Here is a 55,770-nt window from a genome sequence, read left to right as displayed (position 1 = left end):
CTCCGCGCCGCGGATTCGGCCGAGCATTCCCTGCTGACCCTCGCCCTCTACGCCCCGGATGAGGACTCGGACCCTTCCTCCGGCCAGGACTTGGCCGGGTTCGCCGTGGTGGTGGAGGAAGCCGACGGCAGCGGCGTCCTGGAGATTGCCGTCCACCCCAGCTACCGCAACAAAGGGGTGGCGGACCGGCTGGTGGGCGCGCTGAAGTCCGAGCGGGGCCTGACTGGCCTGAAGGCGTGGTCGCACGGCAACCATGAGGCGGCGGCGGACCTCGCCGCCCGGTACGGCTACGGGCCCGTGCGGGAGCTTTGGAAGATGAGGCTGACCACTGCCACCGCCGAACTGCCCGACGTCGGCCTTCCGGACGGCGTCACGCTCCGCGCCTTCGTGCCCGGCCAGGATGAGGAGGGCTGGCTGGCGGCGAACCGCGCGGCGTTTGCCCATCACCCTGAACAGGGTTCGTTGACCCGCGGGGACCTGGAGGCCCGGATGGCAGAGGACTGGTTTGATCCCGCCGGCTTCCTGCTCGCCGTGGACGGGGACGGCCAGCTGCTGGGCTTCCATTGGACTAAGGTCCACCCGCGGCACGGCGCACACCCGGCGATCGGTGAAGTGTACGCGGTGGGCGTGACCCCGGCCGCGCAGGGCCTGGGTCTGGGCAAGGCGCTCACCGTCGCCGGAATCAGGTACCTTCAGGGCCTGGGACTGCACGCCGTTATGTTGTACACGGACGCGGACAATGCGCCGGCCGTCTCGCTCTACCGCGGCTTGGGTTTCACGCGTTGGGACATGGACGTCCAGTACGGGCCGGTAACCACCCCCTAGGCCCCCAAGGCCGAGTTATCCCACTCGCCGGACGAAAGGCCCCCGCTTGCCCGAAGTGCCGGGTCCGCGGGCCCTGATTGCTTGTAAGGTTGGTAGGGAACCGCGCCGGCCGTGGGCCAGCATTAAGCGCCAGGTAAGAGGAGACACCATGAAACCGGAACCCGTGGGAACAGCCACGTCTGAGGGCGCGTCAGCACCGGCACGGGCCCGCTTTGGCTCATCCGAGGTGCCGGCTTCGCGCGCCACGCAGGACCGGATCGACATTCCCGAGTTTGCGCCCAGCCTGGTGCCGGAAGGAGACATCCGGCCGGACCGTTTCCTGGACCGCGAGCTGAGCTGGCTGGCCTTCAACTCCCGTGTCCTGGAGCTGGCCGAGGACCCCACCCTCCACCTTCTGGAACGCGTTGCGTTCCTGTCCATCTTCGCGTCCAACCTGGACGAATTTTTCATGGTCCGGGTGGCCGGCCTTAAGCGGCGCATCGCCACCGGCCTCGCGGTGCCGTCCCCTGCCGGCCTCAGCCCCGTGGAGGTCCTGGAAAAGATCGGCGACGAAGCACACCGCCTCCAACAGCGCCACGCCCAGGTCTACGCGGAGCAGATCCGGCCGGCCCTCGCCTACGAGCACATCCACCTGATGCACTGGGATGAACTCGACGACGCCGCCAAGCAGCAGCTCAGCGCCATGTTCGCCGAGAAGGTCTTCCCCATCCTGACGCCGCTCGCCGTCGATCCCGCCCACCCCTTCCCTTACATTTCGGGGCTGTCCCTGAACCTCGCCGTGGTGGTGCGCAACCCGGTCAGCGATAAGGAGCTCTTCGCCCGGCTGAAGGTTCCGGACCAGCTTCCGCGCCTGATTTCCATCGACGGGCCGCGCGCCGGTGCCATTGCCGGGCGCGTGGCACGCTTCATCGCCCTCGAAGAGGTCATCGCCGTCCACCTGGACAAGCTGTTCGCCGGCATGGAGGTGTTGGAGCACCACATCTTCCGAGTCACCCGCAACGAGGACCTCGAAGTCGAAGAGGACGATGCCGAGAACCTGCTGCAGGCCCTCGAAAAGGAACTGCTGCGCCGCCGTTTCGGGCCGCCGGTCCGCCTCGAGGTCAGCAACGACATCAACCCGAACATCCGTGCGCTGCTGATCCGCGAACTCGGTGTGGAGGAGTCGGAGGTCTATTCGCTTCCCGCACCGCTGGACCTCCGCGGGCTGTCCGTCATCGCCGGAATTGACCGTGCGGACCTTCATTACCCGAAGCACATGCCCCACACGTCCCGGTTCCTCAACGAGTCTGAGACGTCCAAGGCCGCCAACGTCTTCTCGGCCATGCGCCGGCGCGACATCCTGCTCCACCACCCGTACGACTCCTTCTCCACCTCGGTGCAGGCGTTCCTGGAACAGGCGGCAGCGGACCCCAAGGTCCAGGCCATCAAGCAGACCCTGTACCGCACGTCCGGGGACTCCCCCATCGTTGACGCCCTGATCGACGCAGCCGAGGCAGGCAAGCAGGTGCTGGCGCTGGTGGAGATCAAGGCCAGGTTCGATGAACAGGCCAACATCTCCTGGGCGCGCAAGCTTGAACAGGCCGGTGTCCACGTGGTCTACGGCATCGTGGGATTGAAAACGCACTGCAAGTTATCGCTCGTGGTCCGGCAGGAAGTGGACGGGCTTCGCCGCTACTGCCACATCGGCACCGGCAACTATCACCCCCGCACCGCCCGCTACTACGAGGACCTTGGCCTGCTGACCGCCAATGAGCAGGTGGGCGAGGACCTGTCCAAGCTGTTCAACCAGCTGTCCGGCTACGCGCCCAAGTCCACGTTCAAGCGCCTGCTCGTGGCCCCGCGCTCCGTCCGTTCCGGGCTGATCGACCGGATCGAAACCGAGATCCGGAACGCACGCGCCGGGCTGGCAGCCAGGGTCCAAATCAAGGTCAACTCCATGGTGGACGAGGCCATTATCGACTCCCTCTACCGGGCCTCCCAGGCCGGCGTGATGGTGGACATCATTGTGCGCGGCATCTGCTCCCTGCGCCCCGGCGTTCCGGGCCTCAGCGAGAACATCACGGTGCGTTCAGTACTGGGCCGTTTCCTGGAGCACTCGCGGGTGTTCGCGTTCGCCAACGGCGGTGACCCGGTGGTTTACATCGGCTCCGCCGACATGATGCACCGCAACCTGGACCGCAGGGTGGAGGCCCTGGTCCAGCTGGCCAACGCGGACGACATCACCTACGTCCTTGACCTGCTGCGGCGGTACATGGATCCGGAGACGGCCAGCTGGCACCTGGACAACGAGGGCCAGTGGAACCGTCACCACATCTCCGAGGACGGAACGCCCCTCGAGGACATCCAGTCGTGGCTGCTGGCATCGCGTGACCGCCAGCGCAGCCTGAGCCGGCGGTAGGGCCGGCGTTGTCGAGCGACATCCTCGTAGCAGACCAGACTGACCATCCCGGCGAAGCAGTCGCGGTGGTCGCGGCCGGGGCCATTCCCTGGCGGATCAACTCGAACGGCCTTGAGGTCCTCCTGATCCACCGGCCCCGGTACGACGATTGGTCCTGGCCAAAGGGCAAGATCGACGCCGGGGAGACTATTCCCGAGTGCGCCGCACGTGAGGTGCGCGAGGAGATCGGGCTGTCAGCACCGTTGGGCATTCCCCTGCCGCCCATCCACTACCACGTTCCCTCCGGCCTTAAGGTGGTCCATTACTGGGCGGTCAAAGTCAACGGGGCCAAGCTCGTCCCGGACGGCAAGGAGGTGGACCGGGTCGTCTGGTGTGCCCCGGAAACCGCCGCGGGAATGCTGTCCAACCCGTCCGACGTGGTCCCGCTGGACCATTTGAGGGCCGCCCACAAAAACGACCAGCTGGATACCTGGCCCCTCATTGTGGTGCGTCATGCCAAGGCCAAGCCGCGCTCATCCTGGACGAAGGCGGAGGGCGAGCGGCCCTTGGCGGCCACCGGCGTCCGGCAGGCGCAGGCGGTGGGCCGGCTGCTGCAGGCCTGGCAGCCGCCCCGCGTGGTCACCAGCCCCTGGCGGCGCTGCGTGTCCACGGTAGCGCCGTACCTGAGGGCGTCCGGGGCCAAAGTCAAGCTGGTGGATGCGCTGACGGAGCACCGTCATGCCCGCACGCCCAAGAAGACGGGCGCCGTCATTGAGTCCCTTCTGGAAAAGCAGCAGCCGGTGGCCGTCTGCACCCACCGGCCGGCCCTTCCCACCGTCCTGGCCCAGCTGGGAAAGCACATGCCGGGGCGGCTGCGCGCCCTCCTGCCGGACGCGGACCCCTACCTGTCCCCCGGCGAACTGGTGATCTGCCACGTGGCAACCAACCACAAGCAACGCATTGTGGCAGTGGAACAGTTCAAGCCGTTCGACGACTGAAACGTATGGGCTGACGTCGGCCTAGTTCACCGGGGCGATGCAAGCCCACACCCGTCGCGCCGGCCGTCCCGGTAGACTTTAGCCGTGAGCATCCCGACGCCCTATGAAGACCTCCTCCGTGACGTCCTGGCCCATGGCACCCACAAATCGGACCGGACGGGCACCGGAACCACCAGCGTTTTTGGCCGCCAAATCCGCTTCGACCTCAGCCAAAGCTTCCCGCTGATCACCACCAAGCGGGTACATTTCAAGTCCGTCGCGGTGGAACTCCTGTGGTTCCTGCGCGGCGAGTCGAACGTGAAGTGGATGCAGGACCAGGGTGTGACCATTTGGAACGAATGGGCCGACGCCGAGGGCGAACTTGGCCCCGTGTACGGAGTCCAGTGGCGCAGCTGGCCCACCCCTGACGGCGGACACATCGATCAGATCGCCGAACTGGTGGAGAACCTGAAATCCAACCCGGATTCGCGCCGGCACATCGTCTCCGCCTGGAATGTCTCCGAGCTCAAGGACATGGCGCTGCCGCCGTGCCACGCGTTCTTCCAGTTCTACGTGGCGGACGGCAAACTGTCCTGCCAGCTGTACCAGCGCTCCGCTGACATGTTCCTGGGTGTGCCCTTCAACATTGCCTCCTACGCACTGCTGACCTGCATGGTTGCGCAGCAGGTTGGCCTGGAACCTGGCGAGTTTGTCTGGACCGGCGGTGACGTCCACATCTATGAGAACCACATGGACCAGGTTTTGAAGCAGTTGGACCGTGACCCGTATGAGTACCCGCAGCTGAAGATCACCCGGAAGCCGGCGTCGATCTTCGACTACACCCTGGACGATTTCGAAGTGGTGGGCTACCGGCACCACCCCACAATCAAGGCCCCGATCGCCGTATGAGCACCGAGAACACAGCAGACCCGCAGGCCTTCACCGAGGAGCTGGCCGGTACCGTCACCGGCGTCGGCCTCGTCTGGGCCCAGACCTCCGGCGGCGTGATAGGCAAGGACGGCGACATGCCGTGGAACCTGCCCGAAGATATGAAGCATTTCACCCGGCTCACCACCGGGCATCCGGTGATCATGGGCCGCAAGACATGGCTGTCCTTCCCGGACAAGTACCGCCCGCTGCCCGGCCGCACGAACATTGTGATCACCCGGCAGAAGACCTGGGGCGAATCACCTGAGGCGGAGGGCGCCGTCGTGGTTCCCTCCCTGGATGATGCGCTCCTGGAGTCGCAGTTCGTCGACGGCGGCGAGACAGTCTGGATCCTGGGCGGCGGCGAAGTGTTCCGCCAGTCCACCGAACTCGCCAACGTCGCCGTGGTCACCACCATCGATATGGAGGCCACCGGCGACACCTACGCTCCCGAGCTCGACGAGACGTGGGAGGCGGCCGCCTCCGTCCCGCCGGACGGGTGGCTCACGGCAGCGAACGGGACGCGGTACAGGTTTACCAAATGGGTTAGGACGCAGGGCTGAGATGTTGAAAAAACCGGAAACACTGTTTGTGCTGGGCTACATGCTCCTGCCGCTGCTCGCGCTGCTCTCCGCCATTGTTGGCCTGACCATGATCCTGGGCGGCAACAAGATCGCCGGGGCCATTGTGCTGGTTGTGGTGACGCAGGTCTTCACATTCGGCGCCTTCTTTGCGCTGCGGGCGCGGAAGGCTGCCGTGCTTGAGGAGTCCAACCGGGGGTAGCGGCAAGAACGGCGTTCCGCCCGAACCAGGAGCGGGCCAAGGTCCCGGTGCGCGGCTACCGGCGTCCGTGACGTAACCGACTGCGCGGTGCCGGTCCCGAAGTCTAAACTGTACGAATGACTACAGCAGCTACCCCCTCCGTCGGCCTGGTCGGATGGCGCGGCATGGTCGGCTCCGTCCTCATGCAGCGCATGCAGGACGAGGGCGACTTCGCCAACATCAACCCGGTGTTCTTCTCCACGTCCAACGCGGGAGGTGCCGCCCCCTCACTGGCTGGAACAGCAGAAGGCAGCGCCGGCAAGCTTGAGGACGCGTACGACGTCGACGCGCTGGCCAAGCTGCCCATTATCGTCACCGCCCAGGGCGGCGACTACACCAAGCGCGTGCACACCGAACTGCGCGGCCGCGGCTGGGACGGCCTCTGGATCGACGCCGCCTCCACCCTGCGCATGAACGACGACTCCATCATCGTTCTGGACCCGATCAACCGCGACGTCATCGACAAGGGCCTGGTCAACGGCACCAAGGACTTCATCGGCGGCAACTGCACCGTCTCCTGCATGCTCATGGGCCTGGGCGGGCTGTTCAAGAACGGCCTGGTCGAATGGGGCACCTCGATGACCTACCAGGCAGCCTCCGGCGGCGGCGCCCGGCACATGCGTGAGCTGCTCAGCCAGTTCGGCACGCTCAACGCCGAGGTCAGCTCGGAACTGGACGACCCGGCGTCGGCCATCCTCGAAATAGACCGCAAAGTCCTGGCCCACCAGCGCACCGACATCGACGCCACCCAGTTCGGCGTGCCGCTGGCCGGCTCCCTGATCCCCTGGATCGACGCGGACCTGGGCAATGGACAGTCCAAGGAAGAGTGGAAGGCCGGGGTTGAGACCAACAAGATCCTGGGCACTTCCGATGAGAACCGGATCATCATGGACGGACTCTGCATCCGGATCGGTGCCATGCGCTCCCACTCCCAGGCCCTGACCCTCAAGCTCCGCGAAGACCTGTCCGTGGCCGAGATCGAAACGCTCCTCGCCAATGACAACGAGTGGGCCAAGGTCATCCCGAACACCAAGGAAGACTCCATGGCCGGCCTGACCCCCGTGGCCGCCTCCGGCACCCTGGACATCCCCGTGGGCCGCATCCGCAAGATGGAGATGGGCCCGGAATACATCAGCGCGTTCACCGTGGGCGACCAGCTCCTGTGGGGTGCCGCCGAGCCGCTGCGCCGCATGCTCAACATCGCCACCGGGAACCTGTAACGCCCCACCGGCTCACCAGCGGCCCTGACCCGCAGGAACGGTGCTACCCGGCACCGCTCATGCGGGTAAGGGCCGCTTTCCTGCTCCAACAGATCACGCGTCAATTAAGGTCGAGGTTCGTTGAACGTCCCGCGTTTTCGCTCGTGAAGGCAGTTAGGCTGGTGCTTTCACAGCCTAACTAGGCTGCTGGACAGCGGAGGGGGAACGCATGAACCAGAACCAGTCTGGACTAGTTGGATTTCACGAAGTGGACGGGGATGGCAACCCGCTGGCGGCAGCGGACGAGGGACCAGTTGAAGGTGTTGTCAGATCCAGCCTGAAGTTGAACCCGTTCATCGGGGTGCTGTGGCTGGTGGTCACAGTGCTGGTTGTCGGTGGAGTCGCAGTCCTTTTGAACGCTCCTTTGTCTGTTTCAATGACTGACCGCGTCAGCATGGCTTACTTCCTGTTTTCATTTGCCGAGCCGGGTGTATTCGTCGGACTCTTGACCTTCATGGGCCTCATGTTCTGGCATGCCTGGCAGTGGCAGCACCGGCGCGGCTAGCCCGGAGAGGTGCGCCTCGGCTGCGTTGTTATGGTGACGTCCGTGCGGCGGCGGGCTCCCGGCCGTTCCGGCGTCAGGTGTTGAGGAAGGTGAGGTAACGTTCGGCGGCCTTGGCCAACGCCAGCTCCGCAGCGGCACCGAGCGGCGCGCTTTCGTCGAAGAGTTCAGGCACGACGGCGGCGCTTCTGCCCGTGCCGGCCATAGCCCAGGTGCCGATCACTTCTCCCCCGGCCACGATGGTCTTCTTGAACACGCCGTTGCCGCCGGGGACGATCGCGTCGGCGTGCTCCGGCGCCAGGACCAGGCTCCGGTCCTGGTAACCGAGGAGGAACTCATCAAAGCCGGGCAGCAGGAGCACGGACCGTTGGCCGGGCACGCCGTCGTCGAGCAGTGACGCGGTCTTCGGCGACATCCAGTAGGTGGCCCCGGCGAACTCAAGGTCCACCAGCTGACCTCCGACCTGTTCCAACGCCGCCCGCACCTCCGGGAGGGGAAGCTGCGTCCACCAGGCAAAATCACGGACAGTGGCGGGCCCGTGACTGTGGAAATAGCGCAGTACGAACTCGGCGATGGCCTCCTGCCGCTCGAGCGTCCGCGAAACCGGTATCCACTCATCGAACGCCACCAGGAGTTGCTGGTTTCCCGCGAGCGGGCCCTGGACCAGCCATGCGTGACGGCACAGCGACCCCAGGATGTGGTAACCCCGCTGGCCTGTGGTGGGCTGCCCTGCGGCCTCAAGGATGGCAAAGAGTTCGTTGCGGCTGACTGAACCGCCGCCGGCCAAATGCTCCAACGCCACATCGCGGCACTTCTCGATGTCCGCCCACGTGATGTCCAATTCCCGGTGCCTGCCGGCGACCACGCGGTGAAGACGTTCCGCGGTGAGGTCCAGCATCCACCGCAGATCCTCCGGGGCCACCAGGTGCAGCGTGCCGCGCATCGGCCAGGACCGGACAATACTCCCGGCGTCGAGGGCGGCCCGAACATCAGAGAGCCCGGCGCCGGGCACCCGGAGGCCGATGGCGAGCAGCGACGCCTGCAGGTCCTGCGCCTGGGTGGCGGTCATCCAGCGGACAGCCTCCGCTACCGACCCCAGCCCGGGCCCAAGCAGACCCTGCGAGGCCAGCCGGAGCCTGCCCATGACCTTGCGGCTTACCCGGTTCGCTGCCATGCCCTCATCCTAAATGCCGCCGGCTATGGGCTGGAGTCCGGCTGGCCGCCGGCTGCTCCGGGATTAGAGCGTCAGCCCGATCAGCAGCGGTTCGGGGTGCAGTTCAATGCCAAAGCGTTCGACGACGCCGCCCCGCACCTCGCGTGCGATCGCCAGCATGTCCTTGGCGCTGGCTGAGCCGCGGTTGGTGATGGCCAGGGTGTGCTTCGTGGACAACGCGGCCCGGCCGCCCGAGGCACTGTCCGGTTCCAGGCCGTAGCCCTTTCCGAATCCCGCCTGGTCGATCAGCCAGGCCGCGGAGAGCTTGACCATCCCGTCAACACCGGCAGGATACTGCGGCGCCGAGTCAGGCAGGGTGGCGGCCACGTCAACGGGAACGACCGGGTTGGTGAAGAAGGAACCGGTGGAATAGGTGTCCCGGTCCCCAGGGTCCAGCACCATGCCCTTGGAGGCGCGCAGTCGCAGCACTTCACGCCGGACATCATTGGAGTAGGCCCGCTTGCCGGGTTCAACGCCCAGGGATCGGGCCAGTTCGGCGTAGCGGATGGGCGCACTCATCCGGCCAATGGGCAGCTGGAACTCAACGGTCAGCACCACGTAGCGCGGTGAGCCGTCCACGGTGGTCTGCTTCAGAAGGGAATCGCGGTAGCCAAACTTCAGCTCCGAGTTGGTGAAGGTCTGCACCGCATTCCGGGTCCGGTCCCACGTGCGGACCGCGGCGATGGTCTGCGAAACGTCCGAGCCGTAGGCGCCAACGTTCTGCACGGGCGTGGCCCCGGTGGCGCCGGGGATTCCGGAGAGCGCCTCGATCCCGGACCAGGCGTGCAGGACAGCGTGCTGCACCAGGGCGTCCCAGTTGTGCCCCGCCTGCACCACCACGGCCACACCGCCGCAGGAGTCCTCGGCGTTGACAGCGAACCCCTCCGAGGCGATCTTTACCACGGTGCCGGGGAACCCGTCGTCGGAAATCAGCAGGTTGGAGCCGCCCCCGATGATCAGGAGCGGCTCCCCCGCGGCGTCGGCGGTGCGGACTGCGTCGATGATCTCGGCCTCGGTCCGGGCTTCAACATATTTGCCGGCAGGGCCCCCGACGGCGGCCGTGGTCAGGTGGGAGAGCAGAATGGAAGTCACGCGTCCACACTATCGGGAATTCCGGCGAACCCCCGGGGTACGGTCAGGACAGCCGAACGACGGCCTGGGCCTTCATCAGGACTTTCTGCCCCGCGGAAACGACGGTGAGGTCCACGCGCGCGGTTCCCGCATCGGCGTCGAGCTTTCCAATGGCGCCGCTCACCTCGATGGTGGCACCGGGCTCGTCGGTGCCCGTGGTGTCGGTGACCAGGACCGGTTTGGTGAAGCGGGTCTGGAAGTCCACGACGGCGGCAGGGTCACCTGCCCAGTCGGTCACCAGCTGCACTGCGGCCCCCATGGTGAACATACCGTGGGCGATGACGCCGGGCAGTTCCACTCCGGTGGCGAAGGCTTCGTTCCAGTGGATGGGGTTGAAGTCGCCGGACGCGCCGGCGTACTTGACGAGGTCCGTGCGGGTGACGGCGATAGTGCGGCTGCCGATGTCCTGGCCGGCGCTGAGTTCGTGGAAGCTGGGGCTCATGGTTATTGTCCCTCTCCGCGGACCAGGATGGATGAAGTGGTGGTGGCGACGGCTTCGCGCGGCTCGGCTCCACCATCCGTCAGCGCGAAGATTTCCGCGCGGGTGGTGATCATGGCGCCGCCGCCCATGGCGCGCACGCCGTCCACGTGCAGTTCCGCCACCAGCCTGTCCCCGGCGAAAATCGGGCGGTGGTGGATGAAGCGCTGGTCGGCGTGGACCACGCGGGTGAAGTCGATGCCGGCGTCCGGGTCCTCGATCAGCTGTGCGTCGGCGCGCTGCGCGATGATGATGGCGAAGGTGGGGGGCGCCACCAGGTCGGTGTGGCCGAGGGCCTTGGCGGCCTCGACGTCGAAGTGGGCTGGGTGCGTTGCCTTGACGGCCCGGGCGAACTCGCGGATTTTCTCGCGGCCGACGTCGTACACCTCTGCGGCAGGGTAGCTGCGGCCCTGCAGGTCCGGATTGATAGTCATGGCCTCAAGCCTATCGTTCCCCTGCATCCCGGCGAGGTCTTGCGCCCCCCTGATATGATGGATTCATCATTCCATCAAGTGGCCTCTTGCAGGGTCACAGAGGAGAACTGCCCATGTTGTCTCCCGCCCAGGCTCCGCTGTACGAGATCAAGGCCAACCTGTTCAAGGCGCTGGCCCACCCTGCCAGAATCCGCATTTTGGAGCTCCTCGCCGCCGCGCCGGAAAACACCGCCGCGGTGAGCTACCTCCTGAGTGAAACCGGGCTGGAGGCCTCCCACCTGTCCCAGCACCTGGCCACGCTGCGCAGGCACAAGGTGGTGACGTCGGTACGGAGCGCCAATGCGGTGACCTACAGGCTGGCGCACCCGGGTGTTTCGCAACTGCTGGCCATCGCCCGCACGTTCCTGCTGGACGGCCTCGCCGACTCCAACGAACAACTCCGGCTGGCACAGCAACTGCCCGGCGGCCACCTCTCCTCCGAGTCGGCCTCGTGAGCACCGACCTGCGCCGGAGTGCAACCGGGCTCGCCCGCTTCCTGCCGTCCAGGGCGGACTATGCCGGTCTCCGGCAGTCATGGCGGACTGACGTATTCGCCGGGATCACCGTGGGGATCGTGGCGCTCCCCCTGGCCCTGGCCTTCGGAGTCAGCTCCGGGGTGGGTGCTGAAGCAGGACTGATCACGGCGATCGTGGCCGGGCTGGTGGCCGCCGTCATGGGCGGCTCCCACGTCCAGGTCTCGGGACCGACCGGGGCCATGGTGGTGGTCCTGGCGCCGGTGGTGGCAGTCCACGGCACCGGGAGTGTGGCCCTGCTGTCCCTGATGGCCGGGGTCATGGTCTGCCTGCTCGGCATCAGCGGCCTCGGGAAAGCCGTGGCCTTCATCCCCTGGCCGGTGGTGGAAGGCTTCACGCTGGGCATCGCCGCCATCATCTTCCTCCAGCAGGTGCCCCTGGCCACCGGAACCGCCGGGACTCCGGGTCACAACACCCTGCTGGCGGCCATCGAGGCCGCATCCCGGGCTGAAGCACCCACCGTCCTGCTGACCCTCGCACTCGTGGCGGGAGTCGCCGTCGTAATGGTGCTGGTGCAGAAATACTTCCGGGCCCTGCCGGCAAGCCTGCTCGCGGTGCTCCTGGCGACGGCGGCTGCCGAACTTCTGCGGCTGGACGTGCCCCGGATCGGTGCGCTGCCGCACTCCCTGCCCTCCCCCTCACTGCCGGCCATGGACCCGGCATCCCTCGGTGCCTTGGCGATGCCCGCCGTCGCCATCGCTGCCCTTGCCGCGATTGAATCTTTGCTCTCGGCCCGCGTCGCCGGCGGGATGGCCGGTCCGGACGGGACGCCGAGCGGGGCCTACATCCCGGACCGCGAACTGACCGGCCAGGGCCTGGCCTCCATCGCTGCCGGACTGTTCGGCGGGATGCCGGCCACCGGGGCCATCGCCCGGACCGCCGTGAATGTGCGCTCAGGGGCGAAGACGCGCCTGTCCGCCGCGGTCCATGCCGTGGTCCTGCTGGGCATTGTCTACCTGGCTGCCGGGCTGGTGGGCAGCATCCCGCTCGCGGCCCTGGGCGGCGTGCTGATGGTCACGGCAACGCGGATGGTGTCCCAACGCACGGTGGCCGCGATCCTGCGCTCCACCCGCTCGGATGCGGCCGTCTTCGTCCTGACGGCAATCATCACCGTGGCGTTCGACCTGATCGTGGCGATCCAGATCGGGCTGGCCGCGGCGGCACTTTTCACGCTGCGGAAGTTCGCGTCCCTCAGCAGTGTGCAGCGTGAGGACATTGCCGGGCCACCCGCTGCAGGGGATGAACACATTGCCGTCTTCCGGCTGGACGGGGCCATGTTCTTCGGCGCCGCGGAGCGCATTCTTCAGGAAATCAGCCAGGTCAGGGACGTGCAGGTGGCCATCATCAGGCTCTCCCAGCTACGGATGCTCGACGCAACCGGTGCGCACGCCCTCGTGGAAGTCATCTCCGCCCTGGAACTGCGCGGCATCACGGTGTTGCTGAAGGGCGTCCGGCCGGATCATCTTGCCCTGGTGACAAATGTTGGCGTGATCCGTTCCCTGCGCCACCACAAGCACCTGTTCGAGGACTTGCCGGCCGCCGTGGAACACGCCCGCAGCCATGTCCTTCGGAACGCAGCGGCAGCTACCGCTTAAGGTTCTTGCGGATCGTCTGGCCGCGCACCACAATTCCCACGATGTGCAGGACCAGCCCGGCACCGATGACCGGCAGCGAGGCTGTGGCCAGGCCCTGGTTTCCGGACGTGTTGCCGATCAGGTTCAGGATGATTCCGACGCCGATCAGCCCCATGGCACAGAAGACGGTGACCTTGTAGGCGGTGGGCGCGGTGTTCCAGAATTCGTTCAGCACCGTGCCAGTCTACCGAGCGTGGGGACAGACCCAGGATGCAGTGAGGCCCGCTCCACGTTCCGCCGCGGGCGCGGAAGGACGTGGCGCGGGCCTCACGCAACTCGTCACAGCGCGGGCTGAACGCCAAACGCCACGGCGAGCTTCATGATCTTTTCGGCGCGGCCCAGGCGGGGCAGGTCCGAGCCGTCGCGGATGACCCGGCCGTTGGCCTCGAAGTCGTTCATGAAGTCCGTGGCCCAGGCAACGTCGGACGGTGTGGGGCTGATGACCTCGTTGATCACCGGGGTCTGGTCGATGGCCAGGCACAGCTTGCCGGTCATGCCCATCATCACCGTGATGCCGGTCTGCTCGCGCAGGATGGGGTGGTTGGTGCCGACGGTGGGACCGTCGATGGGGCCCGGCAGGTTACCCACGCGGCTGGCCACGACCAGCTTGGCACGGGGGTAGGCCATGGCCTCGGCGGTGGCCGCCATGCCGGTGTCACGGCGGAAGTCACCGGAGCCGAAGGCGAGGCGGAATGCTCCCTGGGCCTTGGCGATGTTGTTGGCTTCCTCGATGCCCACGGCGGATTCCACCAGCGGAATGACGGGGATCTTGCCGTCCATCCGGTGGAAGCTTTCGGTCACCTGGTCAGCGGACTCGGTCTTGGCGAGCATCACGCCGAGCAGGCCGGGGGTGCCGCGCAGTCCGGCGAGGTCGTCGGCCCAGAACGGGCTGGTGGCGTCATTGATGCGGACCCAGGCCTTCCCGCCGCCGGTCAGCCAGTCAATGACGTGCCCGCGCGCCTGGTCCTTCTGCGAGGGGTCCACCGCGTCTTCAATGTCCAGGATGATCGAGTCGGCGCGGGAGACAGCCGACTGGTCGAACAGTTCGGGCTTCATGGCATTGACCAGGAGCCACGAACGGGCGATCTCTGCGGGGATGTTGCGTTCGGGCCGGATGGTCTCGGCGGCGATGGTAGACGTCATGCTTCTACCGTATCCGGCCGGGCCCCGCGAGCGCTAAGCAGGACCGGCCCGTGTGATGACCAATACGAACAATAGCGTCCCGGCCGTTGAAATGTAGGTAGCGCTAACTGTCGTTATGGACCTTCAAAACGACAGTTAGCGCTACCTAGTTGGGGTTAGGGGAGGTTGGTTCCCCGGGCTGCGATCCACAGCCCGTACCAGTCGGCCCGGGTCATGGCCTGCGCCACGCGGGCAGCGTCGGCGCAGGCGGCGATCCGGGCAGGATTCACGGTGCCGATAACGGGCGCGATCCCGGCCGGATGCTTCATCAGCCAGCCCAGGAGGACGGACTCCCCCGTGGTGGCGTAGGTGCCGGCCAGCTCCCGGATGAGGACCGCCGTGGAAGTCTCGGCCGACGTCGGGTCTTCCGCTGCCGCGCCCGTGTACAGCCCCCGCGCCAGCGCGCCGTACGCCTGGAGCGTTACCCCGTTGCCGGCGCAGTACTCCAGGGTGCCGTGCGGAAAGCTGTAATCCAGCGAGTCCGGATGGTTGACCAGGACCTGGCTCTCCAGCCAGGCCCGCTTGAGCAGGCTCATCTCGAGCTGGTTGGCCACCACGGGCACGTCCAGCCGGTCCTGCAGTGCCCGTATCTGCGCGCCGGACATGTTGGACACGCCCACCTGCCGGACTTTGCCTTCGGCGAGCAACTGCCCGACGGCGGCAGCCACCTCCCCGAGGTCCGTCAGCGGGTCGGGGCGGTGCAGCAGCAGGACGTCCACGTACTCCGTCTGCAGCCGCTTCAGGCTGCCGCGCACCCGCTCCAGGATGGCGTCCCGGCTGAGGTCATAGTGCGTGGCCAGCCCGCGTTCATTGAGCCGGATCCCGCATTTGGTCTGCAGCCGGATCCGGTCGCGGAGCCCCGCGTCCGACGCCAGGACCTCACCGAACACGGCCTCGGACTTGCCGCCGCGGTAAATGTCCGCATGGTCGAACAGGGTGATCCCCGCGGCCAGGGCGGCCCCGACGGCGGCAGCGGCCTCGTCCACATGGCTGGCGCCGTGCGGCTCGTCGGACCAGCTGCCGCCCAGGCCCATGCAGCCGTAAATGAGCTCCTGCATCAGGCGGCGCCCCTGCCCCGCACCGCTGCCGGATCCGGAACCGGCATCAGCGCAGCCACACGGTGGTGTTGCCCGGCAGTTTGCCGTCCTCCAGCGGGGAACTGCTGACCAGGACGTTGCCGGCGGGAAGCTCGACGGCGGTGTCCCCGAAGTTGGTCACGGACTGCCAGCCGCTGGGCCGGCTGAAGTGCAGGACGTCGGGATTACCGGTGTCCAGCCATTCCAGTTCTTCCGCCGACTGCAGTTCCCGGCGGAGCTTCAGCGCCCTGCGGTACAGCTCCAGCGTGGAATTCTCCGTGCCGTCCTGCGCCTCGACGGCGTACCGGCTGAACCAGTCCGGCTGCGGCAGGTGCGCGCCGTCCTCGCCGAAGCCGAACGAGGTCCCCTCAACCGTCCACGGCAGCGGAACCCGGCAGCCGTCGCGGCCCACCTCCACACCCTTGTTCCGGAAGAACGTGGGGTCCTGGCGTTCGGAATCCGGGATCTCCGCCACTTCCTGCAGGCCGAGCTCCTCGCCCTGGTACAGGTAGGCGGAGCCGGGCACGGCAAGCATCAGCAGGGTCGCAGCCCGCGCGCGCCGCTCGCCGAGCTCCGTGTCCAGCTGGTCCTTGGGGCCGCCGGCCAACAGCCAGGCCTTCCCGTCCTGAGTGGCCATCTCTTTACCTTCGGGGCCCTTTGCCGGCTTGGGCAGCCCGTAGCGGGTGGCATGCCGGACCACGTCGTGGTTGGAGAAAACCCAGGTGGAGGACGCCCCGCTCTCCTTGGCCTCGGCCAGGTTGCGGGTGATGATTTCGCGGAATTCCTCGGCGTCGAAGTCGGCCTGGAGGAGGTCGAAGTTGAACGCCTGGCCCAGGCCCTGCGGGCTGGCGTAGCGGGCGCGGCGGGTGGCGTGGACCCAGGCCTCGGCGACGGCGGTGCGGGGCGGATTGTATTCGTTGAACACTTCGCGCCATTCGGCGTAGATGTCGTGAACGTCGTCGCGGTCCCAGAACGGATGGGAACCGTCTTCGAAGCCGTCCTCCAGCTGGCCTTCACGGGTCAGTTCCAGCTTGGACAGCAGCGGCTCGGTCAGGTCCTTGGTGAGCGCATGGGCCACGTCCACGCGGAAGCCGTCCACACCGCGGTCGGACCAGAAGCGCAGCGTCTTCAGGAAGTCGTCGCGGACCTCGCGGTTGGACCAGTTCAGGTCCGGCTGTTCCTTGGCGAAGATGTGCATGTACCACTGGCCGGGCGTGCCGTCGGGTTCGGTGATGCGCTCCCAGGCGGGTCCGCCAAAGACCGAGTCCCAGTCCGACGGCGGCAGCTCACCGTTCTCGCCGAGGCCGTCGCGGAAGATGTAGCGGTCGCGGGCGGCGGACCCCTTCGGGGAGGCCAGCGCCTCGCGGAACCATTCGTGCCGGTTGGACGAGTGGTTGGGGACGATATCGGCGATCAGTTTGATGCCTGCGCTGTGCAGGGCCTTGGCCATCTCATCAAAGTCCGCCAGGGTGCCGAGCTTGGGATCAACGTCGCGGTAGTCGTCCACGTCATAGCCGCCGTCCGCCAGTGCTGACGGGTAGAACGGGCTGAGCCATACGGCGTCGATGCCCAAGGCTTTCAAGTACGGGACCTTGGCGGTAATGCCCTTGATGTCCCCCAGGCCGTCACCGTTGGAATCAGAAAAGCTGCGCGGGTAGATCTGGTACACGGCGGCTTGGCGCCACCAGTTGGGATCGGCCGGAAGGTCAGATTCGGACAGGGTTGCCAGCGTGGCAGTGGTGGGCAAGGGGATGATCCTTTTCATCTTGGGGTGATGGTTCCGGGTAGGGTGGGTACAATTTAGATAGTTACTAAATATACTCCCTTACCAATTATGGGACGGCTGAATCTGGAGGTCAAGGACGCATGAGGCACACCGGCGCACCCAGCCCCCGACTGCTGCGACGCCTCAATGCGAACGCCGTCCTGTCCTACCTGCGCGCCGCGGACGTGGGCACGGGTTCAGACCTGATGGCGTGGACAGGACTGACCCGGGCCTCGGTCATCGCGGTCTGTGAGGACCTGATCCAGCGGGGCTGGATCAGGGAACTGGAAGCTGACCGCCAGTCCGGCCAGCAGAAGGGCCGGCCCGCCCGCCGGTTCGAGCTGAATCCGCGGGCGGGCGTTGTCCTGGGGATCGACATCGGGGCGGCCACCACCACGGCCGCCGTTGCCGACCTTCGTGGAAACATCATCGCAAGGGCAAGCAGGAGCTTCCGGATCCCCGAGATTCCGGCGGCGGAGCGCATCGAGATTGTGGATCAGGCCTGCCGGGCCGCCCTGGCAGAAGCGGGCGCGGCTTCCGGGGACGTCCTGGCAGTAAGTGCCGGCCTGGCGGCGCCGGTGGACCGGGCCGGCAATGTCCTGGTGACACGGCCTTTCTGGCGCTTGTTCGACGTCGGCCTCCGGGCCGCCCTGAAGGACCTGCACGGGTGGACGGTGCTGCTGGAGAACGATGCCAACCTCGCGGCCCTGGGCGAACGCTGGCGCGGCACCGGGTCCGGCGTGGACGACCTGGTGGTGCTGCTCGCCAGCGAGCGCATCGGTGCCGGGATCATCGAATCCGGACGGCTCCTGCACGGGCTCTCCGGCGCTGCAGGCGAAATGGGCTACCTGGACCTGGTGGAAGGGGTGGGCAGCTCAGCCGGCATGGCAGTGCTGGCCCGGGAGTGGTATCTGGCCGCCACGGGGCGCCCGCTTGAGGCGCCGGAGGTCTTCGCTGCCGCCGCCGGGGGCGACCCCGCCGCGGCGGCAGTCCTGGGCCGGCTTGCCGAGCGGATGGCGCGGGTTGTGGCGTCGCTGGCTGTCCTGCTGAACCCGGAGCAGGTGGTGATCGGCGGGGCCGTGGCCGGTTCGGCCGGGGCCCTGGTCCCCGGCATCGCGGCGTGGCTTCCGCGTTTCACCGCGACAGTCCCCCGCGTCACCGTGTCCCCGCTGGGCGACGCGATTGTGACCATCGGGGCGGTCCGGCATGCGCTGGACTTTGTTGAGGCCAATGCGCTGGACCTGGTGCTCGCGGCCCGGCGTTCCTGACGCGTCAGCCCTCACGGCGGCTCTGCACCCTTATTTCTGCACCCTCATTCAGGCATGATCATGGTCCGCAGGTCCAGTTGGCGCAGCACCCTGTCCGCCACCTCGGGGTCCATGTCAGGCTCGTTGCGTGCCTGAACCACTTCCTGCCGGGCAGCATCCAGGGCAATGGTCTGGACGGCGATGGCCAGCCCGCGGCCACGGACCCTAAGGTCGGCCACGGATTCGTTCGGGAGGCTGCCGTCGAGGAGTTCAGCGTGCAGGCGGCTCATTTTTGCCTTGACCAGGGCTACTTTTTCGGGCGGCAGGTCCTTCATCAGGTCATGCTGCCTCAGTGCGGACACGGCGGCGGACTGGGCTCGTTGGGCCAGGAGGCGGGCTGCATCACGCTCCTCGGACCCGTCGTTTGAGGCATTGAGCGCCCGCATCAGCCACGGCAGCGTCAGGCCGGGCAGGACCAGCGTGGCCAGGAGCACGGCGCAGGCGATCACCAGCATGTAGTCCCGCGCCGGGAACGGTGTTCCATCAGCCAGCGTCAGGGGCAGTGCCAGTGCGAGGGCCAGGGTGGCCAGTCCGCGCATGCCGCACCAGGTCAGGATCAGGACTTCCTTGGCGGAGCTGGGCTGCAGGAGGTTCTCCCGTTTCCTGCGCCCAACGCGAGTACGCCCAGCCAGAGGAACCGCACCGCGAACACCAGGACGCAGACGAGCGCCGCCACACCCAGCATGCCCCACATATCCTTGCCTTCGTCCTGGATGACGTGCCGGATTTCGAGTCCCACCAGTCCGAAAGCCAGTCCGGTCACCAGCAGTTCCACCACGTCCCAGAAGGCGGTCCGGGTGATCCGTTCGGCTGCGTCCTCCGGCCGGGAATGGCGCTTGATCTCCAAGGCGGTGACCACAACTGCGATCACGCCGGAGGCGTGGACCTCCTCGGCCAGGATGTACGCGGCGAACGGAACCACGAGCGTCACGGCACTGCGCGCCACCATCGAGCCCACCAGGCGGGTGATCAGGGCAGTGAGCCAGCCCATGCCGATGCCAACCAGCACGGCTACAGCGGCTCCAATGACAAACTTCAGGACGACGTCGGGCCCCAGCTCCGTGCCGCCCACCGCCGCAGCCACCGCCGCCTGGAAGATGACAATGGCGGCAGCATCGTTGAAGAGGCCCTCGCTCTGGAGCACGGTGATCAGCCGGCGCGGCATGTGCACCCGGCCCGCCACGGATTCAACGGCAACCGGGTCCGGCGGGGCCACCATGGAGCCCAGGGCTATCGCCGCCGGAATGCCGATGCCCGGAATCATCAGCCAGGCAGCCCCCGCCACGACGGCCGTGGTGATGACCACAAGCGCGACGGCCAGCAAAAGCAGCGTCCGCCAGCGGACCCGGAAAACGGCCCACGAGCTGCGCTGGGCGGTGGCGAAGAGCAGCGGCGGCAGGAAGAGGGGCAGGATCAGCTCAGGGGAGATCTCCAGGTCCGGGAACCCCGGAATGAAGGTGAGGGCAGCCGCCAGAATCAGCATCAGCACCGGGTACGGCAGCCGGAGGCGGTCCCCCACGCCGACGGCCACCACCGTGGCCAGGAGGAGTCCGATGATGAGTGCCAACTGATCCATGTGCCTGCTTCCCCGGCGGGGCGGCCTGTCCCGCCACCTGGCCGGAGGCGCCTGCCGCCCGCCTCAGTTTATCCGCCCGGCACCTGTCCGTGGCGGAATCACCAGCGCTCCTCTGCGGCGGATTCGGGCTACGGTAGCGGCCCCAGTGCCGCTGCGATGGGCAGGGTGCCGTCGCGGAACTCAATGGTCCGCCCGGCCGTTTGGCGCAGGTCCAGGACCGCGGCTGCCACGCTGGCCGTGTTGCTGCGGGAGGTGGCCCCGTTCCCGTCCCGCGGCGGGTTGACTTCAATCAGGCCGCTGGCCGGCTGGTCCGTCAGGCTGCCCGGGCCCAGGATGGTCCAGGCAAGGGGTGTGCCGCGCAGGTATTCATCCGCCGCCGCCTTGGCCTCGGCGTAGGCGAAGAAGGGGTTGTCCGCCGGGACGCCGTGGTCCGGGCCGGCGCCCAGGTAGGACACCATGACGTAACGCTGCACGCCGGCCTTCACCGCCGCGTCCATGGACCGGATGGCCGCGTCCCGGTCCACCGCGTAGGTGCGCTCCGGGTTGCCTCCCCCGGCCCCGGCGGACCAGACCACGGCGTCGTGGCCGCTGATCGCATCGGCGATCTCCGCCGTCGTCGAGTTTTCAACGTCCAGGACCGACGGCGTTGCTCCCGTGGCCGCGACGTCCGCGGCGTGCTCCGGGTTCCGGATGATGGAGGTGACGCTGTGGCCTTCGGTGGCGAGGAGCGTGGACAGGTGGAGGGCCACTTTGCCGTGGCCGCCGATGATAACGATGCGGGTCATGCCCCCATTCTGCCCCCATGCGGCGTTCCACGCAGTCAGGCGAGGGTGCGGTATCTCAGATAGACCACGCCGTTGCCGAACCGGCGTTCCTCCAGCAGTTCAAGCTTGAGGGTCAGGCCGTCGGGCAGGAACCTCAGGCCGCCGCCAACGGCCACCGGGTTGAGGAACAGCTGGCACTCGTCCACGAGCCCGGCCTGCAGGGCCGCCGCGGCGAGGGTGGATCCGCCGACGCTGATCTTTCCGTCAGTACCGTCCTTCAGTTTCCGGACCGCGCCGGCATCGAAGGTCCGCTCGATCCTGGTCCGGGCCGTGGTGACGGTTTCGAGGGTTGAAGAGTAGACAACTTTGTCTGCCCCCAGCCAGATCCGGCCGTAGTCCTGGATGTACTCCGGCGCACCCGGCGTGCTGCCGAAGGTTTCCCAGACCGCCATGACCTCGTACATCCGGCGGCCGAACAGGTACGTGTCCACGTCCCGCTCGAGGTCGTTGACGAAGGTGTGGACTTCCCGGTCAGGTTCGCTCCAGCTGAAGTTGCCGTCCCGGTCCGCCACGTAACCATCGAGGGAGGCGATTCCTGTGTAGATGAGCTGGCCCATCCGCCTATTGTGCCGCCGTCGTGCGGTGTTGGATAGGTTTGCGGTGCTGGACAGGTTTGGCGCGCGCTGAGTGGCGGGCTCTCCGCGCTAAGCTCCGTCCATAACGCCGAGAGCCCGCCACTCACTTCACGAAGAACTGCTGCGCCAAGGTCCAAAGGTTGGTGGTGGTCCAGTAGACCAGGACGCCGATCGGGAAGAGGATGCCGCCCACTCCGAAGATGAGCGGCAGGACGTACAGGAACATCCTCTGCTGCCGGAGCAAGGGATTATCTGCGGACTCGTCGGGCAGGCTTCTGGCCATGATCCGTCGCTGGGTCAGGAACTGTGCGGCCGTCATGACCAGGATCATCACCACGGTGAGGACTGTGACCGCCGCCTGATCACCCCCGACCTGGTGCAGGACCGATGCTGACAGCGGGGCGCCGTGAATGCTCGACGCGTCGAACTGCACCACCTGCTGATGGCTCATCGCGCCGATGCCCTGGTCCTGTCTGGCCGCGGAGGTGATGCCGGACAGGACCTGGAAGAGGGCCAGGAAGAACGGCACCTGGATAAGCATCGGCAGGCAGGCGGAGAACGGATTGGTGCCATGCTCCTTGTACAGGGCCATCTGCTCCTGGGCCATGGCCTGCCGGGAAAGCTGATCCGTTTTGCCCTTGTACTTGTCCTGTAACTTTTTCAGGTCCGGCTGCAGGCGCCGCATCCGGCGTTGGGCGTCGACCTGTCTCAGGAACACGGGAATCAAGGCGGCACGGATGACCAGGACCAGCCCGATGATGGCGAGGGTCCAGGTCCAGCCGTTGGCAGCGGGCAGGCCGAGGCCGCTTAGGGCATCGTGGAACCAGACCATCAGGGCGGACACCAGCCACTTGAACGGAGCCAGCACCTCTGCCAGGACGTCCACTGCCACCCCCTCGCCGGATGCTGCCAAGCTACGGCGAAAAGCCACACTTGTCACGTCCAACCGTCGCAGCCATGGACCCGGATTTCTACGCCCAGCCGCGAAGGCGCCTCCTTCACCCTGCTTCTGGCCGCGGGCAACCGGGACCCAGCCCACGTCACCGACCCCGGGACCTGCAGGGTTCGTTGGTGAGGATGCCCCGTCCCGCCAACAAGAAAGCCCCCGGAATCTGAAGGATTCCGGGGGCTTAGCCTGTAGCGGTGGGGAGGCTCGATCTCCCGACCTCACGATTATGAGTCGTGCGCTCTAACCAACTGAGCTACACCGCCACGAATGAGAAAAACCTGCATCAAGCCGGTCAAAACCGCCTTGACACAGGCCCTCATTCAGAGCCCCCCACCGGAATCGATCCGGTGACCTCGTTCTTACCAAGAACGCGCTCTACCACTGAGCTAGGGGGGCAACGAGTAAATACTCTACCGGAAGATTTGGCCACCAACAAATCGGGGTCCACGCGCGGCCAAAGGCCGGAAAAACCCCCGGATTCGGGCGCCAAACAGCCCCCTGGGACCTGCTCGGGGACCGGCGGAGCCCGCGTTCGCGAACACGTGTGACGAAGCGAACACAACAAGCCGCCGTCGGTCTTAAACACCGAGGGGCCGGCTCGAAAGCCGGCCCCTCGGGGAATCGCGTCAAACTAGGCGTTTACCACTTGCCCTTGCGGTTAAAACCGCCCTGGCTGCCTTCGGTGCGGGGCTTGCGTGAGCCGTCGCCGTGGCCGCCGAAGCGGGAATCGCTGGCCTGGCCGCGGCTGGAGCCGCTGTCGGCACCAACGCTGCGCTCGGAACGGTCGCTGTACGAGCGGCCACCACGGTCAGCGGAGGAACGCTCGCCGTCGTTCTTGCGGAAGTCCTTCTTGAACCCGCCGTTGCCTTTGAAGTTGCCTCCGCCGCCACCGGAGTAACCGCCGCGGTCGCCGCCACGGCTGCCCTGGTAGCCGCCACGCTCGCCGCCACCGGAGGGCTTGCGGCCGTTGTCCAGCTCGAGGTGAATCAGCTCGCCGCCGATCCGGGTGCGGGACAGGGCGCGCAGCTGCTCGGGGCTCAGGTCCGCCGGGAGCTCCACGAGGGAGTGATCCGAGCGGATGTCGATGCCGCCGATCTGGGCCGAGGAAATGCCGCCTTCGTTGGCAATGGCACCGACGATGGAGCCCGGCATCACACGCTGACGGCGTCCGACGGCGATCCGGTAGGTGGCGTTGCCCTCGGTGAGCGTGCGGGTCGGGCCACGTGAGCCGAAGCCGTCCTTGGCGCGCTCGCGCTTCTGGTACTCAGGAGCTGCTGGCAGTTCCTTGACCAGCAGCGGCTGTCCGCCCTGGGCCATAACGGCCAGTGCGGCGGCGATCTCCGCGGCCGGAACGTTGTGCTCCTGCTCGTAGGACGCGATGAGGTCGCGGAACGCCGAGACGTCCTCTGATTCGAGGGTCTCGGTGATCTTCTCGGCGAACTTGCCCAGGCGCAGCGTGTTCACGGTCTCGGCGGTGGGCAGGTGCATCTGCTCCACCGGCTGCCGGGTTGCCTTCTCGATGGAACGCAGCAGGTACTTCTCCCGCGGCGTCATGAACAGGATGGCGTCGCCGGAACGGCCTGCCCGGCCGGTGCGGCCGATGCGGTGGACGTAGGACTCGGTGTCGTGCGGGATGTCGTAGTTGACCACGTGGCTGATGCGCTCCACGTCAAGGCCACGGGCGGCGACGTCGGTGGCCACCAGGATGTCGATGCGGCCTTCCTTCAGCGCGTCAACAGTGCGCTCGCGCTGCTGCTGCGGGATGTCGCCGTTGATGGCGGCGGCCAGGAAACCGCGGGACTTCAGCTTGTCAGCCAGGTCCTCGGTAGCCATCTTGGTGCGGACGAAGGCGATGACGCCGTCGAACTCTTCAACCTCAAGGATGCGGGTCAGCGCGTCCAGCTTGTGCGGGCCCATGACCTGCAGGTACCGCTGGCGGGTGTTGGCGCCGGTGGTGGTCTTGGACTTCACCGAGATCTCGGCCGGGTTGTTCAGGTACTGCTTGGACATGCGGCGGATCTGGCTCGGCATGGTGGCGGAGAACAGTGCCACCTGGCGGTCCGAGGGGGTCTGCTGGAAGATCTGCTCCACGTCTTCGGCGAAGCCCATGCGCAGCATCTCGTCAGCCTCGTCCAGCACCAGGTACTGAAGCTCGGACAGGTCCAGGGAACCCTTGGAAATGTGGTCGATCACACGGCCCGGGGTACCGACAACAACCTGGGCGCCGCGGCGCAGGCCGGCAAGCTGGGGGCCGTAGGCGGAACCGCCGTAGACGGGGAGGACGGTGAAGTCATCGATGTGCTTGGCGTACGAGGTGAAAGCCTCGGCAACCTGAAGCGCCAGCTCGCGGGTGGGAGCCAGGACCAGGGCCTGGGTCTTGCGGGACGGGCCGTTGAGGTCGTGGAGCTCGGCCAGGCGGGACAGTGCCGGTACTGCGAATGCTGCAGTCTTACCGGTGCCGGTCTGGGCGAGGCCCACGACGTCGCGGCCTTCAAGCAGCAGCGGGATGGTTGCTGCCTGGATGGGGGAAGGCTTTTCGTAGCCGACATCCTGCAGGGCGGCCAGGACACGGCCGTCAATGCCGAGGTCGGCGAACTTGATGGCGTTTTCGTCGTCATCTTCGGCCTTGGCGGGGGCAGCTTCAGCGGCGGGCGCTTCTTCGGCCTTGGCGGGAGCGGCTTCAGCGGCGGACGCTTCTTCGGCAACCGGCGCTTCGGTCACGGGCGCTTCTTCGGCAACCGGCGCTTCGGTCACGGGCGCTTCGTCAGCGGCGGGCTCTGCTGCGGGAACAGCGGCCTCAGTGAACTCGACGGCGGCGGTGTCGGCGCTTACCGTTTCGGTAGCAGCGTCATTCTGATTTTCGGGCATAGGGAAATTTCCTCATCCATAGGGGGCCAGGCGGCACAACCCGAGGTGAGCGGAGCCGCAGTACGTGTGCCGTGGGTGCCGGGCATACATTGACCGGCCGGTCACTGGAAGTCCGGCGCTTTCGCAATCCCGTGGCAGGACTTCCCGCTGCATCTCTTGGCTGCTATCCCAGCAGTCTGTACAGCGTTTTCTTTAGCCGGCTCTCCCTATGAAAATGCCCGCATCGCTTGTGCGGGCCCCAACACTTGCCAGTCCTGCCTCAAAAATTGGGCAGGAATAAGGGATTTCCGGAGTGGGGGATATTTCAAGTGTAGGGTACGCAGGCGCCGGGGTGCTAATTTGAACGCACGACGGCGGCGGTGAGCTTGCGCACACCGCTTTTGCGGGTGCCGCGGGAGGGGGTTTCAGCGGGCTGCTACCGTGCCAGTTGCCGCTGCAAACGCTCGAATTTCTCCTGATACTCGGGCTGCAGCCGGATCTCGCCGTCCGCCTCGGCGTCCCGCAACGCCTCCATCGATTCGAGGTCGGGTGCGCTGAACCACTTTCCGATCGTGATGCCGTGCCGTGGAACGAACAGGCGGTGGATGTGGTCGCCGGCCTGGATGGTCCCGGGCCGCACTACCCGGAGGTATGCGCCCACTCGTCCTGCCTCGGTGAAGCGTTTGACGAACCTTGGCTCGCCCATGCGCCGCTGGAATGCAGCGCATGGCGTGCGCGGTGACGTGACTTCCAGTTCGACGTCGAGTCCGATCTTCCAGCGTTCGCCGATGACGGCGCCGGTGGTTTCGATGCCCGCCACGCGCAGGTTTTCGCCGAAGAAACCGGGCGGAAGGTCGCGCTGGAGCTCACCGGCCCAGTACTCGGCGTCTGCCTGGGAGTAGGCGTAGACGGCCTGGTCCTCGCCGCCGTGGTTGATCCTGTCCGCCTGGACGTCCCCGTGGACACCCAGGGAATGGACACGAACCGGGCCCTCCACCGGGCGCTTGTCGATGGCAGTCACCCCGACTGGTCCCTCGTCGGGGAGGAGCTGGTAGACCCGGCAAACGGCAAGCACTGACGCGGTTTCCATGGCTCCAGTGTAAGTTCCCGGCCCAGTGTTCAGGTGGCGGGCCGGGCGGGGACTTCCGCCCGGCCGGAGTGTCGCAGCCGGGCGGGGCAGCGGCTAGGCTGACTTCAGGATTGGCGGCGCACCGTGGCGCCCACTTTCAGCCCGATTTTCATCATCGACTACCGAGGGGGGATGTCATGGACGAAGGTAAAGATCATACCGACGGCGCGGACCAAGCCGGCGGTGGGGACAACGCCAAGGATGCGCCCAAGCCCCCGCCGTGGCAGGTGCCCAAGCCGGAACTGCGCCCCGAACTCCTGAACGAACCTGTCACACCGGTGGATCCGTTCGCTCGTGACCGCGAGCGCCAGGTGCAGGAGATGGCCGCCCGCAAGAAGCGGTCCCAGCGCCGCACCGTCGTCGTGGGTCTTGGTGTGACCGCACTCCTCGCCGGAACCATCACCGCCATCGTGGCCAGCAACGAGGATGAGCCCGAGTACGCGCAGGTCTGCTTTAACGATGAGACCGGCGAGCGCGTGGAAGATGCCCAGTGCAACAGCTCGGCGGGCCGCAGCGGGGCACTCTATGCCTGGTACTTCTACTCCCGCGGCGCCAGCGTGCCCGCGGTGGGCCAGAACCGGTCAACGGCGCCCAACTTCACCAGGACGGTGCCAAGCGGAGCCAAAGCCTCCACCGGGTACAGCAGCAAGGGCGGAACGGTCAGCAGGGGCGGCTTTGGCAGCAGCTCCAAGGGCGGAAGCACGGGGGGCTAGGCGTGAAGCGGTTGATATCGGAGCCCAGGCCTGACTGGAAGCAGAAGATCGAAGAGCAGGGCCTGGTTTTCTCCACCACCACCATGCCGGACGGCCGGAAGATCGAGTACTGGAACGAATCCGCCTATTACGAATTCACCGTCGATGAAGTGGAGTCCCTGGAGATCCAGGCCGAGGACATGCACCGGATGTGCCTGGAGGCCGCGAAGTTCCTGGCCACCGGCGCCATGGGGAACATCGGCATAGGCCCTCAGGCCCTGGAGCTCGCCGCCGAATCGCTGCAGGCCGGGGATATGGACATCTATGGGCGCTTCGACTTCATCTACGACGGTCAGGGCGGCCCGGCCAAGATGCTGGAGTACAACGCTGACACCCCCACGGGGCTGATCGAGGCCGCCGTCGCCCAGTGGTTCTGGCTGCAGGACGTATTCCCGGAGAAGGATCAGTGGAACGGGATCCATGAGGCCCTGATCCGGCAGTGGAAGAAAATGCAGTACCGCACCGGGATGAGCACCCTGCACGTTGCCCATTCCGAGGCTGAGGAATCAGGCGAGGACTGGATGACAGCCGCCTACATGCGCGACGTGGCCAGCCAGGCTGGCTGGACCACCATCGGCATCAACATGTCCGACATCGGCTGGGATCCGAACCTCAACCGCTTTGTGGACCTGGACAACTACATGATCAGCACCATGTTCAAGCTGTACCCGTGGGAACTGATGATGAAGGAGCCGTTCGGGCACCGCCTCCTGGAGCGGGCACACAATCCCCGCTGGGTGGAGCCCGCCTGGAAGATGCTGCTCTCCAACAAGGCCCTGCTCGCCGCGCTGTGGCACCTCTATCCGGACCACCCCAACCTCCTGCCGGCCTATCTCAACGAACGCGGGCCGCTGAAGGAGTGGGTGGCGAAGCCGTTGCACGGCCGCGAGGGTGACAACATCAAAATCCACGCGGCCGGGATCAACCTGGAGCAGCCGGGCGGCTACGGCCGCGAAGGCTGGTGCTACCAGCAGTTTCATGCCCTGCCGGACTTCGACGGCAACCACCCCGTCCTGGGCCTCTGGGTGGTGGACGGCGAGTCCGTTGGTTGCGGAATCCGCGAATCAGATGGCCCCATCACCGACTACTTCTGCCGTTTTGTGCCCAACACCATCGACGCCCCGGCGCCGCTCTCGGCGGCCGCCCACTCCACTAAGACAGGTATCGCCCTATGAGCCCCCTGACACGTCCCGGCCCGGTGGCACCATGAGCGCGGAAACCACGACGGCGGGCGGCGGTTCAGGCGGCGGAGCCGGTGGTGCCGTCCCGGCGAAGGGGCTCCGGGCAGGAATCCTGGACCTCGGCGACTCGGTCATGCTGGGCCTGGCTTCAACGGCGCCCGTGTATTCGCTCGCGGCCACCCTGGGCCTGATCGTGGCCGTGAACGGCAACTACACCCCCCTGATCCTGATCCTCGGCTTCGTACCGGTCCTCTTCATCGCGTATGCGTTCCGCGAGTTGAACGGCGCCATGCCGGACTGCGGCACCACGTTCACCTGGTCCCGACGGGCGTTCGGGCCCTGGGCCGGCTGGCTGGGCGGCTGGGGCGTTGCCCTGGCCGGCATCGTGGTCCTGGCCAACCTGGCGCAGGTGGCCGGGCAGTACCTGTGGCTGCTGATCGGCGACGGTTCGCTGGCCCAGAACAAGCTGGTGGTCACGGTCACCGGGGTGCTGTTTATTGCCTTTATGACCCTGGTGAACTACCGGGGCATCAGGCTGGGTGAGCACGTCCAGCGCGTCCTGACCTACGTGCAGTACGTGTCGCTGGGGATATTTGCGCTAGCCATCATTGCCAGGATCGCGGGCGGTGCCCCTGAGGGTCAGGCCTTTGATTTTGAGTGGTTCAACCCGGCCGGCGCCTTCGCCGATCCCGGCGCGGTGGTGCACGGCTCACTGCTGGCGCTGTTCATTTACTGGGGCTGGGACACCTGCCTGGCGGTGAACGAGGAGACCGAAAACCCGGCCACCACGCCGGGCCGCGGCGCCGTCATCTCCGCCTTTGTCCTGGTGGCCATCTACGTCTCGGTGGCCCTGCTGGTGATGATGTACGCGACGGTGGGCACCGAGGGCATCGGCCTGGGCAACGAGGCGAACCACAGCGATGTGTTCCTGGCCATGAAGGACGTGGTCCTGGGTCCCTGGGGCTGGCTGATCATCGTGGCGGTCCTGGCGTCGGTCCTGTCCTCCACGCAGACCACCATCCTGCCCACGGCCCGCGGCACGCTCTCCATGGGGGTGCACGGGGCGCTGCCGCCGAAGTTCGGCGAAGTCCACCCCCGCAACCAGACCCCTGGCTTCTCCACCCAGGTCATGGGCGTTGCCGCCGTGGCGTACTACGTGGCCATGAGCATCCTGAGCGAAAACCTGCTGGCCGATTCGATCAGTGCCATCAGCCTGTTCATCGCCTTCTACTACGCCCTGACCGGTTTCGCCTGCGTCTGGTATTTCCGGGGCACGCTCCGCGCATCGGCCCGCAACTTCTGGTTCCGGGGTGCCCTTCCCCTCATTGGCGCCCTGATCCTCACTGCAGCGTTTTTCATCTCGGCCGTTCAGATGTGGGATCCGGCCTACGGCGACACACAGATTTTCGGTGTGGGCGGGGCGTTCGTCAGCGGCGTGGTCCTGCTTGCTTTGGGAGTGGTCCTCGCCGTTGTCTGCCGGTTCCTGCCCTCCACGCGCGGGTACTTCACGGGTCAGCCCGCCGCCGCGCCACCCAGCGTCCGCTCCCCCAACTAATCCCCGCCCACTCCCCCAAGTAGGTAGCGCTAACGGTCGTTTTGAGGGCCCGAAACGACAGTTAGCGCTACCTAGTTGGGACGCCGGGCCGGCGGAGGGTCAGGCTGCGGCCACCGGGACGGGTGCGGGATCCTTGTCAGACTTGTCCCTGCGGATCGTTGCGCTGATGACGGCGGCGATGGTGCACATGGCCGCCGCGCCGAACCAGGCGTAGGTGTATTGCCCGGTTGCGTCCCGGATGGCACCGGCGCCAAGGGCGGCCGCGGCCGCGCCGAGCTGATGGGCCGCGAAGACCCAGCCGAACACCACGCTGCCGTCCGCCCCGAACGTCTTGCGGCAGATGGCTGCGGTGGGCGGCACCGTGGCCACCCAGTCCAGGCCGTAAATCACCACAAACACGATCATGCTCGGCTGGACGGTGGCGCTCAGCAGCAGCGGCAGCACCAGCAGCCCGATCCCGCGGAACTGGTAATAAACGGCCAGCAGGACTTTGGGGTTGTAACGGTCGGTCAGCCAGCCGGAGGCGATGGTCCCCAGGATGTCAAAGATCCCGACGACGGCGAGCAGCCCGGCCGCGGTGGTTTCCGGCATCCCGTGGTCGTGCGCGGAGGGGATGAAGTGGGTGCCGATCAGGCCGTTCGTGGTGGCGCCGCAGATCGCGAAGCCGGCAACCAGCGCCCAGAAGGTGCGCACCCGGCTGGCCCGTTTGAGGACCTGGAGCGCGCGAACCGCGGCGTTTTTGCTGCGGCCGCTGTCCGGCACAGCCGCGGCAGCGGGCTCAGCCGTTTCCTCCGCAGGCTCCGTTGCGCCGTAAGGCAAAGCGCCGACGTCGGCCGGTGAGTTTTTGAGGAACTTCAGCACCAGCGGTACCACCGCGAGCGCGCCGGCGGCAATCAACAGGGAGGCCTGACGCCAGCCTGGATCCTGGGCCAGCATGGCGATGAAGGGCAGGAAGACGAGCTGGCCTGCGGCACTGCCGGCGGTGAGGATCCCGATCACGAGGCCCCGACTTTTGGCGAACCAGGTGTTGGCGATGGTGGCCGCGAAGACGAGGGCCATGGAGCCCGTGCCCAGGCCGATCAGCAGCCCCCAGGTCAGGAGGATCTGCCAGGACTGGCTGACCAGCACGGTCAGGGCGCTGCCGGCGCCGATCATCACCAGGGCGGTGGCCGTGACGGCGCGGATGCCGAACCGCTCCATCAGGGCGGCGGCGAACGGAGCAGTCAGGCCGAACAGCACCAGGTTGATGCTCACGGCAGCGGAGAGGACCGTGGTGGACCAGCCGAATTCCTGCTGCAGCGGGACCATCAGCACGCCCGGGGCGGCCCGGAATCCGGCGGCACCCACCAGTGCCAGGAAGGCCACGGTGGCAACGGTCCAAGCGGGGTGCAGGCGGCGCCGCTGGCGCGATCCGGTGGCAGTCATGCGCCGGCCGTGGCGAGTTCCACGGGAGCGTCCGACCGGGTGAGGCTGTGCCAGCTGGTGTTGGCGGCCGTGAGCCGCTCCCCGCAGTGGGTGCAGGTGTCCGCGGAGCCGGTCCGCCGGCCGCAGCCGGAGTGGACCACATACATGTGGGCCTGCCCGGAAGGCGCGGGCAAATGCTTTTCGGACCAGATGGCCACGGCATTGAGGACGGGGAGGGCGTCCTCCCCCTTGGTGGTCAGGACGTACTCCTGACGCGGCCGTCCGCCGTCGTCGTAGGCCTTTTTGGCCAGCAGCCCGGATTCCACGAGCGTGGCCAGGCGCTTGGTGAGCACGGAGTCGGCCACCGCCAGCCGGGACTTCATGGCGTCGAAGCGCCCGTTGCCAAAGAAGACCTCGCGGAGCACCAGCAGGGTCCACGGATCGCCGAGGACATCGAGGCCCCGTGCCAGGCTGCAGGTGCGTTGGGACCAGTCGGATCGGAGTGCCATAAAGGCACCCTAGCTAACTTTCTTCAAGAAAGCCAGCTTCTTTCGGGGAACGCGAGTGAGCACTTCGCGGTGGTGTTTCGCTGCGCGACTAGCGCGAAGTGCTCTCTCGCGGGTTACTTCAGGAACGTAAACGCGTGCTCCAGGTCCGCGATGAGGTCCTCCACGTCTTCGATGCCGCAGGAAAGTCGGATCAGGTTGACCGGGACGGCCAACTCGGTGCCCTTGACCGAGGCGTGGGTCATCTCCGAGGGGTAGTTCATCAGCGATTCGATGCCGCCGAGGGATTCCGCCAGCGTAAACACCGAGGTGTTCTCCGCGACGGTCCGGGCCGCCGCCTCGCCGCCCTTGAACTGGACGGACACCATGCCGCCGAACTTCTTCATCTGCTTCTTCGCCAGGTCATGGCCGGGGTGGGAAGGCAGGCCCGGGTACAGCACCGCCTCCACCTCGGGACGCTGCAGCAGCCATTCGGCGACGGCCTGGCCGTTGTCGCTGTGCCGGTCCATGCGCACGCCGAGCGTCTTCAGGCCGCGGGTGGTGAGGAAGGCATCCATGGGCCCGGACACGGCACCCACGGCGAACTGCACAAAGCCGATCTTCTCGGCGAGCTCCGCATCCTTGACCACAATGGCGCCGCCCACCACGTCGGAGTGGCCGCCGATGTACTTCGTGGTGGAGTGCACCACGACGTCGGCACCCAGGGCGAGCGGGTTCTGCAGGTAGGGCGACGCGAAGGTGTTGTCCACCACCAGGAGGGCACCGGCGTCGTGCGCCACCTTGGCGAGCGCCTCGATGTCGGTGATTTTCATCAGCGGGTTGGAAGGGGTCTCCACCCAGACGAAGCGGGTCTTGTTCGCGGCCACGGCTTTGCTCACCGCATCCAGGTCCGCCATGTCCACGGGGGTGTTGCCGATCCCCCAGTCGCCCAAGACCCGGCTGATGAGCCGGTAGGTGCCGCCGTAGGCGTCGTTGCCCAGAACGATGTGGTCTCCGGGCCGGGTCAGCGCCCGGATCAGGGAGTCCTCCGCGGCGAGGCCGGAGCTGAAGGAATAGGCGTGGGTGCCGCCCTCGAGCGCCGCGAGCTGCTCCTGCAGGGCGTCACGCGTGGGGTTGGTGCCGCGGCCGTATTCGTAGCCGTCGCGGAGGCCGCCGATGCCGTCCTGGGCGTAGGTGGAGCTGAAGTGCACGGGGGGCACCACAGCACCGGTGCGGGGTTCGAAGGCCTGGCCGGCGTGGACGGCGCGGGTGTTGAAGCCCTGGTTTTCAGAAGCAGACATGGGTAATCCTTTCGTGGCGGGGTGGCGGCAGGTTGCCCCGCCTGGCCTGTTAGTTGCTGAGGTAGGCGAGGAGGTCGTGGCGGGTGAGGATACCCACGGGCGCGCCGACGAAGGTGACCATCAGGGTGTCCGCGTCGGAAAGCATCGCGCGGGCTGCGGAGATGCTTTCCAGTGAACCGATGACCGGGAGCCGCTCCCCCATGTGCTCGGAGACCTTGTCCGTGAGCTTCGCCTCGCCGCGGAACAGCTTGGATGTCAGGGTGCGCTCGTCCACGGCGCCGAGGACCTCGCCCATCACCACGGGCGGTTCCTGCGAGAGGACCGGGATATGGCTGACGCCGAACTCGTTCATGATGTTGATGACATCGCGGACCGTCTCGTTCGGGTGGATGTGGACCAGGTCCGGCAATTCGCCGTTCTTGGTTTTGATGACCTCGCCCACGGACGCTTCCTCGCCGGCGGAGAGGAAGCCGTAGGAGCGCATCCACTGGTCGTTGAAGATCTTGGCCAGGTAGCCGCGGCCGGAGTCCGGGAGGATGACCACCATGACGGCGCTTTCGGGGAGCTCACGCGCGGCCTGGAGGGCTGCCACCACGGCCATGCCCGAGGAGCCGCCCACCAGCAGGCCTTCCTCGCGGGCCAGCCTGCGGGTCATCTCGAACGAGTCGGCGTCGCTGACGGCAATCACCTGGTCCGGCACGGACTTGTCGTAGTTGTCCGGCCACATGTCCTCGCCCACGCCTTCGACGAAGTACGGGCGTCCGGTTCCGCCGGAGTAGACCGAACCCGCGGGGTCCGCCCCGATGATCCTGACCACGCCGCCGTCGGCCTCGGCACGGTCCGCGGAAGCCTCTTTGAGGAACCTGCCGGTGCCGGTGATGGTGCCGCCGGTGCCGGCGCCGATCACGCAGTGGGTGATGCGGCCGTCCGTGTCGCGCCAGATTTCCGGGCCGGTGGTCTCGTAGTGGCTGCGCGGCGCGGCCGGATTGGAGAACTGGTCGGGCTTGTAAGCGCCGGGGATTTCGCGCACGAGCCGGTCCGAGACGCCGTAGTAGCTCTGCGGGCTGTCCGGGGGAACGGAGGTGGGCGTGACCACTACCTCGGCGCCGTAGGCCTGAAGCACGGCGCGCTTGTCCTCGCCCACTTTGTCGGGCACCACAAAGATGCATTTGTAGCCCTTTTGCTGGGCCACGAGCGCCAGCCCCACGCCGGTGTTGCCCGACGTGGGCTCCACGATGGTTCCGCCGGGCAGCAGTTTGCCGGTCCGTTCGGCCTCCTCGATCATCTTCACCGCGATGCGGTCCTTGATGGAGCCGCCGGGATTGATGTATTCCAGCTTGACCAGGACGGTGGCTTTGATGCCTTCCGTCACGTGGTTGAGCTTGATGAGCGGCGTGTTTCCGATGAGGTCCAGGACGGACTGCGCGTACTTCATAGATACAAAGCTACCGCCTGCCGTGACGGGCTCTGCCCCGCCGTCAGATTGCGGCCGAGGAATCCGTCTGCCAGAGGCCCATGATGTTGCCCTCTGTGTCTTTGAAGTAGGCGAACCAGCCCATGCCCGGAACGGCGGCTTTGGGCTGGGCCACCTGGCCGCCGGCCGTTTCAATCTGCTTCAGTGCCGCGTCAACATCATCCACATCAATGGTGATGATGGGCGATGTGAGGCTGTCCGTGCGCGGGAACAGGGCCCCGTTGATGGCCCCTGGCGCGCTGGGCATGCCTGTCTGGTCGTCCGAGGGCGTGGTGATTGCGCTCGTATAGTCCATCCCCTGCATCGGGACGAGGGTCCAGCCGAACGCGCTTTGGTAGAAGGTGTTGGCCCGTTCTTTGTCGGCGGTGGGAATCTCGAAATGCACAACTCCGGCCATTGCATGCTCCTTTGAATGCGAATGGGAAGGCGCGGACGCCCCGCGCCACTTGGAGTCTAGTCCCGGTCCCCGGGGTCCGTAAGGGGCTCCCGGAGCTCTGTTGTCAGCCCGCCGTGGGACGATGAAGGCATGACCATTGCTGACGCTCCCGCCCGGCTGGCCGCCGCCGCGGACGCGTCCCTCCGGTGGCATCCGGACGGCCCCTACAGCCTGCGCCAGACCCTGGGCACGCTCCTGCGGGGCACGGGGGATCCGTCGTTTTCATTCCGCCCGGACGGAATGTGGAGCGCCTTTACGACGCCGGATGGCCCGGTGACGCTGCGCCTCACCAATGCCGGCGCTGACGGCGGCGCGGGGGGCGGCGGCGCTGACGGCGGCGCCGTTGACGCCCAGGCCTGGGGCCCCGGTGCAGCCGCCGGGCTCGCCGGCGTGCCGCGGCTGCTGGGCGCGGGCGACGATTGGACGGCATTCGACGAACCGGCCTTCCACGCCACCCTTCCCCGCATGGTCCGTGAGGCCCGACGCCGGAACCCGGCGGTCCGCCTGCCCTCCACCGGGCGCATGGTCGACTGCCTCGTGCCCACCATCCTGGAGCAGAAGGTCACCGTCATCGAAGCCCGCCGCGGCTACCGGTACCTGATGTACCGCTTCGGCGCCGCCGCACCTGCGGCCGGCGCGGCGGCACCCGAAGGTCTCCGCGTTCAGCCCACCCCGGAGCAGTGGCTGCGCATCCCCTCCTGGGAGTGGCACCAGGCCGGAGTCGGCCCGCAGCGCTCGGCGACGGTCATGCGGGCGCTGCAGTCCGCCGTCGCGCTTGAACGCCTGTCTGCCCTCCCGGCTTTGGAGGCGGCCGAAAAGCTGCGGGTCATCCCCGGCATCGGTGTGTGGACCGCGGCCGAAGTGGTGCAGCGGACCCACGGCTGCCCGGACTCGATTGCGGTGGGCGACTATCACCTTGCCGCCTACGTGGGCGCCGCCCTGACCAGCCGGCGGACGGACGACGCCGGGATGCTGGCCCTGTTGGAGCCGTGGGCCGGGCACCGGCAGCGCGTGGTGCGGATGCTGTATCTGAGCGGCTTCCGTAAACCCACCTATGGTCCGCGGATGACCATCCAGGACCACCGCCGGCACTGACCCGCCAAACTGCAAGTCCCGGAGGTGTACTAGAGGCCCAGGCGGGCCACGGCTTCCTCTCGCATCTCCACCTTGCGGATCTTCCCGGAGACGGTCATCGGGAAGCTTTCGCGGACGTCCACATAGCGGGGGATCTTGTAGTGCGCCAGCTTGCCGCGGCAGAACTCGGCGATGGCGGCTTCGTCCAACCGCTCCGCACCGGGTTTGAGGATGATGCAGGCCATGAGTTCCTCGCCGTATGCGTCATCCGGGACCCCGATCACCTGCACGTCCTGGATGGCCGGGTGGGTGTAGAGGAACTCCTCGATCTCGCGCGGATAGATGTTTTCGCCGCCGCGGATCACCATGTCCTTGATCCGGCCCTCGATCACCACGTAACCGTCCTCATCCATCCGGGCGAGGTCGCCGGTGTGCATCCAGCCGTCCGCGTCGATGGCTTCGGCTGTTTTCTCGGGCTGGTCCCAGTATCCCTGCATCACGGCGTACCCGCGGGTGCAGAGCTCGCCGATTTCCCCGCGTTCCATGACCTCCCCCGAGCCGGGATCGACGATCTGGCTTTCCAGCCGCGGCATGGTGCGGCCAACGGTTTCGGTCCGCTGCTCCATCGTGTCCCCGCCGCGGGTCATGGTGGATACCGGCGAGGTTTCGGTCATTCCGTAGCAAATGGCCACGTCCTTCATGTTCATCTCGGTGATGACCCGGTTCATCACCTCGATGGGGCACAGCGACCCCGCCATCACGCCGGTGCGCAGCGTGGAGAGGTCGTACGAGGCGAAGTCGGGCAGTGCGAGCTCGGCGATGAACATGGTGGGCACCCCGTAGAGGGACGTGCCGCCGAAGTCCTGGACGGCTTCCAGCGCGGCAGCCGGGGTGAACCCGCGCCCCGGAATGATGGTGGCGGCGCCGTGGCTGAGAGCGGCCAGGTTCCCGATGACCATCCCGAAGCAGTGGTAGAACGGCACCGGGATCACCACCCGGTCATGCTCCGTGTAGCCCAGCAGTTCGCCGATGGAATAGCCGTTGTTCAGGATGTTGTGGTGGGTCAGCGTGGCACCCTTAGGAAACCCGGTGGTGCCTGAGGTGTATTGCAGGTTAATGGGATCGTGCGCATCCAGTTCAGCCATCCGCGCCTTCAGGCCGGAATGTCCGACGCCGTCAGCCCGCTTGAGCAGCTCGGCGTACGTCAGCTCCGCCTCACGCTGGGGGACGCCGGCGTCGAGCCCGTCCGCATCGGGGGCCGGCAGGAAAACGAGTTCCTGCAAGGCCGGGCAGGCGCCCAGCGCCTGGCGTGCCATGCCCACATAATCGCTGTTGCGGTCCGACGGTGCCGTGACCAGCATCCGCATGCCGTTCTGCTTCACCACAAACTCGAGTTCGTGGCTGCGGTAGGCCGGGTTGACGTTGACCAGGATGGCGCCGGCCTTGGCGGTGGCGTACTGCAGCAGGGTCCATTCGGCGCAGTTCGGGCTCCAGATGCCCACGCGGTCACCCTTGGCGACGCCCGAGGCGAGGAGCGCACGGGCCAGGCGATCGACGTCGTCGTTCATCTTCGTGTAGCTCCAGCGGCGGGCATCGCCGCCCGGGACCGCCGCGGCCTCAATCAGCGCGTCGTGAAAAGGGAAACGGGCCACCACCTGCTCGAAGTTCTGTCCGATGGTTTCCTCAAGGAGCGGAACGTCAGTGTCCCCGGCTGTGTAAGCGCGCATGCTGGCACGCTACCAACATCAGGACCTGAGGAGAAGCATCCGCGCGCCGGCCGGTATTGTGAAATCCATGAGTGCACCCATCGACCTGCAGGCAACGTTCATCCCCAACAACGGCGAGTTCTTCCGCGTGAAGCTCGCCCTTGAAATAGCCATCGACGAGGTGGTGAACGAGCCCGGCTGTATCCGGTACGAGCTGACCGAAGCCACCGAGGAGAAGCTGGTCCTGACGGAGCAGTGGGCGTCCGAGGAGGACCTCACGAAGCATTCCAAGGGCATCGCCGTTCAGGACCTTAACGAATCCCTGAGCGCGCTGCTGGCCGAGCCGGTCAAGATCGAACGGCTCTAACTCGCCGCAAACCACAACGCGGGGTCACATTCAGCCCGAAAAACCGAGGATATCGGGCTAAATGTGACCCCGCGTTGCTGTTAAGTGGGGCTTAGAAGTCAGGGATCTGCGTGCCGTCCTGCGGACCGCTGCTCTTGGGACCGGCAGGGTCGGCGGCGGCCTGCGCGGCTTCCGCCTGCGAGCGCGCCACGTGGGCGTGGACCTCGTCCATGTCCAGGGCCTTGACGGCGTCCACAACCTGCTCCAGCTGCTGGGCATTCAACGCACCGGGCTGGGAGAAGACCAGGACCTTTTCGCGGAAGGCCATCAGGGTGGGGATGGACGTGATGCCGGCCTCGGCGGCAAGCTGCTGCTCGGCCTCGGTGTCCACTTTGGTGAAGAGGACGTCGGAGTGCTTCTCCGACACAGCGCTGTACGTGGGCCCGAACTGCTTGCAGGGACCGCACCATTCAGCCCAGAAATCCACCAGGACAATATCGTTGCCTTCGATGGTCGATGCGAACTGTTCACCTGTGATATCTACGGTTGCCATGATTCCAACGGTACGCGAGGCACAGGCGGATGTCCCGGCCGCAGGCGCCCTGTTCGCTGCCCGCGTCATCGGGAATATCTCGGCGGCGCGGTCGTATACACATAACGGCCCGGGGCATAACGTTGGGGCATCAGGCGCTGACTGCCGAACATAGGAGGGGTTATGGCCCACGCAATCTCTACCCGTTCCCTCACGAAGAAATTCGGCCGGCGGGAAGTGCTGCACGGCGTGGACTTCAGCGTGGAGGCGGGCTCCGTGTTCGGGGTCATCGGCCCGAACGGCGCGGGCAAGACCACCACCATGCGCTGCCTGCTGGACATCATCCGCCCCACCTCCGGGGAAGTCCGGGTGCTGGGCAAGGATCCGCGGCAGGGCGGACCGGAGCTCCGGCGCCGGATCGGCTACCTGCCCGGGGAGCTGTTCCTCGAGGGCCGCGTGACAGGCCGCAAGCTTCTCTCCCACTACGAGGCCATCAGCGGTCCGGTGGCGCCCGGCAGGATCGACGCGCTGGCCGAGCGGCTGGGCCTGGACCTCGACCGGCATACCCGCAAGCTGTCCAAGGGCAACAAACAGAAGCTCGGGCTGGTCCAGGCGTTTATGCACAGCCCTGAACTGCTGGTCCTCGACGAACCCACCAGCGGCCTGGATCCGCTGGTCCAGCAGGAGTTCCATGCCATGGTCCGCGAGGCCCGGCAGCAGGGGCAGACCATTTTCCTCAGTTCGCATGTGCTCAGCGAGGTCCAGCAGACCGCGGATACCGTCGCCATCCTGCGGGACGGCAAGATCATCGCCGTCGAATCTGTCAGCGGGCTGCGGGAGGGTGCCGTCCGGCACCTTCGGTTCTCGGCCACCGGGATCACCGGGCACGACGCCGGTGCGCTGCTGGGTGCGGTGCCCGGCGTCGGGCACGTGGAGGTACTGGAGTCCAACGGGACGGTCACGCTCTCCGCCACGCTGGCGGGCGCCATCCAGCCTCTGGTGAAGGCCCTAAGCACGCTGCAGTTGAAGGACCTGGTCCTGGAGGAGCCTGACCTGGAGGAATCGGTGCTGCAGATGTATTCCAGCCCCGGAGAGCCCGGCTCCCCTCCTCCGGGCCCCCGGGTTTCCGGCCACCGGGCTTCAACCCATCGGAAGCCAGTTCAACAGGAGTCCGCCAAGTGAGCACAGTGAGCCAAGTGAGCGCAGTGAGCGCAGTGAGCACCACCCTGCCGCTCTTCCGCCGCTCGTTCTTCGACAGCTGGCGCTCCACCCTGGCGTGGGCGGCCGGCCTGGCTGCGGCGATATTTCTGTACCTGCCCCTGTACCCGTCCATTGGCGGGAGTGCGCAGATGCAGGACATGATCGATGCCCTGCCGCCCGAAATGATGAAGGCCCTCAATTACGATCAGATCGCCAGCGGTCCCGGCTACACCCAGGCAACGGTCTTCGGGCTGATCGGCTTCCTGCTGATGACCATCGCGTCGGTGGGGTGGGGCGCTGCCGCGGTGGGCGGCGACGAGGAATCCGGCCAGCTGGAACTGACCCTCGCCCACGGGGTGACCCGGGTCCAGGTGGTGCTGGAACGTGCCCTGGCCCTGGCGGTCCGGGTCCTGCTTCTCTCGGCCCTGGTCTTTGGGCTGGTGCGGCTGCTTAACGATTCAGCCCAACTCAACATCCGCCCGGAGGATCTCTTTGGTGCGTCCGTACTGTTTGCCGGTCTGTCGCTGCTGACCGGCACCGCCGCGCTGTGCGCCGGTGCGGTGTCCGGCCGGAAGACCTACGGGCTGGCCGCGGGTGCCGCCGTCGGCGTTCTGGGATACGTCTTCAATGCTGTTGGCAGGCAGAGCCCGGACCTCGAGTGGCTGCTCGGCCTGAGCCCCTATCACTGGGCGTACGGGAACGTCCCGGTGGCCAACGGAGCGGACTGGGCTGCGGCCGGGTGGCTGTGGGGCCTCTCGGCGGCGCTGGTCGCCCTGGCGGCCGTGGCCGTCAGCAGGCGCGACGTCGGCACCTAGCGCTCGCCGCCGCGGCGGTCAGACCGTGGCGTCCCACAGGTGCGGCGCCGGGGTGCGGCTGCCCGGGAGGGCATTGGTCTCACGCCATTCGTGGATCCACTCCGGCAGCACCAGGTCCGCCGGCGGAGTGCCGAATTCGCGCAGGATTTCCTCCTGGCTGACGGGTTTTCCCTTGCTGACCAGGCGGGTGGCGATGTAGGCACGCGCGTAAATTTCGCCGTCGGCCACCATGCGCTGCTCGAAATAGATGGCCTTGGCATCAAGGCCGATGATCTTCGTTTCAATGGTGTACTGCTGCCACAGCTGCAGGGATTTCCGGAACGCGATGGTCTCCCCCGCCGCGACGGGGCTCCACCGGCGCTGGCGCATCCGCTTCCAGACCCCGCTGCGGACCATAAGGTCGAACCGGCCCAGGTCCATCAGGGAGAAGTACATGCCGTTATTGACGTGCATGGCAATGTCGATGTCGGTCGGGAGGACCCGCAGCGGCAGGGACGAAGTGCCCCAGATGGTCAGCGCCGGGCGGCGGGCGGACGTGAACAGCATCAGGAGGGTGCGCAGAAGCAGGTGCATGCCTAATTGTTACCCGCGAGTAACAAGCTGGCAAATTCGGCGTCCGGCATGGTCGCCGCTTGCGGTGCGGGGGTCGGAGCCCGGTAGCGGCCGGACCGGTGCCGGGTAGGAAGCGCCGGCCCGGCCAAGTAGGCGGCGGAAAAAATAGGGTAGCCCCTACTCGTGCCCGGACGGCACCGCCTTCCTAGACTCGGAGTTCCTAGGGCCGAACAAAGTTGCCGGCGCATCCTCCAACGCTGGGGTGGGTGATGCCGCTTCGTTGCGGAGCTCCCGTTTTCCTGAAAGCGGGCGCCCCCATCGTGCGGTGAGGGGTTCCAGCCGTGGCCGGGACCCCACAGCGCATCACACGTTGCTCCGTCCCGCATCCGGTGGTGGCATTGCCGCGAAACCCGGCCGGGCCGACCCTTGATGGGCCACCTATGAACCAGCCGACCGCTAACGACAACACACCCAGCCGAAGCTTCGAAACAGACGCCCCCAGGGCCGACCTCGTGACGGGCCCAAAACGGGTCAACAAGAAACTGTGGGGAGGCATGGCGGGCGCCGCCGTCGTTGCCACACTCAGCATCGCTGCTCTGATAGGACCAGCGGCAACCGCGCCCGGGGCACCTTCGGCCGCAGGAGCAATCACGACGGCGGACGCACCGGATGGGCAGGGCACCGCACCTGTGGTGGCGGCACCCGCGGAGACGCCCTCCGCGGTCCCGGCCGTCCCCGCTGCGGCTGACCCCGTTTCCATTCCAGCGGAAGCCGCCGCCCCGGCGGAAGCGCCGGCCCCGGCGGCTGCGGCACCACCACCGGCCACCGGCCACCGACACCAACGTCTATACCGTGGTCCCGGGAGACACCGTAGGCGGGATCGCGGCCCGTCACGGCGTGGACATGAACGCCATGCTCGCGGCCAACGGACTCGGTGCTTACAGCTTGATCGTCCCGGGGCAGACCCTGAAACTGACCGGTCCCGCCGTCGTGGTTTCAGCACCCGCCCCCGCACCCGCCCAGGCCGCCGCCCCGGCGCAAGCTGCACCGGCACCGGCCCCGGCTGCGGTTCCCGCGGCCGGGGCCCTGGTTCCTGCCGCACCGGCGGTCCGGACCATCTATGTGGCAGGTGCCGGTGGACAGTCCATGGTTGACGCCTGCATCGGGCCCATCCATTACACGCCAAATGACGGGTATTCACTCTTCATCACGGAGCACGATTTCTGCGGCGGCTGGGCGCGTTTCTCCGGAATCGGCGTCGGTGAAACGGTCAGCATTCCCGGCTACGGCACCTTCAAGGTGACAGCCAGGGGCCAGGTGCCCAACCCGGGCACCACAAACGACGTCATCCGGGTGTTCGGCGGCTTCCCGCGGGCCATCCTGCAGACATGCATCCCCGGCACCAACCAGATGCTGCTGATCGCCCTGAACTGAGCAGAAACTTGTTCGCGGTTCCGAACCTGCAAGGCAGGGAGCCGCGAACAAGGCTATAGGGAATTGATTAGTGCGGCGTGTCTGCTAGGCCGACATGTGATGGCGTTCGGAGATGTGCTCCACCAGGGCGCCCACCCGGTCTTCGGTGTAGTTGCGGGCGATGTCGCCCTGGCTGATGATGCCGACCAGTTTGTGGTCGGCAATCACCGGGAGCCGCCGGACCTGGTGGGTCTCCATCATCTCGATGGCAGCGTCAACGCTCGCATCAGCGTCCACCCAGTAGGGCTTGCCCGAGGCGAGTTCGCGGGCCATCATCTCGCGGGGGCTGCGGCCGGCGGCGACACATTTCAGCACGATGTCGCGGTCTGTGATCATGCCCTGCAGCTTGCCGTCATCGCCGCAGATCGGCAATGATCCGCAATCCAGGTCCAACATCATCCGTGCCGCATCTTCGAGCGTCTGCCCTTCCTTGATGCACCGGGCGTCCGTGGTCATGAATTCACGTACAGCACTCATTGGTCCTCCTTCATCGATTGTGTATCGACGCAGGGCACCGGGGCACATGCGCCGATGCTGCCAGACTACGCCCGGCCCGGAGGACCTGTCGACGGTGTTTTCAGCCGGCTTGGCCCGCGACTTTTCCCCTGCTGACGGTCCATTCCCCCGGTAACGCCGAGGGGAATAGACCGTCCCGCGGGGAAAGGCGGACGGGCCGGACCCACCGGTTTCCAGGCACAAAAAAGCCTCCGGAACCTGGTGGTTCCGGAGGCTTTTCCTTGGGTGGCAGATGAGGGATTCGAACCCCCGTAGGCGTTGCCAGCTGATTTACAGTCAGCCCCCTTTGGCCGCTCGGGTAATCTGCCGAACTTCAAAAGAAGATCACCCCCGGCTGCAGTCTGCAGAACGTCCGTTTCCGGGCCGTTCCGCTTCCACTAACCGCGGGCAAGACAACTTTACAGAACTTCTGCCGAAGAATCGAATCGAGCCGGTTCGCCATCGCAGCCGGCCCTGAAAGCCGCGCGGTTCCGCGGGAAAACCGGGTCACTCAGGCCTCGCCGAGAATGCGTCCTGCCAGCTTTGCCTCGAACTTCACTGCCTGCTCTTCCGTAATCTGGTTCAGCTGGACTGCCCGCCGCAGGTCCTCGCTGACGCCGTTCATCCGGGCGGAGGCATCCGGAACGGGGCTGAACATGATGTAACCTGCCAGGGCGGCCGCCGCGACGGAGGTTGCGGCGGTGGCAACCGCTCCGGCGGCGAGGGCGGTTGACCGGGTGACGTAACGGACGGCGTTGTTGTTCATTGCTTCCCTTTCGTGCTTCTTCCAACTCGTTCAACTCTCCCTCGCATGGCTTCGTTCCCGCCGGGCGTCCGCTATGAGGGAACTGTGAATCCGTCCGCGCCGGTCCGCAGTAGCGTCACAGCCGATCCGTATTAGGCTGGAATGCAGAGAATAACGCCCTCCGGAGCCATTGCGGGGGCACCCATCAGCACAAGGAGAGTCATGGCAGGCGAGTCAACGTTCGACGTCGTAAGCAAAGTGGACAAGCAGGAAGTGGCCAACGCCCTGCACCAGGCGCAGAAGGAACTCGTCCAGCGCTACGACTTCAAGGGTGTGGGCGCCGAGGTTGATTTCAGCGGCGAGAAGATCCTGATGAAGGCCAATTCCGAGGAACGGGTCATGGCTGTGCTGGACGTGCTGCAGTCCAAGCTGATCCGCCGCGGCATCTCACTGAAATCCCTGGACACCGGTGAACCCTACGCGTCCGGCAAGGAGTTCCGGCTGGAAGCCACCATCAAGGAAGGCATCGAGCAGGACCTGGCCAAGAAAATCAACAAGCTGATCCGGGATGAGGGGCCCAAGGGCGTCAAGTCCCAGATCCAGGGCGATGAGCTCCGCGTTTCTTCGAAGTCCCGTGACGACCTGCAGTCCGTGATGGCGCTGCTGAAGGACTTTGACGAGGCAGACCTGCAGTTCGTCAACTTCCGCAGCTAGCGGACGACGGCGGGCGGCCGCCTTGCCGGCTGCTGTCACCGCAGGGGGCGGCCAGCCATCCGCTCCAGCCGGTTGATGCGGTCGCTCATGGGCGGGTGGGTCGCGAACAGCTTGGTCATGGCGCCGCCGCGGAAGGGGTTGGCGATCATCAGGTGAGACGTATTGACCAGCCGCTGATCCTGCGGCAATGGCGCAATCCGAACACCCTGTTCGATCTTGCGCAGGGCTGAGGCGAGCGCCAGCGGATCGCCGGTGAGCTGCGAACCGTCCTCGTCGGCGTCGTACTCCCTGGTCCGGGAGATGGCCAGCTGGATCAGGGAGGCTGCGAAGGGCGCCAGGAGCGCCATGACGATCATGGCCAGCGGGTTGGCGTTCCGCCGGTCACCGCCGCCGAAGAACAGCAGCATCTGGCCCACTGAGGTGATCACGCCGGCCACCGCGGCTGCCACCGAGGACGTCAGGATGTCCCGGTTATAGACGTGCATCAGTTCGTGCCCCAGTACCCCGCGCAGCTCCCGGGCGTCCAGCAGCTGCAGGATCCCTTCGGTGCAGCAGACGGCCGCGTTCCGGGGGTTCCGGCCCGTGGCGAAGGCGTTCGGGTTCATGGTGGGTGAGAGGTAGATGCGCGGCATCGGCTGGTTGGCCCGGGCAGAAAGTTCGCGCACAATCTGGTACAGCTGGGGCGCCTGGGCTTCGGTCACGGGGTAGGCCTGCATGGAGCGGATGGCGATCTTGTCGCTGTTCCAGTAGCCGTAAGCTGTGGTGCCCACCCCCACCAGGGCCATGATCCAGATGGGTGCCGCGCTGCGGGTGTTCAGCCCGATCAGGCCGCCCAGCCCCAGAAGCACGGCCCAGAGCACTCCGAAGAGCGCCGCAGTCTTCAGTCCGTTGTAATGCCTGTGCATGTCCCCGCTCCTCGATCTCGCCCCAACACAGCCGCCCCGACAACGCCGGCACTCAGGCCACACTGGTGAGGCAGGACCCTACGGCACCGGACTATGGGCATCGTACTTTCGAAAGCCCGGCTGAAGCTGAGAGACCAGCCAGGCCACCAGAGCGCACAACGCCCCGCCCAGAAGCAGGACCCAGCCCTCACTTAAAATCTTAGTCCCGCCGCCCGCCAGCAGGTCGCCCACCCGGGGACCGCCGGCCACCACCACAATGAAGACGCCCTGGAGCCGTCCCCGCAGGTGGTCAGGTGCGGCCGCCTGCAGGATCGTGTTGCGGAATACCGCACTGATGGAGTCGGCGATCCCGGCCAGGGCACAGCACACCGCCGCGGGGACCAGCCACAAGGTCGCGCCGCCGTCGGGCGCCCGTCCCGCCAGGAGCACCACCAGACCGAAGCCGGCAATGGACGCACCCCAACCCATCACGGACCACACCACTGCGCTCCCCTGCCACCGCACCCGCCCCAGGGGTCCGGAAAAGAGCCCGGCGAGGAAGGCGCCCACGGCGGTGGATGCGAGCAGGATGCCCACCGTTGATTCGCCGCCCCCGATCATCAGGGCACCGATGGCCGGCATCAACGCCCTGGGCTGGGAAAGGATCATGGCCACGAGGTCGATGATGAAGGTCATCCGCAGGTTGGGCCGCGTACCCAGGAAGCGGAAGCCTTCAATGACGGACCGGATCCCGGCCCTGCCGGCATTCCCCGAGGGTGGAATCGACGGCAGCCGGAACACCGCCCATAGGACAAACACAAAGCACATGAGGTCGATGGTGTACGTCCAAGCGAAGCCCACCCATGCCACCAGGACACCGGCCAGCAGAGGGCCTACGGTCATGGCCAGCCCGAAGGTGATCATGTTGAGCGCGTTGGCTGCGGGCAGCAGTTCCTTGCGGAGGAGTGTGGGAATGATGGCGCTGCGCGCAGGCTGATTAATGGCCTGGGCGCCGCTTTGGAGGGCCACCAGGAGGTAGAGGATCCAGACGTTTCCCAGGTGCAGCCAGGACTGGAGCGCAATCAGGCCGGTAGTCAGCCAAAGGACTGAGCTGGCCAGCAGCACCACCGTGCGGCGGTTGTGGGCATCGGCGATGGAACCGCCCAGCAGGCCGCCGAACACCAGCGGCACCAGCGCGAAAACACTGAGGAGGCCTACGTAGAAGCTGTCCTGCGTGAGCCGGTAGACCTCGAGGCTGACGGCCACGAGGGTGAGCTGACTGCCCACGGCGGCCACGGCAGAGCCAAGCCAGAGGCGGCGGAACGCCGGGCTCTCCCGCAGCGGCGTGATGTCTGCCAGTAATTTCCCCACCCCGCAACCCTAATGGGACCGGCCGCGCACCGTGCGGGCCGGGCGGCTGGAAGTCCATGCCCTGGGCCGCTCGGCCGGCGAGTCCGTGAACGCGCTCCAGGAGTTCCTTAACTTTGCCCGATGTTAACCCGCACTTATTATGACGAGATCATAATAAGTGGCATACTGAAGGCATGACGGAACACTTTGAGGGCCATGAAGCATGGGCTGCCGCCCTGCGGTCCCACGGCCGCCGGGTGACCAGGCAGCGGCTGGCCGTGCTTGCCGCCGTCGAACACCACCCGCATTCACCGGCGGAGAGCATCCTCGCTGCCGCCCGGGCCGAGCTCCCGGAACTCACTGCGCAGTCCGTTTACGTGGTCCTGGGCGACCTCACGGACCTGCACATGCTGCGCCGGTTCGAGCCGCCGCACTCCCCGGCCCTGTACGAGACCCGCGTAGGCGACAACCACCACCACGCCATCTGCATCAGCTGCGGCCGCGTGGAAGACGTGGAATGCGCCGTCGGGCACGCACCCTGCCTGACGCCGCACTGGGATGAGAATGCCAAGCCCATGACCATCCAGATTGCCGATGTCATGTACCAGGGCATCTGCCAGGACTGCCAGCAGTCCCAACAACTTCCTTCTGAACGTAACCAAGTAATAGAGAAATAGGAGAACAATGACTGCCATTTCAACCACCCAGTCAGGTGCCCCCGTCACGTCCGACGCGCACTCCCAGTCAGTTGGTGCCGACGGTGCCATCATCCTGACTGACCACTACCTGATCGAAAAGCTCGCCCAGTTCAACCGCGAGCGCGTGCCGGAGCGCGTTGTGCACGCCAAGGGCGGCGGTGCTTTCGGTACCTTCAAGACCACCTCGGACGTTTCCAAGTACACCAAGGCTGCGTTCCTGCAGCCGGGTGTTGAGACGGACATGCTGATCCGCTTCTCCTCAGTGGCCGGCGAGAGCGGCTCCCCCGACACCTGGCGCGATCCCCGCGGCTTCGCCGTCAAGTTCTACACCACCGAGGGCAACTACGACCTCGTGGGCAACAACACCCCTGTCTTCTTCATCCGCGACGGCATCAAGTTCCCGGACTTCATCCACTCCCAGAAGCGCCTCCCGGGCACCCACCTGCGTGACGCCGACATGCAGTGGGACTTCTGGACCCTGTCCCCCGAGTCCGCGCACCAGGTCACCTGGCTCATGGGCGACCGCGGCCTGCCGGCTTCCTGGCGTGAAATGCAGGGCTACGGCTCGCACACCTACCAGTGGATCAACGCCGAAGGCGAGCGCTTCTGGGTCAAGTACCACTTCAAGTCCAACCAGGGCGTCAAGGCCATGACCGGCGATCAGGCCGAGGAACTGGCCGGCTCGGACGCGGACTTCTATATCCGCGACCTGCAGGAAAACATCGCCGCCGGCAACTTCCCGTCCTGGGAACTGCACGTCCAGGTCATGCCCTACGAGGATGCCAAGACGTACCGCTTCAACCCGTTCGACCTCACCAAGGTGTGGCCGCACTCTGACTACCCGCTGATCCACGTGGGCACCATGGAGCTGAACAAGAACCCGGAGAACTACTTCGCGCAGATCGAGCAGGCCACCTTCGCGCCCTCGAACTTCGTGCCGGGCATCGCAGCCTCGCCGGACAAGATGCTGCAGGCCCGCATCTTCTCCTACGCAGACGCACACCGTTACCGCGTGGGCACCAACCACGCCCAGCTCCCCGTGAACCTGCCCAAGAGCCAGGTCAACAACTACAGCCAGGACGGCCAGGGACGCTTCAGCTTCAACGCCCCCTCTGTTCCGGTGTACGCGCCGAACTCCGTAGGCGGCCCCGCCGCTGTTGAGCCGGCTTCCCCGGCAGGTGGCTGGGAGAACGACGGCGAGCTGACGCTTTCCGCACACTCGCTCCGTGCCGAAGACGGCGACTTCGGTCAGGCCGGCACGCTGTACCGCGAAGTGTTCGACGACGGCGCCAAGGCCCGCCTGCTGGACACCATCACCGGCGCCGTGGGCGGCGTGAAGACCGCCGACATCAAGGAACGCGCCATCCAGTACTGGACGAACGTTGACGCCGACCTCGGCGCGAAGCTGCGCGCCAACCTGGGTGCCGGCGCCGTTGACTCCGACGCTGAGGCTGCCAACAAGATCGGCTAGTTCGGTCTTTCCGCAGAACCGAAACACCCCGCCACGGATTGTCCGTGGCGGGGTGTTTTTGTTGTGCGCAGGGGGCTACGCCACGTCGGTCCGGCTGGCGGAGGCCTGGGTCGGGGCCGCCGAAACCTCGCCCGCTGCCGCCGGGCGGTGGCCTTTCTTGGCCAGCTGGATCTGCTCGTAGACGTGGTGGCGGAGCTCGGTGAAGCGCGGCAGGGACCGGGTCTCCAACTGGTCGCGGTCCACCGGAAGGTCGATGAGGATATCCTCCTGGACCACCGTGGGCGAGGAAGACAGGATGATGACGCGCTCGCCAAGGTAGACGGATTCGTCGATATCGTGGGTCACGAACAGGATCGTGATTCCGAGCTTCTTCCACACCATGCGGATCAGGTCCTCCAAATCCGCGCGGGTCTGTGCGTCCACGGCGGCGAAGGGCTCGTCCATCAGCAGCACCTCCGGCTGATACGCGATGGCCCGGGCGATGGCCACGCGCTGCTGCATGCCGCCGGAAAGCTGCCACGGGTAGGAGCGCGGAACGTGGGCCAGGCCCACCGCCTCAAGGGCCTCGTCCACCAGCTTGTCCCGTTCGGCCTTGGGCACACCCTGGTTCTTCAGCGGCAGTTCCACGTTTTCACGGACGCGCATCCATGGGAAAAGGGAGCGGCCGTATTCCTGGAAGACAACGGCCATCTTCTTCGGCGGACCCGAGACGCGTTTGCCGTCCAAAAGCACCTCGCCCTCGGTGGGCGCCATCAGCCCGGAAATGCACTTCAGGAGGGTGGTCTTGCCGGAGCCGGAAGGACCCACGAGGCAGGCCAGTTCGCCGGCGCGCAGGTCAAAGGTCAGGTTGCGCACCGCCTCAATGTCGCCGCCGTCGGTCTGGTACACCTTCTTCAGGCCGCGCACGGAGAGCATCGCGTCCGGCAGAGTCTTCCCGGCTGGCTGTGTCTTCCCGGCTGGTGCCGGGGTTGCCTCAGGCTGCATTTTCTACCTCTTTCTGGCCGTGGTACCAGCGCAGGATGTTCCGCTCGGCCCACTGGAAGATGAACGACATGGCTACACCCAGCAGACCAAGCACCACAATGCCGGACCACATTTCCGGAATGGCAAAGGACCGCTGGAACTGGACGATGGTGAAGCCAAGCCCCGAGGACGAGGCGAACATTTCGGAGATGACCATCAGGATCAGCCCCAGGGACAGGGACTGGCGCACGCCGGCCATGATCTGCGGGCTGGCTGAAGGCAGCACCAGGTACCGGACGCGGGCCCAGCCGTCGATCCCGTAGGTGTGGGCCGAATCCGAGAGGACCCCGTCCACGGCCCGGACACCTTCGATGGTGTTCAACAGGACAGGCCACACACAGCCGGAAATGATCACCGCCACCTTCATGGAGTCCGTGATGCCCATCAGCAGGATCAGAACCGGAACCAGGACAGGTGGCGGGATCGCGCGGAAGAACTCCAGGGCGGGTTCCAGCAGCGCCCGGAGCCATCTGACGGAACCGATCAGGACGCCGCCGACGACGCCGATGATGATCGCCGCCACAACCCCCACCAGGAGCCGCCCAACGCTGGGCAGCACGTCGCTAAAGAAGCGGGGGCCGAACCAGACCTCGCCGAACTTGGCGACCAGGGTTGCAGGAGTGGGGACGAAGAAGTTCACCGTGCCGAGGGTGGAGGCCCACCAGAGCAGGACCAGCAGGACCGGCAGCGCCAGGACGTAGCCGAGGGTTTTCAGACTTTTCACACGATCACCTCGGAGCGGACGGAGGAGTGCCAGGACAGGGTTTTCTTCTCGATGAACCGCATCACCGCGTTGATCAGCACGCCAATCAGGCCGGTGGCCAGTACCAAGGCGTACATGCCCGAGATGGCGCCGCCGGACTGGGCGAGCGCGATTTCCCGGCCGAGACCGGGAGAGCCGATCACCAGTTCTGCGGTGATGGCCAGGACGAGTGCCACCGTGGCGGCCAGACGGACGCCTGTCATCAGGTAGGGCAGGGCTGTGGGGAAAACGACGTAGCGGATCCTCGCCATCCGGCCCAGCCCATAGGTCTTTGCGGTGTTGTTGGCCACCATGTCGATGTCTGCCACGCCGTAAAGGACCTGGATCAGGACCTGCCAGAAGGCGGCATAGGTAATCAGCATCAGGGATGATTCGATCTTCACGCCGAAGAGCAGCACCGCCAGCGGAATCAGGGCCACCGATGGGATGGGCCGCAGGAATTCCACGGTGGAGTTCGTGGCTTTCCGGAGGAAGTCGCTGGAGCCGATGACGAAGCCCAGCAGCACGGCCAGGGTGACGGCGATGACCAGGCCCAGGAACCAGGCCATCATGGTCTCACCAACCGAGATCCAGAAGGCTGTCAGGCCGAAGTCGCGCACCAGGGCGAGGATAACTTCGCTGGCGGGCGGGAGGAAGCGTTCATTGATGATGCCCAGCCGCGGAATGAGCTCCCACGTGCCAAGGAATCCGATGATCCCCGCCAGGCCAAGCAGCTGTTTTACCGGCATCTTGCGGCCCGGCCGGCGGTCCCGTCCCGCAGTGGAGACGGGACCGCCGGAGGTGACAGCGTCTGCACTCACGGGAGAAGGTCGCCTGCGTTCGGAGCCTTGCTCAGCGTGCCGTACTTGGCGGCGGCGTCGCCGAGGGTCTTGAAGGCGTCCTTGTTGAATTCCACGCGATAGCGCGGCAGGATCATCTTGGCGCGGGTGGCTTCATCGATCTTGGTGTATGTTCCCACGATGTCCCGGACTTCCTGGGGATGGCCCTGGGCGTACTCTAGTGACTTGTTCATGGCACGGGTGAACTTTCCCGTGAGGTCGGCCTTGCCCTTGACGGTGTCAGCCTTCGTGAAGTAGCCGGCGATATCCAGTTCCGGGCTCATCTCGACAAAGTTCGAGGAGACGATGGTGCCCCCCTCGGCCACCGCCTTGGAGAGGAACGGTTCCAGGATCCAGGCTGCGTCCACCTGCTTGTTGGTCAAGGCGGCCGGGGCGTCCGGGAAGGCCACCTCAACAAACTTCACGCTGTTCGGGTCACCGCCGCCCTTTTCGATAACCGATTTGATGGTGGTATCGCCGATGTTGGAGAGGTTGTTCACCGAAACGGTTTTGCCGGCCAGGTCCTTGGCGGCCGTGATGGGGGACCCGGCGGGAACCACCACACCACCAATGTCCTTGCCCTTTTCACCGGTAGTGGACGCGCCGTTGGCCACGAACTTCAGGTCAAGGCCCTTGTCCTTGGCCACCAGGACGGAGATCAGGTTCGAAAACGCAAAGTCGAAGCTCCCGCTGACCACGCCGGGGACGATTGCCGCTCCGCCGGAGGCCGTCTGGATATCCAGCTGGATGCCCTCGTCCTTAAAGAACCCCTGTTTGTCGCCGAGGAAGATCGGTGCGCAGTCCACAATGGGGATGACTCCGACGCTGACCTTGGTCAAACTCGCATTCCCGGCTCCGGCGGAGGATGCTCCACCGCCTGTGGAACTCGGTGAGCCCGACCCGCAGGCGGACAGGCCCAGGACGGATGCTGCGGCGAGTACAGCGATGACGCTACGACGTTTCATGTTCACTCCTTTGTGAGGGGCATTGGGTGCTCAAACGCCCCAAACCAACTCTGTTCGCAGTCCGAACAGACGTTCAAGGAAAGTCTCTGCTACCGGACGTTGAAGGGTCAACCAGATCGGCCCATTGTTACCCTCATGATACGTAAGCGACCGTATGGTGGACAGGGTCCCTGACCTTCGCAGGTTTATGAAGGAAATCGAGGCTTTCCACATAGCCTGTGTAACCTATGGCTGGCGGCCGGTCCCCCTGCCTAGGATCACTGCATGAGCACATTTGAAGGCATTCCCGCCGGGGCATTCGAGTTCTACGCCGAGCTTGAGGACAACAACAATCGGGAGTGGTGGCTGGAGCATAAGGACAGCTATGCGAGCCTGGTCCGGGAACCCCTCATGGCGCTGCTGGCTGAACTGGAACCACGGTTCGGTCCGGCGAAGATCTTCCGGCCGAACCGGGATGTCAGGTTCTCCCAGGACAAGTCGCCCTACAAAACCGCCCAGGGCGCCTTTGCCTCTGCCCAGGAAGGTGTGGGTTATTACCTTCAGGTCAGCGCTGACGGGCTGCTGGTGGGAGGCGGCTATCATTCCCACACCCCGGCCCAGCTGGCAAGGTTCCGGAATTCGGTTGACGCCTCGGGCACCGGTGAATCGCTGCGGCACATCGTGGACGGCATCGCCGCGGCCGGTTTTGCCGTGGGAGGCGAGAAGCTGAAGACCGTGCCGCGCGGTTATGACCGGGCGCATCCCCGGGCAGAACTGCTTAAGCACAAATCGCTTTCGGCCGGCACCGACCTCGGCCAGCCGGAGTGGGTCTCGTCGCCGGCGGCTGCTCAGGAGATCGCCAGCCTCTGGGAACAGCTCCGGCCCCTCGTTGACTGGGTGGGCAGGCACGCTGCGCCGTGACCCGGGCAAGCGCACCAGTCGGCCAGAGACCGGCAGCGTAATCAGTGCCGGCCCAGACGGAAGAGGCACCCGATCCCCTGAGGGACCGGGTGCCTCTAATCCCGGGAGATTCCGGCGGAACTGCCGGGAACAGCCTTCGTGCGGGCGGCCGAAGCGGCTACACGCGGGACGCAAGTTCCTTTTCGGGGGCGCCGTCGACTGCGGACTTAGCCTCGGCAAACTTCTCGTTCAGGCGCGAGTGCTTCTGGCCGTACGCGAAGTAGATGATGAGGCCGATTACCAGCCAGCCGGCGAAGAAGATCCAGGTTTCCACGGCCAGGTTCGTCATCAGGTACAGGCACAGCAGGGCGGACACAATGGGCAGGACCTTGCCGAACGGAACGCGGAAGGACGGTTTCAGGTCCGGGCGCTTTTTACGCAGCACCAGGATGCCAAGGCTGACCATCACGAACGCGGACAGCGTACCGATGTTGATCATTTCTTCCAGCAGGTCCACGTTGGTCAGGCCCGCGACAAGTGCCACTGCCGCACCGCAGATGATCTGGAGGCGCACCGGCGTCGAACGCTTGTCACTGGTCTTGGACAGGCTCCGGGGCAGCAGTCCGTCGCGGCTCATGGCCAGCACCACGCGGGACAGCCCCATCAGGAGCACCATGATGACGGTGGTGAGGCCGATCAGGGAGCCGAAGGCGATGACCTTGGCGGCGGTGGTGTTGCCGACAGCTTCGAAGGCGGTGGTGAGGGTGGGGTTCTTGGCCGCGGCGAGTTCCGTGTAGGACACCATGCCGGTCAGCGCGAGGGACACCAGGATGTAAAGCAGGGTGACGACGGCGAGGCCGCCGAAGATGCCGCGGGGCAGCGTCTTCTGGGGGTTCTTGACTTCCTCCGCGGAGGTGGCCACCACGTCAAAGCCGATGAAGGCGAAGAACACCAGGGCAGCGCCGGCGAAGATGCCCAGCGTGCCGTACTGCGCCGGCGCGGCGCCGGTGAGGAATCCGAAGAAGGACTGCTTGAGGACGTCCGCGCTGCCGCCGGCCGTGGGCTCAGCTGCCGGGACGAACGGGCTGTAGTTCTCGACCTTCACATAGGTGAAGCCCACAACGATCACAAAGAGCACCACGGCGATCTTGATCAGGGTGAAAACGTTGCCTACGCGGGCGGAGAGTTTGGTGCCCAGCACCAGCAGGACCGTGAAGATGGCAACGATCAGGAAGGCGCCCCAGTAGAGGTCCACGCCGCCGACCGAGAGGGCGGGCGGGACGTCGGCGCCCATGAGCGCGAAGACCTTGCTGAGGTAGATGCCCCAGTATTTGGCGATGACGGCTGCCGCGGTGAAGAGTTCCAGGATCAGGTTCCATCCGATGATCCAGGCCAGCACTTCCCCCATGGTGGCGTAGGTGAACACATAGGCGGACCCGGCAACGGGAATGGCGGTAGCAAACTCCGCGTAGCACATGATGGCCAGGGCACAGGTCACGGCGGCGATGGCGAAGGAGACAGTCACGGCCGGGCCGGAGAAGTTGGCAGCGGCCTTGGCGCCAACTGAGAAAATGCCGGCGCCGACGGCAACGGCAACGCCCATGATCATCAGGTCCCAGGTGCTGAGCGACCGCTTGAGCTTGCGTCCGGGTTCGTCGGCGTCGGCGATCGACTGCTCGATGGATTTGGTCCGGAGAAGGTTCATAAGTGGTTCCACAATCTTGAATAGTGTAGGAAACAGACTTATTGACTTTACCGTCCGCCCATTGGACGGTCACAATTGTTCCGCATCGTGAGACAGCTCAGACGCCGAAGATAATGCAGGAAAGCCCTCAAGAGCCTCCTTTTCGAGGCCCTCAAGGGCTTTCCTGTCGAACCGGTTCAGACGGGCCAGTCCATCAGCGTGGACCGGATCAGGAACCGTTTGCCTTCGGGAGATTCGACCGAGAAGCCGCTCCCCCGGCCTGCCACCACGTCCACCGTCAGATGCGTATGGCTCCAGTATTCGAACTGCTCCCGGGACATCCAGAACTCCAGCGGCTCCGGCTTGAGCCCGTCCGAGATATCGAACAGTCCCAGCAGCACGTCCGAATCCCCCGTGATGAACTCACCCGCGGGGAAGCACATCGGCGAGGAGCCGTCGCAGCAGCCGCCGGACTGGTGGAACATCAGCGGCCCGTGCTGGCGCCAGAGCTTCTGCAGCAGTTCCACCGCCTCCGGGGTGAGCGCCACCCGGGAGAAATTTTCCCCGGGCAGCGTCACCGCGGCGTCGAGCCGTTGGTTGGGCATCAGAACCTC

The 55,770-nt window shown here is 66.2% G+C and carries 54 protein-coding genes, 3 tRNA genes and 2 pseudogenes (2 of these 59 running past the window's edge); 23 read left to right on the top strand and 36 right to left on the bottom strand.

Annotated elements, in window-relative coordinates:
- The 8 genes from mshD to PY310_RS00505 form a co-directional block, all read left to right on the top strand.
- A protein-coding gene (gene mshD / locus PY310_RS00540; RefSeq protein ID WP_275212201.1) for a mycothiol synthase crosses the window boundary here: on the top strand, positions 1-825 show its 3' portion. Its footprint begins 147 nt before the window's first position; the window shows 825 of its 972 coding nt (coding positions 148-972); its start codon lies beyond the left edge, outside the window; the stop codon is at positions 823-825.
- 148 nt (positions 826-973) lie between these two features.
- Positions 974-3,223: an RNA degradosome polyphosphate kinase gene (locus PY310_RS00535; RefSeq protein WP_275212200.1), complete on the top strand. Its 2,250-nt coding sequence runs from the start codon at positions 974-976 to the stop codon at positions 3,221-3,223.
- Between the two features lie 8 nt (positions 3,224-3,231).
- Positions 3,232-4,200, top strand: coding sequence for an NUDIX hydrolase (locus tag PY310_RS00530; protein WP_275212199.1), 969 nt, complete (start codon positions 3,232-3,234; stop codon positions 4,198-4,200).
- Between the two features lie 84 nt (positions 4,201-4,284).
- Positions 4,285-5,088 (top strand): thymidylate synthase, encoded by an 804-nt coding sequence (locus PY310_RS00525; RefSeq protein WP_275212198.1) that lies wholly within the window; start codon positions 4,285-4,287, stop codon positions 5,086-5,088.
- Positions 5,085-5,669, top strand: coding sequence for a dihydrofolate reductase (locus tag PY310_RS00520; RefSeq protein ID WP_275212196.1), 585 nt, complete (start codon positions 5,085-5,087; stop codon positions 5,667-5,669). Before PY310_RS00525 ends, PY310_RS00520 begins: the two co-directional genes overlap by 4 nt.
- 1 nt (position 5,670) lies before the next feature.
- On the top strand, positions 5,671-5,889 hold the full coding sequence (locus tag PY310_RS00515) for an NF038396 family protein (RefSeq protein WP_275212194.1): 219 nt from the start codon (positions 5,671-5,673) through the stop codon (positions 5,887-5,889).
- Between the two features lie 116 nt (positions 5,890-6,005).
- Complete coding sequence (asd, locus tag PY310_RS00510) at positions 6,006-7,148, top strand: aspartate-semialdehyde dehydrogenase (protein ID WP_275212192.1); 1,143 nt, start codon at positions 6,006-6,008, stop codon at positions 7,146-7,148.
- Positions 7,149-7,356: 208 nt separating this feature from the next.
- Positions 7,357-7,692, top strand: coding sequence for a hypothetical protein (locus tag PY310_RS00505; protein WP_275212191.1), 336 nt, complete (start codon positions 7,357-7,359; stop codon positions 7,690-7,692).
- Between the two features lie 73 nt (positions 7,693-7,765).
- Here PY310_RS00505 and PY310_RS00500 read toward each other — a convergent pair whose 3' ends face one another.
- From PY310_RS00500 to PY310_RS00485, 4 genes are all read right to left on the bottom strand, one after another.
- A complete protein-coding gene (locus PY310_RS00500) occupies positions 7,766-8,863 on the bottom strand; it encodes a winged helix DNA-binding domain-containing protein (protein ID WP_275212190.1) in 1,098 nt (365 codons plus the stop codon).
- A gap of 63 nt (positions 8,864-8,926) precedes the next feature.
- Positions 8,927-9,994: a UDP-N-acetylmuramate dehydrogenase gene (locus tag PY310_RS00495; protein ID WP_275212189.1), complete on the bottom strand. Its 1,068-nt coding sequence runs from the start codon at positions 9,992-9,994 to the stop codon at positions 8,927-8,929.
- A 43-nt stretch (positions 9,995-10,037) separates the two neighbouring features.
- Complete coding sequence (locus PY310_RS00490) at positions 10,038-10,475, bottom strand: MaoC family dehydratase (RefSeq protein ID WP_275212188.1); 438 nt, start codon at positions 10,473-10,475, stop codon at positions 10,038-10,040.
- A gap of 2 nt (positions 10,476-10,477) precedes the next feature.
- Complete coding sequence (locus PY310_RS00485) at positions 10,478-10,945, bottom strand: FAS1-like dehydratase domain-containing protein (RefSeq protein WP_275212187.1); 468 nt, start codon at positions 10,943-10,945, stop codon at positions 10,478-10,480.
- 113 nt (positions 10,946-11,058) lie between these two features.
- Between PY310_RS00485 and PY310_RS00480 the strand changes: the two genes are divergently transcribed.
- A complete protein-coding gene (locus PY310_RS00480; protein WP_275212186.1) occupies positions 11,059-11,439 on the top strand; it encodes an ArsR/SmtB family transcription factor in 381 nt (126 codons plus the stop codon).
- Entirely contained in the window at positions 11,436-13,112 is a 1,677-nt protein-coding gene (locus PY310_RS00475; RefSeq protein ID WP_275212185.1) for a SulP family inorganic anion transporter, read from the top strand. Before PY310_RS00480 ends, PY310_RS00475 begins: the two co-directional genes overlap by 4 nt.
- On the opposite strand, the gene PY310_RS00470 is transcribed toward PY310_RS00475, so the two are convergent.
- The 4 genes from PY310_RS00470 to PY310_RS00455 form a co-directional block, all read right to left on the bottom strand.
- Positions 13,102-13,326 (bottom strand): DUF3188 domain-containing protein, encoded by a 225-nt coding sequence (locus PY310_RS00470; RefSeq protein ID WP_275212183.1) that lies wholly within the window; start codon positions 13,324-13,326, stop codon positions 13,102-13,104. The genes PY310_RS00475 and PY310_RS00470 overlap by 11 nt on opposite strands.
- Positions 13,327-13,430: 104 nt before the next feature.
- Positions 13,431-14,294 (bottom strand): HpcH/HpaI aldolase/citrate lyase family protein, encoded by an 864-nt coding sequence (locus tag PY310_RS00465; protein WP_275212182.1) that lies wholly within the window; start codon positions 14,292-14,294, stop codon positions 13,431-13,433.
- Between the two features lie 155 nt (positions 14,295-14,449).
- Positions 14,450-15,391: an aldo/keto reductase gene (locus PY310_RS00460; protein WP_275212181.1), complete on the bottom strand. Its 942-nt coding sequence runs from the start codon at positions 15,389-15,391 to the stop codon at positions 14,450-14,452.
- Between the two features lie 46 nt (positions 15,392-15,437).
- Positions 15,438-17,156 (bottom strand): glycoside hydrolase family 13 protein, encoded by a 1,719-nt coding sequence (locus PY310_RS00455; protein ID WP_275212180.1) that lies wholly within the window; start codon positions 17,154-17,156, stop codon positions 15,438-15,440.
- A gap of 119 nt (positions 17,157-17,275) precedes the next feature.
- Between PY310_RS00455 and PY310_RS00450 the strand changes: the two genes are divergently transcribed.
- A complete protein-coding gene (locus PY310_RS00450; protein WP_275212179.1) occupies positions 17,276-18,442 on the top strand; it encodes an ROK family protein in 1,167 nt (388 codons plus the stop codon).
- 44 nt (positions 18,443-18,486) lie between these two features.
- Here PY310_RS00450 and PY310_RS21535 read toward each other — a convergent pair.
- From PY310_RS21535 to PY310_RS00405, 8 genes and pseudogenes are all read right to left on the bottom strand, one after another.
- Positions 18,487-20,057 (bottom strand): annotated as a pseudogene (locus PY310_RS21535) (Na+/H+ antiporter).
- Positions 20,058-20,185: 128 nt separating this feature from the next.
- Positions 20,186-20,842: an SDR family oxidoreductase gene (locus PY310_RS00435; RefSeq protein WP_275212176.1), complete on the bottom strand. Its 657-nt coding sequence runs from the start codon at positions 20,840-20,842 to the stop codon at positions 20,186-20,188.
- Positions 20,843-20,877: 35 nt separating this feature from the next.
- Positions 20,878-21,438, bottom strand: coding sequence for a dihydrofolate reductase family protein (locus PY310_RS00430; protein WP_275212175.1), 561 nt, complete (start codon positions 21,436-21,438; stop codon positions 20,878-20,880).
- 121 nt (positions 21,439-21,559) lie between these two features.
- Entirely contained in the window at positions 21,560-22,342 is a 783-nt protein-coding gene (gene yidC / locus PY310_RS00425; RefSeq protein ID WP_275212174.1) for a membrane protein insertase YidC, read from the bottom strand.
- A gap of 252 nt (positions 22,343-22,594) precedes the next feature.
- Positions 22,595-22,668, bottom strand: a tRNA-Met gene (locus tag PY310_RS00420).
- 61 nt (positions 22,669-22,729) lie between these two features.
- Positions 22,730-22,801, bottom strand: a tRNA-Thr gene (locus PY310_RS00415).
- Positions 22,802-23,044: 243 nt separating this feature from the next.
- Positions 23,045-25,273: a DEAD/DEAH box helicase gene (locus tag PY310_RS00410; protein WP_275212173.1), complete on the bottom strand. Its 2,229-nt coding sequence runs from the start codon at positions 25,271-25,273 to the stop codon at positions 23,045-23,047.
- A 415-nt stretch (positions 25,274-25,688) separates the two neighbouring features.
- Positions 25,689-26,342 carry an MOSC domain-containing protein gene (locus PY310_RS00405; RefSeq protein ID WP_275212172.1) on the bottom strand — a complete coding sequence of 218 codons (654 nt, stop codon included), beginning with the start codon at positions 26,340-26,342 and terminating at the stop codon, positions 25,689-25,691.
- Between the two features lie 176 nt (positions 26,343-26,518).
- Between PY310_RS00405 and PY310_RS00400 the strand changes: the two genes are divergently transcribed.
- The 3 genes from PY310_RS00400 to PY310_RS00390 are packed head-to-tail and all read left to right on the top strand — an operon-like array spanning position 26,519 to position 29,869.
- Positions 26,519-27,094 (top strand): Tat pathway signal protein, encoded by a 576-nt coding sequence (locus PY310_RS00400; protein WP_275212171.1) that lies wholly within the window; start codon positions 26,519-26,521, stop codon positions 27,092-27,094.
- A 2-nt stretch (positions 27,095-27,096) separates the two neighbouring features.
- On the top strand, positions 27,097-28,308 hold the full coding sequence (locus tag PY310_RS00395; protein WP_275212170.1) for a glutathionylspermidine synthase family protein: 1,212 nt from the start codon (positions 27,097-27,099) through the stop codon (positions 28,306-28,308).
- A gap of 31 nt (positions 28,309-28,339) precedes the next feature.
- Positions 28,340-29,869 carry an APC family permease gene (locus PY310_RS00390; RefSeq protein WP_275212169.1) on the top strand — a complete coding sequence of 510 codons (1,530 nt, stop codon included), beginning with the start codon at positions 28,340-28,342 and terminating at the stop codon, positions 29,867-29,869.
- A gap of 99 nt (positions 29,870-29,968) precedes the next feature.
- On the opposite strand, the gene PY310_RS00385 is transcribed toward PY310_RS00390, so the two are convergent.
- The 5 genes from PY310_RS00385 to PY310_RS00365 all read right to left on the bottom strand — a co-directional run bounded on the left by PY310_RS00385 (position 29,969) and on the right by PY310_RS00365 (position 34,930).
- A complete protein-coding gene (locus PY310_RS00385) occupies positions 29,969-31,294 on the bottom strand; it encodes an MFS transporter (RefSeq protein WP_275212167.1) in 1,326 nt (441 codons plus the stop codon).
- The gene (locus PY310_RS00380; protein WP_275212166.1) at positions 31,291-31,782 is read right to left on the bottom strand and encodes a winged helix-turn-helix transcriptional regulator; all 492 of its coding nucleotides are present in this window, start codon (positions 31,780-31,782) and stop codon (positions 31,291-31,293) included. The genes PY310_RS00385 and PY310_RS00380 overlap by 4 nt, the downstream gene beginning before the upstream one ends.
- Before the next feature lie 113 nt (positions 31,783-31,895).
- Positions 31,896-33,059 (bottom strand): cystathionine gamma-synthase, encoded by a 1,164-nt coding sequence (locus tag PY310_RS00375; RefSeq protein ID WP_275212165.1) that lies wholly within the window; start codon positions 33,057-33,059, stop codon positions 31,896-31,898.
- Positions 33,060-33,108: 49 nt separating this feature from the next.
- Positions 33,109-34,494, bottom strand: a complete 1,386-nt coding sequence (locus PY310_RS00370; RefSeq protein WP_275212164.1) for a cystathionine beta-synthase — start codon at positions 34,492-34,494, stop codon at positions 33,109-33,111.
- A gap of 43 nt (positions 34,495-34,537) precedes the next feature.
- Entirely contained in the window at positions 34,538-34,930 is a 393-nt protein-coding gene (locus tag PY310_RS00365) for a VOC family protein (protein WP_275212163.1), read from the bottom strand.
- 129 nt (positions 34,931-35,059) lie between these two features.
- Between PY310_RS00365 and PY310_RS00360 the strand changes: the two genes are divergently transcribed.
- Positions 35,060-36,064: a DNA-3-methyladenine glycosylase family protein gene (locus tag PY310_RS00360; RefSeq protein ID WP_275212162.1), complete on the top strand. Its 1,005-nt coding sequence runs from the start codon at positions 35,060-35,062 to the stop codon at positions 36,062-36,064.
- 29 nt (positions 36,065-36,093) lie between these two features.
- Here the strand turns inward: PY310_RS00360 and PY310_RS00355 are convergent, their stop codons facing one another.
- Entirely contained in the window at positions 36,094-37,770 is a 1,677-nt protein-coding gene (locus PY310_RS00355; protein WP_275212161.1) for an AMP-binding protein, read from the bottom strand.
- Positions 37,771-37,837: 67 nt separating this feature from the next.
- Here PY310_RS00355 and PY310_RS00350 point away from each other — a divergent pair, with 67 nt between their 5' ends.
- A complete protein-coding gene (locus tag PY310_RS00350; RefSeq protein ID WP_275212160.1) occupies positions 37,838-38,116 on the top strand; it encodes a putative quinol monooxygenase in 279 nt (92 codons plus the stop codon).
- Between the two features lie 91 nt (positions 38,117-38,207).
- On the opposite strand, the gene PY310_RS00345 is transcribed toward PY310_RS00350, so the two are convergent.
- The gene (locus PY310_RS00345) at positions 38,208-38,648 is read right to left on the bottom strand and encodes a thioredoxin family protein (RefSeq protein ID WP_275212159.1); all 441 of its coding nucleotides are present in this window, start codon (positions 38,646-38,648) and stop codon (positions 38,208-38,210) included.
- Positions 38,649-38,810: 162 nt separating this feature from the next.
- On the opposite strand from PY310_RS00345, the gene PY310_RS00340 reads away from it, so the two are divergent.
- Both PY310_RS00340 and PY310_RS00335 read left to right on the top strand, forming a co-directional pair.
- A complete protein-coding gene (locus PY310_RS00340) occupies positions 38,811-39,809 on the top strand; it encodes an ABC transporter ATP-binding protein (protein WP_275212158.1) in 999 nt (332 codons plus the stop codon).
- Positions 39,810-39,841: 32 nt separating this feature from the next.
- Positions 39,842-40,642 (top strand): ABC transporter permease subunit, encoded by an 801-nt coding sequence (locus PY310_RS00335; protein ID WP_275212479.1) that lies wholly within the window; start codon positions 39,842-39,844, stop codon positions 40,640-40,642.
- 18 nt (positions 40,643-40,660) lie between these two features.
- On the opposite strand, the gene PY310_RS00330 is transcribed toward PY310_RS00335, so the two are convergent.
- Complete coding sequence (locus PY310_RS00330) at positions 40,661-41,215, bottom strand: acyl-CoA thioesterase (RefSeq protein ID WP_275212157.1); 555 nt, start codon at positions 41,213-41,215, stop codon at positions 40,661-40,663.
- 419 nt (positions 41,216-41,634) lie between these two features.
- Between PY310_RS00330 and PY310_RS00325 the strand changes: the two are divergent.
- A pseudogene (locus tag PY310_RS00325) lies at positions 41,635-42,628 on the top strand (LysM peptidoglycan-binding domain-containing protein).
- A gap of 84 nt (positions 42,629-42,712) precedes the next feature.
- On the opposite strand, the gene PY310_RS00320 reads toward PY310_RS00325, so the two are convergent.
- The 3 genes from PY310_RS00320 to PY310_RS00310 form a co-directional block, all read right to left on the bottom strand.
- Complete coding sequence (locus tag PY310_RS00320; protein ID WP_275212156.1) at positions 42,713-43,144, bottom strand: CBS domain-containing protein; 432 nt, start codon at positions 43,142-43,144, stop codon at positions 42,713-42,715.
- Between the two features lie 265 nt (positions 43,145-43,409).
- Positions 43,410-43,491 (bottom strand) — tRNA-Tyr (locus PY310_RS00315).
- Positions 43,492-43,673: 182 nt separating this feature from the next.
- Positions 43,674-43,928, bottom strand: coding sequence for a hypothetical protein (locus tag PY310_RS00310; protein WP_275212154.1), 255 nt, complete (start codon positions 43,926-43,928; stop codon positions 43,674-43,676).
- A 201-nt stretch (positions 43,929-44,129) separates the two neighbouring features.
- On the opposite strand from PY310_RS00310, the gene PY310_RS00305 reads away from it, so the two are divergent.
- The gene (locus PY310_RS00305; RefSeq protein WP_275212153.1) at positions 44,130-44,621 is read left to right on the top strand and encodes a YajQ family cyclic di-GMP-binding protein; all 492 of its coding nucleotides are present in this window, start codon (positions 44,130-44,132) and stop codon (positions 44,619-44,621) included.
- 35 nt (positions 44,622-44,656) lie between these two features.
- Here PY310_RS00305 and htpX read toward each other — a convergent pair whose 3' ends face one another.
- Both htpX and PY310_RS00295 read right to left on the bottom strand, forming a co-directional pair.
- Positions 44,657-45,526 (bottom strand): zinc metalloprotease HtpX, encoded by an 870-nt coding sequence (gene htpX, locus PY310_RS00300; protein WP_275212152.1) that lies wholly within the window; start codon positions 45,524-45,526, stop codon positions 44,657-44,659.
- Positions 45,527-45,604: 78 nt separating this feature from the next.
- Complete coding sequence (locus PY310_RS00295; RefSeq protein WP_275212151.1) at positions 45,605-46,876, bottom strand: MFS transporter; 1,272 nt, start codon at positions 46,874-46,876, stop codon at positions 45,605-45,607.
- 173 nt (positions 46,877-47,049) lie between these two features.
- Here PY310_RS00295 and PY310_RS00290 point away from each other — a divergent pair, with 173 nt between their 5' ends.
- Both PY310_RS00290 and PY310_RS00285 read left to right on the top strand, forming a co-directional pair.
- Entirely contained in the window at positions 47,050-47,532 is a 483-nt protein-coding gene (locus PY310_RS00290; protein WP_275212150.1) for a Fur family transcriptional regulator, read from the top strand.
- 7 nt (positions 47,533-47,539) lie between these two features.
- Complete coding sequence (locus PY310_RS00285; RefSeq protein ID WP_275212149.1) at positions 47,540-49,024, top strand: catalase; 1,485 nt, start codon at positions 47,540-47,542, stop codon at positions 49,022-49,024.
- Between the two features lie 75 nt (positions 49,025-49,099).
- Here the strand turns inward: PY310_RS00285 and PY310_RS00280 are convergent, their stop codons facing one another.
- The 4 genes from PY310_RS00280 to PY310_RS00265 all read right to left on the bottom strand — a co-directional run bounded on the left by PY310_RS00280 (position 49,100) and on the right by PY310_RS00265 (position 52,593).
- Entirely contained in the window at positions 49,100-50,008 is a 909-nt protein-coding gene (locus PY310_RS00280; RefSeq protein ID WP_275212148.1) for an ABC transporter ATP-binding protein, read from the bottom strand.
- Complete coding sequence (locus tag PY310_RS00275; protein WP_275212147.1) at positions 49,998-50,771, bottom strand: ABC transporter permease; 774 nt, start codon at positions 50,769-50,771, stop codon at positions 49,998-50,000. Before PY310_RS00275 ends, PY310_RS00280 begins: the two co-directional genes overlap by 11 nt.
- On the bottom strand, positions 50,768-51,538 hold the full coding sequence (locus PY310_RS00270) for an ABC transporter permease (protein ID WP_320538361.1): 771 nt from the start codon (positions 51,536-51,538) through the stop codon (positions 50,768-50,770). Before PY310_RS00270 ends, PY310_RS00275 begins: the two co-directional genes overlap by 4 nt.
- A gap of 68 nt (positions 51,539-51,606) precedes the next feature.
- Positions 51,607-52,593 (bottom strand): ABC transporter substrate-binding protein, encoded by a 987-nt coding sequence (locus tag PY310_RS00265; protein ID WP_275212145.1) that lies wholly within the window; start codon positions 52,591-52,593, stop codon positions 51,607-51,609.
- Between the two features lie 264 nt (positions 52,594-52,857).
- Between PY310_RS00265 and PY310_RS00260 the strand changes: the two genes are divergently transcribed.
- Complete coding sequence (locus PY310_RS00260) at positions 52,858-53,493, top strand: DUF2461 domain-containing protein (protein ID WP_275212144.1); 636 nt, start codon at positions 52,858-52,860, stop codon at positions 53,491-53,493.
- A 157-nt stretch (positions 53,494-53,650) separates the two neighbouring features.
- On the opposite strand, the gene PY310_RS00255 is transcribed toward PY310_RS00260, so the two are convergent.
- The 3 genes from PY310_RS00255 to adhP form a co-directional block, all read right to left on the bottom strand.
- Complete coding sequence (locus PY310_RS00255) at positions 53,651-55,177, bottom strand: amino acid permease (protein WP_275212143.1); 1,527 nt, start codon at positions 55,175-55,177, stop codon at positions 53,651-53,653.
- A 176-nt stretch (positions 55,178-55,353) separates the two neighbouring features.
- Positions 55,354-55,761: a DUF779 domain-containing protein gene (locus PY310_RS00250; protein ID WP_275212142.1), complete on the bottom strand. Its 408-nt coding sequence runs from the start codon at positions 55,759-55,761 to the stop codon at positions 55,354-55,356.
- Positions 55,761-55,770, bottom strand: partial view of an alcohol dehydrogenase AdhP gene (adhP, locus tag PY310_RS00245; RefSeq protein WP_275212141.1) — the 3' end only. It continues 1,013 nt past the right edge of the window; only the last 10 of its 1,023 coding nucleotides appear in the window; the start codon falls outside the window, past its right edge — the gene reads right to left on this strand; its stop codon occupies positions 55,761-55,763. The genes PY310_RS00250 and adhP overlap by 1 nt, the downstream gene beginning before the upstream one ends.

Origin of the sequence: Pseudarthrobacter naphthalenicus (assembly GCF_029076445.1) — a bacterium.
Classification (GTDB): Bacteria; Actinomycetota; Actinomycetes; order Actinomycetales; family Micrococcaceae; genus Arthrobacter; species Arthrobacter naphthalenicus.
This window is presented reverse-complemented; position numbering and strand designations above follow the sequence as displayed.

Bases quoted from the DNA above. Each gene is read 5' to 3' on its own strand.
- PY310_RS00380 (WP_275212166.1), bottom strand. From the start codon at position 31,782: ATGGCACTCCGATCCGACTGGTCCCAACGCACCTGCAGCCTGGCACGG.
- PY310_RS00490 (WP_275212188.1), bottom strand. From the start codon at position 10,475: ATGAGCCCCAGCTTCCACGAACTCAGCGCCGGCCAGGACATCGGCAGC.
- PY310_RS00450 (WP_275212179.1), top strand. From the start codon at position 17,276: ATGAGGCACACCGGCGCACCCAGCCCCCGACTGCTGCGACGCCTCAAT.
- asd (WP_275212192.1), top strand. From the start codon at position 6,006: ATGACTACAGCAGCTACCCCCTCCGTCGGCCTGGTCGGATGGCGCGGC.
- PY310_RS00370 (WP_275212164.1), bottom strand. From the start codon at position 34,494: ATGAAGTACGCGCAGTCCGTCCTGGACCTCATCGGAAACACGCCGCTC.
- PY310_RS00285 (WP_275212149.1), top strand. From the start codon at position 47,540: ATGACTGCCATTTCAACCACCCAGTCAGGTGCCCCCGTCACGTCCGAC.
- PY310_RS00400 (WP_275212171.1), top strand. From the start codon at position 26,519: ATGGACGAAGGTAAAGATCATACCGACGGCGCGGACCAAGCCGGCGGT.
- PY310_RS00360 (WP_275212162.1), top strand. From the start codon at position 35,060: ATGACCATTGCTGACGCTCCCGCCCGGCTGGCCGCCGCCGCGGACGCG.
- PY310_RS00480 (WP_275212186.1), top strand. From the start codon at position 11,059: ATGTTGTCTCCCGCCCAGGCTCCGCTGTACGAGATCAAGGCCAACCTG.
- PY310_RS00305 (WP_275212153.1), top strand. From the start codon at position 44,130: ATGGCAGGCGAGTCAACGTTCGACGTCGTAAGCAAAGTGGACAAGCAG.
- PY310_RS00500 (WP_275212190.1), bottom strand. From the start codon at position 8,863: ATGGCAGCGAACCGGGTAAGCCGCAAGGTCATGGGCAGGCTCCGGCTG.
- PY310_RS00430 (WP_275212175.1), bottom strand. From the start codon at position 21,438: ATGGGCCAGCTCATCTACACAGGAATCGCCTCCCTCGATGGTTACGTG.
- PY310_RS00375 (WP_275212165.1), bottom strand. From the start codon at position 33,059: ATGTCTGCTTCTGAAAACCAGGGCTTCAACACCCGCGCCGTCCACGCC.
- PY310_RS00520 (WP_275212196.1), top strand. From the start codon at position 5,085: ATGAGCACCGAGAACACAGCAGACCCGCAGGCCTTCACCGAGGAGCTG.
- PY310_RS00345 (WP_275212159.1), bottom strand. From the start codon at position 38,648: ATGGCAACCGTAGATATCACAGGTGAACAGTTCGCATCGACCATCGAA.
- PY310_RS00465 (WP_275212182.1), bottom strand. From the start codon at position 14,294: ATGACGTCTACCATCGCCGCCGAGACCATCCGGCCCGAACGCAACATC.
- PY310_RS00310 (WP_275212154.1), bottom strand. From the start codon at position 43,928: ATGAACAACAACGCCGTCCGTTACGTCACCCGGTCAACCGCCCTCGCC.
- PY310_RS00365 (WP_275212163.1), bottom strand. From the start codon at position 34,930: ATGGCCGGAGTTGTGCATTTCGAGATTCCCACCGCCGACAAAGAACGG.
- PY310_RS00280 (WP_275212148.1), bottom strand. From the start codon at position 50,008: ATGCAGCCTGAGGCAACCCCGGCACCAGCCGGGAAGACACAGCCAGCC.
- PY310_RS00390 (WP_275212169.1), top strand. From the start codon at position 28,340: ATGAGCGCGGAAACCACGACGGCGGGCGGCGGTTCAGGCGGCGGAGCC.
- PY310_RS00255 (WP_275212143.1), bottom strand. From the start codon at position 55,177: ATGAACCTTCTCCGGACCAAATCCATCGAGCAGTCGATCGCCGACGCC.
- PY310_RS00355 (WP_275212161.1), bottom strand. From the start codon at position 37,770: ATGCGCGCTTACACAGCCGGGGACACTGACGTTCCGCTCCTTGAGGAA.
- PY310_RS00350 (WP_275212160.1), top strand. From the start codon at position 37,838: ATGAGTGCACCCATCGACCTGCAGGCAACGTTCATCCCCAACAACGGC.
- PY310_RS00340 (WP_275212158.1), top strand. From the start codon at position 38,811: ATGGCCCACGCAATCTCTACCCGTTCCCTCACGAAGAAATTCGGCCGG.
- PY310_RS00410 (WP_275212173.1), bottom strand. From the start codon at position 25,273: ATGCCCGAAAATCAGAATGACGCTGCTACCGAAACGGTAAGCGCCGAC.
- PY310_RS00405 (WP_275212172.1), bottom strand. From the start codon at position 26,342: ATGGAAACCGCGTCAGTGCTTGCCGTTTGCCGGGTCTACCAGCTCCTC.
- PY310_RS00505 (WP_275212191.1), top strand. From the start codon at position 7,357: ATGAACCAGAACCAGTCTGGACTAGTTGGATTTCACGAAGTGGACGGG.
- PY310_RS00460 (WP_275212181.1), bottom strand. From the start codon at position 15,391: ATGCAGGAGCTCATTTACGGCTGCATGGGCCTGGGCGGCAGCTGGTCC.
- PY310_RS00260 (WP_275212144.1), top strand. From the start codon at position 52,858: ATGAGCACATTTGAAGGCATTCCCGCCGGGGCATTCGAGTTCTACGCC.
- PY310_RS00250 (WP_275212142.1), bottom strand. From the start codon at position 55,761: ATGCCCAACCAACGGCTCGACGCCGCGGTGACGCTGCCCGGGGAAAAT.
- PY310_RS00320 (WP_275212156.1), bottom strand. From the start codon at position 43,144: ATGAGTGCTGTACGTGAATTCATGACCACGGACGCCCGGTGCATCAAG.
- PY310_RS00290 (WP_275212150.1), top strand. From the start codon at position 47,050: ATGACGGAACACTTTGAGGGCCATGAAGCATGGGCTGCCGCCCTGCGG.
- PY310_RS00385 (WP_275212167.1), bottom strand. From the start codon at position 31,294: ATGACTGCCACCGGATCGCGCCAGCGGCGCCGCCTGCACCCCGCTTGG.
- PY310_RS00535 (WP_275212200.1), top strand. From the start codon at position 974: ATGAAACCGGAACCCGTGGGAACAGCCACGTCTGAGGGCGCGTCAGCA.
- PY310_RS00330 (WP_275212157.1), bottom strand. From the start codon at position 41,215: ATGCACCTGCTTCTGCGCACCCTCCTGATGCTGTTCACGTCCGCCCGC.
- PY310_RS00515 (WP_275212194.1), top strand. From the start codon at position 5,671: ATGTTGAAAAAACCGGAAACACTGTTTGTGCTGGGCTACATGCTCCTG.
- PY310_RS00485 (WP_275212187.1), bottom strand. From the start codon at position 10,945: ATGACTATCAATCCGGACCTGCAGGGCCGCAGCTACCCTGCCGCAGAG.
- PY310_RS00435 (WP_275212176.1), bottom strand. From the start codon at position 20,842: ATGACCCGCATCGTTATCATCGGCGGCCACGGCAAAGTGGCCCTCCAC.
- PY310_RS00270 (WP_320538361.1), bottom strand. From the start codon at position 51,538: ATGCCGGTAAAACAGCTGCTTGGCCTGGCGGGGATCATCGGATTCCTT.
- PY310_RS00265 (WP_275212145.1), bottom strand. From the start codon at position 52,593: ATGAAACGTCGTAGCGTCATCGCTGTACTCGCCGCAGCATCCGTCCTG.
- htpX (WP_275212152.1), bottom strand. From the start codon at position 45,526: ATGCACAGGCATTACAACGGACTGAAGACTGCGGCGCTCTTCGGAGTG.